The organism is Asticcacaulis sp. YBE204 (assembly GCF_000495855.1).
Taxonomy (GTDB): domain Bacteria; phylum Pseudomonadota; class Alphaproteobacteria; order Caulobacterales; family Caulobacteraceae; genus Asticcacaulis.
The window spans coordinates 115,343-173,013 of sequence record NZ_AWGF01000009.1 but is presented as its reverse complement, the minus strand read 5'-3'; the positions used below and the strand labels follow the sequence as shown (position 1 = coordinate 173,013).

The window sequence follows — 57,671 nt, the reverse complement described above, 5'->3', positions numbered from 1 at the left end:
CCGAACTGAGCTTCCAGTATAACGGCATCGGCCCCGCCGATCCGCGCTTCGAGCCTTACTGGGCGCTGGCCGAAGAGCTGGATATTCCGGTCGGCATCCACATGGGACCCGGCGCGCCGGGGACGACCTATTTCGCAACGCCGGAATACCGCGTCGCCCTGTCGGACCCGATGCAACTGGAGCCGGTACTGGTAAAGCACCCCAGATTGCGGATTTTCGTCGTCCATGCGGGATATCCGATGAAGGAGCGCATGCTGGCCCTTATGGCGGCCTATCCGAATGTCTATGCCGAATTCGGGTTCCTTACCGTCGGCTATCGCGACAGCGACGTCTGGCCCTACATCCAGGCCTTCATCGACGCCGGTTTCGAAGACCGTATCCTCTACGGTACGGATCAGATGGTCTGGCCGGAAGCCATAAGTTTTTCCATTGACCGGGTGCGTCACGCGCCGGGCCTGACCGCAGCCCAGAAGCGCAAGTTTCTCTATGAAAACGCCGCGCGCTTCCTGCGCATAGACCCTGCCAATACGGGTATTCTGAAGCCCTGAGATTCAGGGTGCTGGATCGATTCTGATTTGCCACAAAGCCAGGTTAGGGGTCCATGCCGAATGCTTACAATTGGCGGCCTTTGTCGCATTTTGCGTTTATGCGGCGATGGGCAGATTGGCAGACGACCGGCCTCACACCGTGCGGCATGGCGTAATCCGGTGACCTCCATGACATTCGACATCGACCGCCTCGTTCTGGTGCCCGACGACATCGATCTGTCGCGTTCGCCGCTGGCCGGGCATTTCGATGCCGAGACCTATATTCTGGGCGTCTTCAATCCCGGTCTGCTGCGTTTGCCGAACGGCAATCTGCTGATGATGGTGCGCGTTGCCGAAGCCCTGCGCACACCGATTGCCGACGGTCACGTCCACGCCATTCGCTGGGACGACAACCGCTATATGCTCGATGCCTGGCCGGTAGAGCATGCCGATACCGCCGACCCGCGCACATTCACCCTGCACGGCCATACATGGAAAGTCATGGCCCTGACCTCGCTGTCGTGGCTGCTGCCGGTCGAATTGACGCCGGACGGGCTCGATATCGTCGAACTGCACTACGACAAGGCGATCCAGCCGCAATTCAGTTTCCAGTGCTACGGCGTCGAAGATGCGCGGATCAGCCGGGTCGGCGACCGCTGGCTGATGACCACTTGCTCGGTAAGCCCGGAGCGGCATTCGACCTGCCTCTACAGCTCGACCGACGGCCTCGACTGGACGTTCGAAGGCATCGTCCTCGACCACCAGAACAAGGACATGCTGATCTTCGAAGGTCTGATCGACGGCAAATACTGGGCGCAGACGCGGCCGCTGGGCTCGCTCTATTTCGCCTATCCGCCGGGCAGCAACTGGCGCGCCGGGCCGTCGATCAATCTGGCGATGTCGCCGGACGCCCTGCACTGGAAGCCCTGTGAGAAACCTGGCATCCGTCCCCATTCCGGCACGCTTACCGAACGCATCGGCGGCGGCACCCCGCCGATCCTGACCGACAGGGGCTGGCTGACCCTGTGGCACGGCGTCGAGCCGAAAGAGATCGTCGGTATCTACCGTACCTACTGGTCGCTTCTGGATAAGGACGACCCCAGCATAATACTGGAAACCGGTCAGGACGCCATTCTGGAAGCGGCGCCGGATCTGACGCAGCCCATCGAGCATCAGATGTATCTGAGAGACGTCGTCTTTACGACCGGCATCGCCGACGGGGGTGAGGTCTATGTGGTCGCTTCCGGCGAAGCCGATCTGGCGTGCCGGATCACCCACATCCCGAAGCGCGTCTTTATCTGAGAGCGAACAGCGTCTTACCAATCTGTGTTTTGACTTCATTGCCGATACGATATTTCTTTGAAAACGATTCCGGATCGGGCTTTCAGGAGATGCGTTCGTATGACCGGCACACTGGATGTCGCCATTATCGGGGGTGGGGCCGCCGGGATTGCGGCGGCGCGTTATTTGATCGGGCATAGGCGATCCGTGCGGATCATCGAGGCCCTGCCGCGTCTGGGCGGACGCGCCTTTACCCGACACATCGACGGCTTGCCGCTTGACATGGGCTGTGGCTGGCTGCATTCGGCGGAACGCAACCCCCTGGCGGCTTTAGCCGACACGCTCGGTCACCCGCTCGACCGTCGTGAAAGCGCGTGGTCGAAACAGCTCGGCAATATCGATTTTTCGCCTGAGGACCAGCAGGGGGCGTGGAACGCTTTCGAGTCCCTGAAGAATCGGTTGCGTGAAACGCCGCCGCCCGGCGACCGGGCCTCGGACGCCCTGCCCGCAACCGATCGCTGGCGTCCCTTCGCCGACGGTTTGAGCAGCTTCATGAACGGTGCCGAACTCGATCAGCTGTCCGCTGAGGATTTTCTCGCCTACGAGGACGCCGCCAGCGAATCGAACTGGCGGTTGCCGGAGGGCTATGGCGCGTTCATCACCGGTCTGGGCGTTGACGTGCCTGTAAGCTTATCGACGCGCGTCAGGTCGGTCGCCGGCGATAAGGATATGGTGCTGCAAACCGATCAGAGTGTCATCCGCGCCGCCGCCGTCATCGTGGCGGTCCCGACAACGGTGCTGGCGCGCGGCGATATCCGTTTCTCTCACGCCCTCGACGATCATCTGGAGGCCGCGTCGCACCTGCCGCTCGGCCTTGCCGACAAGGTGTTTCTGACGATGAACGATCCCGACGCCGTGCCGCCGGAATCGCACCTGCTCGGCCGCACGGACCGCGCCGAGACCGGCAGCTATTACCTCAGGCCGCTTGGACGCCCCGTTATAGAGTGCTTTCTGGGCGGCGCGTGGGCGCGCGACCTCGAACGGCAAGGACCCGACGCCGCCACCGCCTTTGCCATCGAAGAGTTGACGCACCTGCTGGGCGGCGATTTCGCGCGCGGCCTCTCGCCCCTGATTACGACGCGGTGGGCCAAAGAGCCGACCATAGGCGGATCGTACAGTCACGCCCTGCCCGGCCATCACGCCGCCCGCGCCGTCCTGTCGCATCCGGTGAGCGAACGCCTTTGCTTTGCGGGCGAGGCCTGTTCGGCGCACGATTTTTCGACCGCCCACGGCGCGTGGCAAAGCGGGATCGACGCCGCCCGACACATAGAAACCTATTTGGCGGGAGCGCACGCATGACCTTTTTCGAAAGCCTGCTTGTCCTTCTCGCCATAGCCATCGGACTACTGCAAATCTCGCGGCGGCTGTCGATCCCCTACCCGACCATGCTGGCTGCGGCCGGTGTCTTGCTGGCGCTGGTGCCGGGCGCGCCCGAAATCGGCCTCGACCCGCATATGGCGCTGGCCCTGTTCATCGCCCCGGCCATCGTCGATGCGGCGTTCGATTTTCCTCTGGTGGCCGCCCGTCGCTACTGGCGGCCCTTGTTTGCGCTGGCCGTGGTCGCGGTGCTGCTGAGTGCCAGTGCCGTCGCGTGGCTCGGTGTCGTCATGGCCGGTCTGCCCGTGTTTGCCGCTCTGGCGCTGGGCGCGATCGTCGCGCCACCCGATGCCGCCGCAGCCACCGCCGTGCTGGGCAGCGTCAACATGCCCCGGCGGTCGGTGACGGTGCTCAAAGGCGAAAGCCTGCTCAACGACGCGACCGCCCTGCTCCTGTTTTCCGCCGCCGTCGCCTTGCAAAGCCGCAACAGCGGCGGCGGCGATCTGATGCTGCGGCTGGGTCTGGCGGCGCCGGGCGGCATTCTTCTCGGTGTCGCTCTGGCGTGGGCCTTCCGCTATATCACGCCCATCGTCACCGGCACGCGCGGCGCCAATCTGATGGAGTTCGTCACCTGTTTCGGCCTGTGGATCGTCGCCGAAAAGCTCGGCCTGTCGGCGGTCCTGTGCGTCGTCGCCTTCGCCATGACCATCGCCTATTCCGCCAACCTGAGCACGCCGCCGCGCATGCGCATCCACAGTTTTGCCGTCTGGGACGCCGTGGTGTTCTGCCTGAACGTCTTCGCCTTCCTGCTGATGGGCTTTCAGGCCCGCGCCATCGTCAGCGGCATGACGCCGGATCGCCTCCATGCCGCCGTTGGGTTCGCCGTTGCCGTGGTCGTATGCCTGATCGGCGTACGGATGGTCTGGCTGCTGATCTATAATCGGCTGGCCCATCGCTTTCGGTCGGCGCGCGGCGATCTGGAGCCCGCGACGCTCGGTCAGGGCATACTGGTCGGCTGGTGCGGGATGCGTGGGCTGGTCACGCTGGCGACGGCCTTTTCACTGCCCCTGACCTTTCCCGACCGCGACCTGATCGTGCTGACGGCATTCGCGGTGGTGCTGGCGACGCTCGTCATTCAGGGCCTGAGCCTGCCGTCGCTGGTGCGCTGGCTGAAGCTCGACGGCGACAACGGCCTCGACAAGGAAATGGCCGAGGTGCGCGCCGATCTGGCGGCCACGGCGCTGAAAACATTGAAGGCGCACGAAGGCCCGGCGGCGGACTTCTGGCGCTATGAGTTCGAGACCTCGCGTACGGCGGCGCTGACGCCCGACGATACCGCGCTGGAAGATCAGCGCGCCCTGGGGCGCCATGCCCTGCGGGCGCAGCGCGAACGGCTGGAGATCCTGCGCCGGGAAGAACGCGTCGGTGCCGACGCCTATCTGATCCTTCAGGAAGAGCTCGATTTCGCCGAGGTAAGCATCACCCGCGAATCCGACCGGCGGATCGAGGAAAGCTAACCCTAATCGGGCAAATATCCTGACGGGAAGATGTTTTGCATCGTCTCGATAACGGCCTGCCTTTGCGCATCCGGCAGCGGCAGGAGCGGACGCGGCGGCTCCGCCCGGCAGATGTCCAGCGCCTCCGCCATGACATAGATAGCCCGCAGGCTCCCGCTTCGACGAAACAACGCCCACAACGGTGCGAGTTCGGCATCGAGACGCCGCGCTTCAACGGCGTCACCGGCCCGCGCAGCGGTCACGATCCGGCGACAAATATCGGGGAACACACCGGCCAGCACGCTGTACCAGACGTCCGCGCCGGCGATCATGGCCTCCGTGCAAAACCAGTCGCCGCTGTAGCCAATCGAAAACCCTTCGGGGATGTAGCCTCGTTGCTCGGCCAGATGTTGTTCGAGCGCCGCCCGCTCAAAACCGGGGTTCTTGATGGCGACGATCCCCGGCACCTGCGCCAGTCGATGCACGAGGGCCGGCGTGAAATGAAAATGCGTCGCGCCGGGATTATCGTAGAGAACAATCGGCAACCGGCTTTCGCGGGCGACGGTCGATACGTGCTCGAACACCTCGTCCTCGGACAGGGCCGTATAGGACACCGCCGACAGCAGACCCGCTGCCGCCCCGATGGCTTTTGCGTCCTGTGCATGGCGCACGGCCTCGTCGGTTCGCAGGGCGCCGACGCCTGCTACCACCGGTACAGTCCCTGCCGCCGCCAGACCGACCTCAAGCGCGCGGCGACGCGCTTGAGGCGACAGGTACATATAGATGCCCGTACTGCCCAAAAGTCCGATCGAGTCGACTCTGGCCTCGACCAGACGCGTGACCAGCCGGTGCAGGCCCGTCTCATCGACCTGACCGTCGGGTGAACACGGCGTAAGGGGAAAGGCGCACAGGCCGTCGGGTAAAGTCATCAATTCGCCTTGTCTGGTATCGCGAGAAAGTTCGTGACCCGTTGGCACAGACATTCATGCTAGCGGGATGCCCCACGATCACTTTACAGCGTGCTCATCCCGCCGTCGACGGTCAGTTCGCTACCCACCACGAAGGGGGCTTCGTCGGAGGCAAAAAGCACCACGATCTTCGCCACCTCGCTCGGCTGACCGAAGCGCCCCAGCGGGATCTGAGCGGCGATGCCGTCGGCTACCGCTTTGGCTTCTGCGTCTGGCAGACCGGCGGTCAGCTTGGTGTGCAGCGGCGTGACGATCGGGCCGGGGCTGACGGCATTGACGCGGATGCCGCGCCCGATAAGCTCGCCCGACAAGGTGCGGATCAGCGACTGAAGTGCCGCCTTGGTCAGGGCATAGACGCTGGAGGTCGCCATGCCGATATGGGCGTTGATCGAGGTATTGAGGATAACAGAGGCGCGGTCGCTGAACAGCGGCAGCAGGGCCTGAATGAGGAAATAGGGGCCTTTGACATTGATCGCGACGCTGGCGTCGAAGGCGGCTTCGTCCCAGGCGTCGAGCGGGCGGAAATCGGCCTTGCCCGCATTGACGAAGAGGACATCGAGACGCCCGAAGGCGGCCTTGACGGTCTCGGCGACGGCGGCCTGCGCGCGGACATCCCCGGCATCGGCCTGAATATAGATCACGGCATCGCCCAGTTCGGCGCGGGCGGCGGCGATGGAGGCTTCGCTGCTGCCGGTGACGGCGACGCGCGCACCTTCAGCGATGAACTGACGGGCGGTTTCGAGGCCGATACCGCTGGTGCCACCGGTGATCAGGGCGGTCTTGTGAGCCAAACGGGTCATTGTCGTGTCCTTTCGTTTCGTGGCGGAACCCGATGTCCCGCTGAACTGAAAAAACATATAGCGCCGTCCGTTCGTCCGGATTAGTCTGCAAAAATTGAAACTTATGTCCGGATATCCGAACGATGATCAAGATGGAAGGCGTGGCCGCTTTTGTCGCCGTGACAGAGGCCGGGTCGATAAGCGAAGCCGCGCGCCGGCTGCGGCTGGCCAAGTCCGTGGTCAGCGAGCGTCTGGCGGAACTGGAGCGCGAGGTCTCGGCCCCGCTCATCCACCGGACGACCCGGCGGCTGTCCCTGACCGAGGACGGCGCGGCGTTTCTCGAGCGGGCGAAACGCATACTGGACGAAGCCCGCGCCGCCACCGCCGATCTGGCCGAACGGCGCGGGACGCTGGCCGGTCCGCTGCGGCTGGCCGCGCCGGTGACCTTCGGACGGATGCACCTCGCGCCCGCTCTGATCCCCTTCCTGAAGCAGCATCCGGCCATCGAGCTGCAACTGGACCTCGACGACCGCCGCGTCGATATAGCCTCGGAAGGCTACGATGCGGTCCTGCGCCACGGCCCTATTGTCGAGTCGCGGCTGATCGTGTGGCGTCTGGCGACCAGCCGCCGTCTGCTGGTCGCCGCGCCTGACTATCTGGCAGCAAACGGCACGCCGGCCACGCTCGATGACCTGTCCGATCATCGCGGCCTGTTCTACGCCCATCGCGGCGCAGCCGACTGGCGCTTCGATACGCCCGACGGCAGCCGCATCATCCGCACCGAGGCGGCGCTGGTCACCAATAATGGCGACATCCTGCTGGACGCGGCGGTGGGCGGTTTGGGGATCGCGCTGCTGCCCAGCTTCATTGCCGGTGAGGCGGTACGCGAAGGTCGTCTGATCGTCCTCGATGTCGGATGGTCGCCCGCGCCTGAGTTTGTTTTCATGGCGCACCCGGAGGGCCGCCGCAGTTCGGCGAAGCTACGCGCCCTCGCCGCCCATCTGAAGGCCGCGTTCGGCGATCCACCCTACTGGATGATCTAATTTGTTCTTGAAATGTTCCGATTTGACGGTATGCTCGCCCCATGCCGATCCCCAAGCTGCGTACCGAGCCCATCACGGATGAAAACGCCCTTCCAGACCGGGTGCGCAAGGGGCGCGGCGCGGTGTCCAACCGCCTGAGCGGACGTTTCGACGCGCCAGATCGTTATGAGAGCGTCGATGAATGGTCTCAGTCGGACTGGGACGAAGACGAAAGCATAGAGCGGGTCAAAACGATCTTAGGCGTCGATACGGCGCGCAAGATCATCAGCTACAATCAATCGCCCGATGTCGGCTTCAACCGTTCGATCAACCCGTACAAGGGCTGCGAACACGGCTGCATCTATTGCTTTGCGCGACCGACCCACGCCTATCTCGACCTGTCGCCGGGGCTCGATTTCGAGACGCGTATCTTTCGCAAGCCCGACGCCGCAAAATTGCTGCGGCAGGAATTGTCGCATCCGAAATACACCCCCGGACGGCTGGCGCTGGGCATCAATACCGATGCCTATCAGCCCACCGAACGAACGGAAAAATTGACCCGGTCGATCCTGGAGGTGCTGTCGGAATTCAACCACCCCGTCCATATCGTCACCAAGTCAGCCCTGATTTTGCGCGATCTCGACCTGCTGGCACCGATGGCCGCGCGCGGTTTGTTTTCGGCGACCCTGTCGATCACCACGCTCGACCGGCATCTGAGCCGTGTGATGGAGCCGCGCGCGGCCGCGCCGCAAAAGCGGCTCGACACCGTGCGGGCGCTGAAGGCGGCGGGCATACCGATCAGCGTTCTGGCCGCGCCGATGATCCCCGGCCTGACCGATCATGAGATGGAGGCCATCGTCAAGGCCGCCGCCGAGGCGGGAGCCGAGCGCGTTGGTTACAGTCTGGTGCGTCTGCCGCATGAGATCAAGCGGCTGTTCGAGGACTGGCTGCGCCTCAACTTCCCCGACCGGGCGGACAAGGTGCTCAACCACATCCGCCAGTGCCGCGACGGCAAGCTCAACGACGCGAATTTCGGCAGCCGGATGCGCGGCACGGGACCGTTCGCCGAGCTTATGGCGCAGCGGTTCGCGCTTGCGGTCAAGCGTCACGGCCTCGACGGCCCGCGCGAGCGGAGAGAACCCGCGCCGTTCAAGGGCGGCGATCCGCAGATGAGTCTTTTTTAGTCCCTCGCCGGGCGGTGGCTACGCCACCTTGGCCGCAGCCTCAATGGCGGCTTGTGCAACGTTACCGGCTGATCAGCGAGAACGGCGCCCACAGGGCCGGGTGCGGCGGCACCTTGCGGTCTTTCAGCAGATCGAGCGTCGCCTTGCGCAGGGCGTCCGGTTTCGACAGCCCCGCCGCATTGGCCTTGAGCGTGCCGACGCTCAGTCGCGCCGCGGCGTCATCGCGCACCGGCCAGAGCGAGACCAGCAGATTGCGCGCCCCCGCCTGCATGAAGGCCTGTGCCAGACCGCTATAGCCCGCCGCGCCGGTTTCCCGCGCCGAACCGGTATTGCACGCCGACAGGATGACCCATTCGGCATTGAGCCGGAGCAGGGACACCTCGGTCGCCGTCAGCAGACCGTCATCGGCCTCGGAGGCCACGTCCGGCGGGGTGAGGACCAGGGCCGGTTCGCCCACGCGGCCGGTTTCCCCGCCGATCAGGCCGTGCGTGGCGAAGGCGACGACGCTGTAATCGCTCAGGCGGGCGGCCTTGACCTTCGCTTCGGTGGCGTCCTTGCCCACCAGCAGCAGGGTCTTGTCGGCCTTGAGGATCGCCGCCATCCGGTTGAGCTCCTCGGCGGCGAATGGCAGGCTGGGCAGGGTTTTCAGCACCTTGATGTCGGCCAGATTGCCGCGATAGTCGTCGTCCCCGCCGCCGCGGTTTTCGATCTCCCCCGGCAGGGCGTAGGGACTGCCGCGCAGGTCGGCCAGCAGGTCGCCGGACGGCCCCAGAAGCGGTGCGCCGATCCCGGCAAAGCCCGTGCCCACGACATCCATCGCGCGATCCGCTACCGCGAAGACGGGCCGTACCGATACCGCATAACGCTTGATCAGGAAGGCTGTGCCGCGTAACGCCGCCGGGTCGTCGTCACGGCCCTTCGGGGGATCGAGGACCAGCAACGAGAACGGCAGGGTCATGATCTTGCCCGACCCGATGACGGCGATTTCCTTCGTGCCGGACATCTGCTGGCGCAGGTCCGGCGGCAGGACCGCCCGCCCCAGTGCATAGGCCGCCGTGCGATCGAAGGCGGCGTTCGGATCGAGCAGCCCCGCATCGATAGAGCTGCGCACCCGGCCGATATATTGCCCGGCCTGTGCTTCCGCCATCGTCGTCGCCGACCAGTTCAGCCCTTTCGGCGTCAGGACCATCGAAATCATGCGGTCGTCGACCTGAAACGGCAGCAGGACGGCCTGCCCCGGTTTCAAGGCCGCCCGTGCCTCGCTCAGCCGCACCGGATGGGGCAGTCGCATGGCGTCATAGGCCGGGAACGCCGCCATCAGCTCGCCGTGCAGGACGCGCAACTCCTTGTCCACCGCCGCAATGTCGGCAAGGACACGCTCGCTTTCGGCCTGCGCCGCCTTGGACTGCGACGCTCGGGCCTGCGCATAGGCGCGTTGACGGTCCAGACGCTGCTTGCGCACCTGTCCGCGTTGCAGCTTCAGGGCGGCATCGGCGGCGGCGACGTCCTTGAGCGCGGCCTGCGCGGCCAGAGATTGTGCCGTCGAGGCAACCTCGGAAAAGGCCGCCATCTGCGCCGCCGCGAAGGCCTCTTCCGGCTTGCCCGCCGAGAGGGCGATATCGGCGAACCGGATATAGGCCAGACCGTAGAAATCGGCGTTTTCCGCCCGCTCCTCACCGGTCAGGGCGAAGTCCTGAAGCCGCCCGCGCAGGACCGCGTCCAGCGCTGCCGCCTTCTCATAGGCCTCCGCCGTGCGCCCCAGTCGCGCCAGAATCAGAGCTTCGAGGCTTTCGGCATTGATCCGCGCCCGCGCGTGCGGCGGCAATTGCGTCCGGTAATAGTCAAGCGTCGGCTGCACCTCGGCCAGCGCCTCTGCGTAACGGCCATGTTTGAGCAACAGACTGCCCATCAGCACGTGCAGGCCGTTGCGCGTCACGAGGCCGCGCGCCCCCAGCGGCTCCACCGCTGCCAAACCGGCGCGTGCCCGCGTTTCGGCCAGATCGAGATCGTTGCGCCAGCTGGCGTAGCGGGCCAGCTCCAGCCAGGCGATCCCCAGCACGTCCGGCGCATCGACCGACGGCTTCTGTTTGATGATCTCCAGCGCCTCCAGCATCAGGGCTTCCCCCTCAGCCAGGCGCCCCGACTGGGTATAGACCCGCGCCAGACGGTAGGTGAAAATGCCGGTATCGGGCGATATCTTGCCGGAATACTTGATTGCCAGATCCAGCGCCTTGCGGGCATAGATTTCAGCGGCCTCATAGCGCTTGAACGGCAACATGCGCTCGCTCAGGCGGCTATAGGCCCAGCGCAAGGCGCGTTCTTCCTCGGTCGAATATTTGACCGCGATATCGAGCGCTTTGCGGTTCATTTCGACGGCTTTTTCGTACTGCCCGACGGTTTCCAGCCGGTCGGCATAGTTGCCGTACTGCGCGCTCAGCGAACTGGGGCTGCTGTTTTCCGGCGTCATCAGCGGCAGGCCGCGTTCATAGGCGGCGATGGATTCGCTTAAGCGCCCCAGACGGCCATAGGCCACCGCCATCGACGCCAGAATGGCGCCGACTTCGGGGCTGTCGGGGCCGCTGACCTTCGACATGACCTCGTAGGCGCGCTGCTGCGTCACCAGAGACTCTTCGGTCCGGCCCGCGCCGTTGAGATAGACGGCTTCGTTCTGCAAGGTATTAGCATAGAGCTGGGTTTCCCCCAGCCCGGAGGCTTCGTAGATCTTGCGCGCGCGGACCACAACCTCGACGGCACCCTTGGCGTCCTGATTGTAAAAGAGCGCCAGCGCGTAATAGATCGAGGCCTTGGTGAAATGCTCCGCGCCCAGCAAGGGTTCGGCTTCGGCCTCCTTCATCAGGGCGGAGGCCTCGACCAGAAGCTTCTTGGGGTCCGCCGGGGGTTCGCCGTTGAATGTGGTGTTGATGCGTTCCCGCAGAGCCAGCACGCGCGGCGGTACATCGGCCGGTTTGGGTTTCGCTTCGGCGACCGGTTTCGCCGCAGGTGCCGCCAGCGTCTCCGCCGTCATTGCGCCGAGGGCGGCCATCGCAGAAACGGTGACAGCCAGCCTGATTATGAACCTGCGCGACATATGACTCACCCCACCGAAGACGAACTTACGCCTGAAAAACAAGTGGTTATAATTCATCCGGATGCGCGGCCGTCACCACCCCCATTCAGGGGTAGTGGTGTAGTTTTATTTACCTTCCCCCGTGGCCAGGAGTGCCTCAAGCACCGGCAGATGATCGGCCTCCGGCGCGGGCTTGTCCCAGCGGATGCGGCTGATGCGCGGAAAGCGCAGGGCATAGCCCGATTTATGCCGAGTCGAGCGCTGAACGGCGTCGAAGGCGACCTCGAAGACCAGTTCCTTTTTGACCTCGCGCACGGGGCCGAAAGTGTTGAGGGTATTGTGCCGCACCCACTTATCGAGTTCCTTCAACTCGGCGTCGGTAAAGCCGAAATAGGCCTTGCCGATCGGCAGGAGCTGATTGCCCGACCACAGGCCGAAGGTGAAGTCGGAATAAAAGCTGGAGCGCTTGCCGGAACCGCGCTGGGCGTACATCAATACCGCATCGACCAGCTTCGGGTTGATCTTCCACTTGTACCACGGCCCGGTGGGCCGTCCGGCCACATAGGCGCTGTCGCGGCGTTTCAGCATCAGGCCCTCGATGACCGAAGCATTGTCGACGCTGCCGCGCAGGGTCTCCAGTTGCGCGAAATCGGCATAGGGCAGATCCGGCGACAGGCGGATGCCGCCGGGTTGGTAGTTGTCCAATGCGGCCTGTAATAATGCCCGGCGCGCCGTATAGGGTTGCGGACGGACATCCTCGCCTTCCAGCATCAGCACGTCATAGGCCATGATCGCCGCCGGATAGTCGGCCATATGTTTCGCCGACGGGCTCTTGCGGCCCAGCCGTTGTTGCAGGTCGTTGAACGAGCCCATCTCCTCCCCGCGCTGTACCAGAAGTTCGCCATCAAGCACGGCGTGGAAATTGAGGTGCTCCAGCACGTCGGGGAACGATCCGGAAATGTCGTCACCGGTACGCGTAAACAGGGCGCGGCCCACGCTCGAATGGACGACCTGCACGCGGATGCCGTCGTATTTCCACTCGGCGGCATAGGTCTCCGGCACGATCAGGCCATAATCCTTGGCTTCCAGCGGATGAGCCAGCATGACCGGCGTGAAGGTCAGTTTTTCATGCACCGCCGGGGCCTCGGCGCGCCCTTCCAGCCAGGCGAACAGATCTTCATAGGGCGGATCGACGCCGTGCCAGATCGTCTCGATGCGCTCGACCGGCTGATCACCATACTGCGCCAGAACCTGTTTGAGTTGCCGCGCCGAGACGCCGATGCGCAAGGATCCCGTGCCGATCTTGAGCAGGGCCCAGCGCTCCGGCGAGGTCATGCGGTCGAGCAGGCCCGCCACATAGTCCGGCAACTGCGCCTTGGGCGTATGACGCAGGGCCTCGACGACCTCGTGCAGGGCGGGCAGGTCGCCCTCGGTCTTACCCGGCCACAGGTGCGCCACGGTTTCCGACAGTTCGCCGACATAGTCGTGGCTGAGGCTGAGCAACTGCGGATCGACGCGCGACCGGATCAGCTCCAGCACCATACCGCGCTTGAAATTGGGCAGGGACAGGTTGTCGGCGATGATCGCTACGGCATAACCCCGGTCGGGATCGGGCGTGGTGCGCAGATAATCGAGCAGCAGCCGCGTCTTGCCCAGCGTCGAATGTTCGTAATAGAGGCGTTCCAGCAAACGGGAAAAGGCTTTCATTCGCTGTCGTCCTCGTAGCCCAGCAGATGCAGGGCCTGCGCCGTGAAACCCATTTGCGTCGCCTGATAGACCAGCGCATCGTCGCGGCCATGCGTCACCCAGATTTCCGGCGCGCCGACGTCCGTCAGGGTTTGCAGAAGTTCGTCCCAGTCGGCGTGGTCCGAAATGACCAGCGGCAGTTCGACACCCTTTTGCTTGGCGCGCGCCCGGATGCGCATCCAGCCGGACGCCGCCACCGTCAGCACCTCCGGCAGCCGCCGCGACCAGCGATCCTTGAGCGCCGAGGGCGGGCACAGGACGATTGTTCCCGCAAGCGTTTTGGCATTGTCCGGCGTCACGACCGCGACCGGCCCCAAGTCTATGCCGAGCGTCTGATAGAGTTCGCACAGCCGCACCATCGCCCCGTGCAGGTAGATGGTCTCCTGATACCCGGCAGCCCGCAACGCGCAAATGATACTCTGACATTTACCGAGCGCATAGGCTCCGACGAGATGGCAACGATCGGGAAACTGCGTTAGCGAGGTCAGCAGACGTGCAATCTCGGCCTCCAGCGGCGGATGGCGAAACACCGGCAGGGCAAAAGTCGCCTCGGTGACGAAGACGTCGCACGGCACCGGTTCGAAGGGCACGCAGGTCGGGTCGGCGCGGCGTTTATAGTCGCCTGAAAAGACGATACTCGATCCTTCATATTCCAGCCGTGCCTGTGCCGAACCGAGGATATGCCCCGCCGGGTGCAGACTGACGCGCACGCCGTTGATCTCCAGCGCCTGACCGTAGGGCATGGGATGTTCAGCCTCGGTGAAGTGCGCTTCGCCGTAGCGACTGCGCATGATGGCCAGGGTTTCCGGCGTGGCGAAGACGTGATCGTGGCCCGCCCGCGCATGATCGGCGTGGCCGTGGGTGACCACGGCGGCGTGTACCGGCTGCATGGGGTCGATGTAAAAGTCGCCCGGCTTGCACCAGACACCTTCCTTTCGCACTTCGATCCAGTCGCGGGGGTGAGTCATGATCCCCTCTCCCCACAGGGGCGAGGGAAAAAAACCGAAATTGTCCCTTTATATTCGCTCACGCTACAAATCCATTCATGGCGATCATACCCAAACTCTTCCGGCAGTGGTTCGACCAGCAAGGCTGGACGATCCTGACGCATCAGCGCGAAATGGCCGCTCATTTCCAGCGCCGCGACTCCACCCTGCTGACGGCGCCGACCGGCACCGGCAAGACGCTGTCGGGCTTTCTCGGGCCGCTGATCGACATCGTCGAGACCGCGCCTAAAGGCCTGCACACCCTGTATATTTCGCCGCTCAAGGCGTTAAATTACGATATCGAACGCAATGTCGAAGCGATCATTTCCGCACTGGATTTACCCGTGCGTATCGAAAGCCGCACCGGCGACACCTCGTCCTATCGCCGCCAGCGTCAGCGCACCAAGCCGCCGCATATCCTGCTAACCACGCCGGAATCGCTGATGCTGCTGCTGTCCTATCCCGACGCCGCGCAGATGTTCGGCAGTCTTCAGGCGGTCATCATCGACGAAATCCATCAGGTGGCGGCGTCGAAACGCGGCGACCTGATCGCCCTGGCTCTAGCGCAACTGGAAGACTATGCCCCCGGCTACCGCCGCATCGGCCTGTCGGCGACCGTGGCCGAACCTGACCTGTTCTGTCAGTGGCTGGGCCGCGACGGCGAACCCGTGGCCCACCTCGACAGTCCCGTCGGAAAACCACCGAAGGTCTCAATCCTCAAGACCAAAAAGGCCGTGCCCTATTCCGGTTTCATGGCGCAATACGCCGTGCCGGAAATCCTCGCCGAGATCGAAAAGGCCAGAACCACTATCGTCTTCGTCAATACGCGGGCGCAGGCCGAACTGCTGTTTCAGTTCCTGTGGGAAGCCAATTCGGACGCTTTGCCCATCGCCATCTATCACGCCTCGCTGACGCGCGAGATGCGGCTCAAAACCATCGGTATGATGACGGCGGGCAAACTGCGCGCGCTGGTCGCGACCTCGGCCATCGAACTGGGCATCGACTGGGGCGATGTCGACGTGGTGATACAGGTCGGCGCACCGAAGGGCGTCAGTCGCCTGCTGCAACGGATCGGCCGCTCGAACCATCAGGTGGGTGTTCCGTCGAAAGCCTTCCTTGTCCCCGCCAACCGTTTCGAGGTGCTGGAGTGCGAAGCCGCTATCGCCGCCATCGCCGCCCGGCAGCTTGATGGCGACCATCCCCTGCCCGGCTCGCAGGACGTGGCCGTGCAGTTCATCCTCAATGCCGCCTGTTCGGCCCCGGTCACGCCGGAACGGATGTATGACATCCTCCGCTCGTCGTGGTCATATCGCTATCTGAGCTTTGCTGATTTCGAGGCTCTGTTTCGCTTCGTCATCGACGGCGGCTACGTCCTGCGCAACTACGACCGCTGGCACCGGCTGATCGAGACCCCGGACGGCTGGGTGCCGGCCAACAAACAGATCATCCAGCGCCACCGGCAAAATATCGGCGTCATCATCGAAGCCGGGAAGCTGCGCGTCCGCAAACGCCACGGGCGCGGCGGCAAGGTGCTGGGCGATATCGAGGAACAGTTCGGGCAATCGATGCGCCCCGGCGACACCTTCTATTTCGCGGGCGAGGTGCTCGCCTTCGAGCGCATCTACGACATGACGCTGGAGGCCCGCGCCAGTGCCGCCAAGGAACCGCTGCTGCCGTCCTATTCCGGCGGACAGATGCCCCTGTCGACCTTCCTCGCCGAAGGCGTGCGCGGCCTGCTGCAATCGGGAGACGCCATCGCCCGCCTGCCCGGACCGGTGCGGCACTGGCTGACCCTGCAATCGCGGTTTTCGTTGCTGCCGAACCGCAAAACCCTGCTGATCGAGAGTTTTCCGCGCCATAAACTCCATACGCTGGTCCTCTATACGTTCGAGGGCCGCCGCGCCAACCAGACGCTCGGCATGCTGATTTCACGGCGCATGGAACGCTACGAACTACACCCGCTCAGCTTTACCCTGACCGACTACGGGCTGGCCATCAACAGCATCGAACAGGTTACGGACGGCATGATCTACGACCTGCTCTCCTCGGACATACTGGCCGACGAACTGGAGGAATGGCTGGCGGAATCGCCGATGCTCAAGCGCTCGTTCCGCCGCGTGGCGACCATCGCCGGCCTTGTCGAACAAAACAACAATGCCGCGCGCAAGACGCTAAAACAGGTGACCTTCTCGACCGATCTGATCTACGACGTTCTGCGCAAGTACGAACCCGGCCACGTCCTGCTGCATCTGGCCCACGACGACGCCGAACGCGAACTGCTCGATGTCGAGCGCCTGAAGGACATGATCCTGAAATTCCAGAACCATATCGAATTCGTCGATCTGCCGCGGCCGTCGCCCCTGTCGCTGCCGGTGATCCTCGATGTGCGTACCGAGCGCCTGCCCGGCGGCGGCATGGCGGCCTTGCTGGCGCAAGAGGGCGTCGAGGCCACCGCCGAACATCTGATCGCGGAGGTCGAACATGGCCTCGACGATTGAAGTCACCTTCGCCCATCACCGGTTCGTCCTCGACGCCGATCTGGCCCTGTGGTGGCCGAGCGAGCGCGTGCTGGTCGTGTCGGATCTGCATCTGGAAAAATCGACCTTCCTTGCGCAGTTCGGGTCGGCGATAGCCCCCTACGACACGCACGACACCCTGCTGCGGCTTGAGTCCCTGATCCGAAAATATAGCCCGCAAACCCTGATCCTGCTGGGCGACAGCTTCCATGACCGCGGCGCGTGGCAAAGGCTGGAAGCGGCGACGCGCGATCACCTTCTGGGCCTGTGCAACGGCGTCGGCTCCTGCCTGTGGGTGGAGGGCAATCACGATGTCGGGCTGGTGCGCGACGACCGCCTGACCTTTATCGACGAAGCGGTCATCGACGGCATCGCCTTTCGCCACGAACCGGTCCCCTCCGGCGGACCGCAGATCATCGGCCATTTTCATCCGAAACTGGGCGTTCACGTCCGTGGCCACCGCCTGAGCGGCAAGTGTTTCGCCGTCAACGCACACATGATGATCCTGCCGGCCTTCGGCAGCTTTACCGGCGGCCTGAACCTCGACCACGGCGCCTTTACGGCGCTGGCGGGTGACCTGCCCTTCACGCCCTATCTGGTTTATCAGGGCACGATCACGCGCCGCCCGCCTATCCACTCTTAATCCGTTGCGTCTTCCGCCGCCCAAAGGCTCATCTGCGCGGCGATCCGGCGCATATAGTCGCCGACCTGAGCGCATTCCTCGTCGCTGAGGATGGTCATCATCCGCTCGATCACCTCGGCCTGAATCTTAAGAGCCGCGCGGGTCAGGGGCTCGCCGTCTGCCGTCAGGTGCAGACGGCGGACCCGGCGATCGGACGCATCGGCGCGGCGTTCGACCAGCCCGCGCTTCTCCAGCTCCGGCAGCAGCATCGACAGATTCGACCGCCCAACCAGTAACCGTTCGGCAAGCTCGTTCTGCGTCAGACCCGGCACGCGATAGATATTGGCCAGGATATCGTAGTGGGCCAGCCGCACCCCCAGCGACGCCAGCCGTGCGCCCAACACCTTTTCGACCATCTGGTGCGCCTTGGCGACCGCGATCCAGTTGCGGAAACGCGGCATGTCCCACGGCAATAGATCCCCTGTGCTTTTCCGGTCCATTTGCGCCTTGTTATTTGTTCAACATTGAACTAATTTTGTTCAACCCTGAACAGAATAAGGTCGATTTGATGTCAGTACAAGAGTCCGCGCCTCCGGCAGACGATCCGATCCAGCTGGCCGACCGCATGTTCGACCTGTTCTGCACGCCGCCCGCCGTTTCCGATGAGGCCCGCGCCGGGATGTCGCGCATGCAGGCGCGCCTCGATCGTGCGGAAGCTTTTCGCGTGCCGTTCGAGGGGGGAGACTTGCAGGCTTACCGTTTCACGGGTCGTGGGCGCGGAACCGTCGTACTGGTGCATGGCTGGAGCGGACAGGCGGCGGTGATGTCGGCCTTCGTCGATCCCTTGCTCGAACAGGGGTTCGACGTCATAGTCTTCGATCTGCCCGCGCATGGACGGTCCGATGGCGACCGCCTGCACGTGCCGTTGGGGGTCAGGGCCTTACATGCTTTGCATGCCGTGACTGGTCCCTGGTATGGCCTGGTCGGCCATTCGTTCGGCGGAGCGGTCATCACCTCGGCCCTGTCGGGTCTGGTCGACGGCCTGCCGCGACTAAGCGCTTCGCGGCTGGCGCTGGTCGCCGCACCCAACTCCATGCCGCGCATCTTCGACATTTTCAGCCGCCGTCACCACTTGTCGCCCGCCGCCGACCGGCATTTGAAAAGCCATGTGCGCCGCCTGACCGGTCATGAGGTCGACGCCTTTATCGGCGCCGATATCCTCCGGCGCGACCCGGTGCCGACGCTGGTCCTGCATGCCCCCGACGACAAGGAGGTCGACTACCTCAGCGCCGAGGAATTCGCTACGGCGGGGCCGCACGTAACGGTCCACGCCTTGCCGGGACTTGGCCATCGCCGTATCCTCTATGCCAGAGATACCCTGCGCGCGGTCGCCGACTTCATGGGCACATAAGCCTTTGTAAAACCGCTGCGTTTGAGGTTAAGATACCGCCGTTCACGGGATGAAAGGGTGGTGCATGACGAATCCGAAGGTCGATAGCCGTATCGAAAACGAAACCCGATGGTCGGCTGAATTCAGCCGACTGCGGGCGCTGATCCTGGATTGCGGCCTGAGCGAAGAGCTGAAATGGGGGCAACCCTGTTATGCGCTGGACGGTGCCAATATCGTCTTGATCCACGGCTTCAAAGACTATTGCGCCCTGCTCTTCTTCAAGGGCGCGCTGCTGAAAGACGAGAGCGGCGTGCTGATCCAGCAGACCGAAAACGTACAGGCGGCGCGGCAGATTCGCTTCACGGGGCTCGACGACATCGCGCGCATGGACAACCTGATCAAGGCCTATGTCCAGCAGGCGATCGACGTCGAAAAAGCCGGCCTGAAGGTCGATTTCAAAAAAACCGATGCTTTTACCCTGCCCGACGAATTCCGGGCACGGCTGGATGCCGATACCGGGTTGAAGGACGCGTTTCAGGCCCTGACGCCGGGACGTCAGCGCGCCTATCTTCTGCATTTTGCGTCCGCCAAGCAGGTAAAAACGCGCGAGGCCCGCATCGACAAGGCCGTGCCGCAGATTCTCGACGGCAAGGGGCTGGACGACTAGATCTACTTGAGGACATAGGACGGCACCGGCGGCGCGATGGGCGCGGCCGGTTGGACCGCGGGCGTCGGCACGGCTCCGTCAAGGCCAGAACCGTTGACATTGTGCGTGCTGAGCAAGGGTCCGGCGTAACCCGTCACCTTGATATTTTTCAAGTTGGCGCGGCGAATATTGCGCAGGACCATACCCTTGCCGCAGGTACCGCTGACATCGGTCAGCGAAAAACCATCCAGCGGCTTGTCCGGGTGGATATTGCCGCCATCGACCAGCATGGGGACATTTTCCACCCGAATGTGGCTGAAGTGCAGGTCGCGCACCGTCGGAATACCGCCCAGACCCGGTACCGGCACCTCGTCCTGCTTGCCGCTGTCGAGGAAGTTGAAACGCAGGAAGCCCTGACCCGCGCCCGACACATCGAGATGATCCATGCGGATATCCTCGATGAAGGCCCCGCGCCCCGGACGGCTCTTGATATAGATGGCGAAGGTCTTTGCGCTCAGGCACTTGCAATTATCGACGCGCACCTTGCGGATGCCGCCGGAGGTTTCGCTGCCGATCCCGATACAGGCCCAGTGCAGGTCCCTGAACGTACAGCGTGAAATCCGCACGTCCTCGGTGGGCCGCCCGATGGTGTTGCCTTCCATGCCGCGCCCGGACTTGAGCGAAATACAGTCGTCATAGGTGTCGAAATCGCAGTCCTCGATGACGACGCGCTTGCACGAATCGACGTCGATACCATCGGCACGGCCATTCACGGTCATCCGGCGAAAGACGATATCCTCGCAATAGACCAGGTGGATCGACCACATGTCGTTCTGGCTGGTGAAGACGTCCTCGACGACCACCCGTTTGCAGTCGACGAACTCGATCAGGGCGGCGTGACGGACGCCGGTCTCCTTGTTGACGCGGCCCTTGATGTCGAGGCTGGCGAGGATCTTGCCTTTACCGCTGATGCCGATATCGTCGGCGTCCTTCGCCGAGATCAGGCCGATATGCCCCTTGATCCACTTGCCTTCCCAGCGTACCTGCGCCAGCGGATAGTCGGTGAGATCGGGCGAGCCTTGCAGAGTCGCCGCCGCGTCCAGCCGCAGCACCGTGCGGTTGCCGATACGGATCGCTCCGGTCAGATAGATCCCGGCGGGGACCAACACCTCGCCGCCGCCCAGCACGGCGCAGCGGTCGAGCGCCTGCTGGAGCGCCAGCGTGTCCTTCGTCACACTGTCGCCCACTGCCCCGAAGTCGCGGACGTTCAAACGGACGCCGGATACCGTGGTCACGCGGGTTTGTGCGCTGAGCGGCGACGCGCCCAGTAGCGGCGCGGCGGTCAGCCCGAGGCCCGCCACCTTGAGAAAGGTGCGTTTGGAATGCGACATAGGTTTTCTCCCGGCGACTCTGACGGTCATTGGCCTTATCAGGCCGTCTGACCTCCCCTTTTGTCAACCGTCCAGAATCAGCCCGCCCCCAGTCAGCCTATCTTGCGTCGCTATCCACGGCGTCGTCGGTGAGGATGCGCGACAGCTCCTTCTGCGACAGGCGCGAGAAATTGACCAGATCGGGCTCGCTGTCGAAGAACGCGAACGACTTGCGCAGGGTGACGATGTCGTGCGCCAGAAACTGCTGCGCCTTGCGATCGATGACCGCCTTCGAATAGCCCATCGAAATCATCGCCTCGCGCGCCAGAGCCAGCGACGAGTCCAGCGTTTCGCGGTGATAGTAGTCGACCCCCGCGCGATCCAGCTCGTAGGCGTGGCGGCGGTTGCGCGCGCGGGCATAGAGCTTGAGCTTCGGGAAGTGTTCGCGGGCGTGGTGGACGATCTGCACCGCGCCGTCCGCGTCATCGATGGCGATGATCAGCATCTGCGCCGTTTCGGCCCCCGCCGCACGCAGCACATCCAGCCGCGTGGCGTCCCCGAAATAGCCCTTGGTGCCGAACTTCTGCAACAATTCGATCTGGTCCGGGTTCTTTTCCAGGATGGTCACCTTGACGCCCTGCGACACCAGAAAGCGCCCGACGATCTGCCCGAAACGGCCGAAACCGGCGACGATGACGCTGTTGCGTTCCTCGATGGTATCCGGATCGCGGTCGGGCAGCACCGACATGAATTTCGGCACGACGAAGCGATTGAACAGTTCAAGGCAGATCGGCGTCACGCCGATGGAAATGGCCACGACCAACGTCAGGAAACGCCGCGTGTCGGGCTCCAGCAACCCCAGTTGCCCCGACAACTGGAACAGGACGAAGGCGAACTCCCCGCCTTGCGCCAGCGACAGGGCCAGCCCCATCCCGACCATGCCCCTGAGGTCGAAGCGCAGGGCCACGACCCAGATGATCAGGGCCTTTATCGCCATCAGACCCACGACCGCGCCCAGCAATTGCAGCGGCTGGGTCAACAGGCGGTCGACATCCATCCCCATGCCGACCGAAATGAAGAACAGGCCCAGCAACAGGCCCTTGAACGGCTGAATGTCGGTCTCGATGGTGGTCTTATACGGCGAGTTGGCCAGAACTACCCCGCCGAGAAAGGCGCCCAGCGCCGGCGATACGCCGACCATCTGCATCAGGATGGTGACGCCGACGACCAGCCCCAGCGAGGTCGCAGTGAACACTTCGCGCAGATTGGTCTTGGCGATGCGCGGCAGGAAATAGCGCGACAGCAACTGCCCGACGGCGACGACCAGCAGGATCGTCGCCAGACCGGCCACCGCCTGCGCCCACACCGGCAGGTCGGCCACCAGACTGGCCCCGTGCGCCGAGGCGCCGTGCCCGCCCGCGGCGAGCAACGGGATGATGATCAGGATCGGAATGACGGCGATGTCCTGAAACAGCAGTACCGAGAACGACGCCTCACCGACCTGGGTGCGCATCAGGTTGCGCTCCTCCAGCATTTGCAGCACCAGCGCCGTCGAGGACATCGACAGGGCCATACCGATGGCGAGCGACGTCTGCCAGTTGAATCCGAACGCCATCGCCGCCAGCATCAGGGCCGCCGAGGACAGCACGACCTGCAATCCGCCCAGACCGACGATGGTCTTGCGCAACCGCCACAGCAGCGGCGGCTCAAGCTCCAGCCCGATCAGGAACATCATCATCACGACGCCGAATTCGGCGAAGTGCATGGTCGAGGTGACGCGGTCGATAAAGCCGAAGCCCGACGGGCCGATGATGACACCGGCTACAAGGTAGCCCAATACGGCCCCCAGCTTGAACCGCGCCGCCAGCGGCACGACCAGACAGGCCGCCGCCAGAAACACGAACACGTTCAGTAACAGGCCGGTATCCACGTCTCTTCCTCCCGCAATCGTTGTCAGGATATGGGCGTTCGGGCAGGCTTCACAAGGGCAAAAAAGCGCCATCCCCTATTGCACCGCATCGGAAATAGTTTCAAACTTGACGGAGTGTTTTTCTTTTCCGGAACCCGTGCCCGTGCTGAAACGTCTGCTGCTTGCCTCCTGCGTCCTCCTCGCCTCGTCCGCCGCGGCCGATCCCGTTCAGCAAACCAAGGGCAAGTTCGTCGACAAGTTTCGCCAGCTCGAAGGCGAGGAATGGCCGACGCCGACCGATTACCGCAACGCCGCCGGTGAGCCGGGCTACCGCTACTGGCAGCAAAAGGTCGACTACAGGATCAAGGCCAGCCTGAACGAGGCCGCCAAGTCGATCACCGGGTCGGAGACGGTGACCTATACCAACAATTCGCCCGACACCCTGCGCTATGTGTGGCTGCTGCTCGATCAGAACGGCTACAAGCGCAACTCGATCAGCGAGCTGACGGCGACCACCTCGGGCAAGGACGTCTCGGTCGGGGCCGTGCGCCGCGCCAAGCGAATGCAGGAGTGGGAGGGCGGTTTCAACGACCTCACCGTTACCGGCGCCGATGGTCAGCCGCTGAAATTCACCGTCAACGACACCCTTATGCGCATCGATCTGGCGCAGCCGCTCAAATCCGGCGAGACCCTGACCTTCAATATCGGCTGGTCCTTCCCTATCGCCGAAGCCAAGGTCGTCGGCGGGCGTTCGGGCTATGAGTGCTTCACCAAGCCGGGCGAAGACGGCAACTGCATCTTCCTTGGCGCGCAATGGTTCCCGCGTCTGGCGGTCTATTCCGACTACGAAGGCTGGCACAACAAGGCGTTTATCGGTTCGGGCGAATTCACGCTGGAATTCGGCGATTACGACGTCGAACTGACCGTCCCTGCCGACCATATCATCTCGGCGACCGGCGAACTGACCAATGCGTCCGAAGTCCTGACCGCCGCTCAGGCCAAGCGTTTCAATGACGCCAAAACCGCCGCCGCACCGATCTATGTCGTGACCCCGGACGAAGCCGCCGCCGCCGAAAAAGCCAAGGCGACCGGCACCAAGACCTGGAAGTTCAAGGCGCAGAACGTCCGCGACTTCGCCTTCGGCTCGTCGCGCAAGTTCATCTGGGACGCGCAAGGGGTCAAGAACGGCGACCCGGCGCACCCGGTCGTCATGGCCATGTCCTTCTTCCCCAAGGAAGCGCGCCCCCTGTGGGACGCCTATTCGACCAAGTCGATCGCCCATACGCTGAACGTCTACGGCAAGTTCGCCTTCGCCTACCCCTACCCCACCGCGCAGTCGGTCAATGGTCCGGTCGGCGGCATGGAATATCCGATGATCACCTTCAACGGCCCGCGCCCGGTGAAGGACAAGAAGACGGGCGAGCTGACCTATACCGAGCGCGCCAAGTACGGCCTGATCGGCGTCGTCATCCACGAAATCGGCCATATCTGGTTCCCGATGACCGTCAATTCCGACGAGCGCCAGTGGACCTGGCTCGATGAGGGCATCAACTCCTTCATCCAGTTCCAGGCCGAAAAGGAATGGGACAAGGACTTCCCGTCGCGTCGCGGCGAGCCGAAGTCGATGATCGAATACATGCTGAGCGAAAATCAGGTGCCGATCATGACCAATTCGGAATCGATCCCGCAGTTCGGCAACAACAGCTACGGTAAACCGGCGGCAGCGCTGGTCATCCTGCGTGAAACCGTGCTGGGGCGCGAAAAGTTCGACTTCGCCTTCAAGGAATATTCGCGTCGCTGGCAGTTCAAGCGCCCGACGCCCTACGACTTCTTCCGCACCATGGAAGAGGCGTCGGGCACCGATCTCGACTGGTTCTGGCGCGGCTGGTTCTATTCGACCGACCACGTCGATATCGAGCTGGCCGACGTCAAGAAGGCGCGCCTGAACACCCGCGATCCGGTGGTCGAAAAGGCGTGGGACAAGCTTCAGGACGACAAGCAGCCCGACTCGGTGACCGCCGGGCGCAATACCGGTAAGACCGTGGTCGAAACCGACCCCGCGACGAAGGATTATTACGACCTCGACGACAAGTGGGAACCCACCGCCAAAGACAAGAAGAAGTATGCCGACCTGATGAAGGACGCCGATCCGGAGCTGAAAGAGGCGCTGGCGGTCAAGGACAGCTTCTATAACTTCACGTTCCGCAACAAGGGCGGGCTGGTCATGCCGGTGATCCTCAAGCTCGATTTCACCGACGGCACGAGTGAGACCGTGCGCATCCCGGCCGAGGTCTGGCGCTACAATCCGCAGCAGGTGACGTGGCAATATGTGACGACGAAGACGTTGAAACAGGCCGAGATCGATCCGAACTGGGAAACCGCCGATGTCGATCCGTCGAACAACGCCTTCCCGCGCAAGATTGACGATGTCCGCGCCAATGTCACCGACGCCGAGGAACTGCCGAACCGCATGAAGGACGACGACGTAGTCGTCACCCCTGACAGCACGAAGACGCAGCCGAAGAAGGTCGAGAAGAAGTGATTTATCCCCTCGCCCCTGCGGGGAGAGCCGGGCGGCCGGTGCCGGTGGCGCGTAGCGCCGGGTGAGGGGGACTTAAAGGACTAAAATGATGCGTATCTGGCTCTCCCCCTCACCCCAGCCCATCGCTGGCGAACGATTCACTGGACCGTTCTCTGACGCTACACCCCATAGGGGCGAGGGGGTTTTAAGGCGAACCGTGCTTGTGGGATGTGCCAGTCTGGTTCTCGCCGTCCCCGCCTTCGCCCATCGCGGGCACCATACCCTGACCGTGGTGGAAATCGACGCGACCGGAAAAGTGACGATCACCCATAACCTGTCCGCGCACGACACCGAACCGGAACTGGTCGAGCTGGCCCCCGACGCCCAGCCCTCCGTCGACGATCCGGACGCCTTCAAGGCGCTGGAAGCGCACCTGACCACCGCGTTCAGGGTCAATGGGCACGCTTTCAAGCCCGTGTCGAACGACATGGCGGGCGACGACATCATTCTGGTCTACGGTGGAAAATTACCGAAAGCGCCCAAGTCGGTCACCATCGACTACGGCCTGTTCCCTTACTCACGCCAGACCGGCGTCGGCCTTGTTAATGTCCGCGTCAAGGGCGTGACCAAGAGCCTGACCTTCGCCCACGGCTCAGCCCCACAGACCGTGACCTTCGATTAGAAGACTTCGGCGGCGGCCGTGTCGCGCTCCAACTGGAAGCGGTGAATCCGCCGCACCATCTGATAAAAACACAGGGTCGCGATCAACGAGCTGATATTGCCCGCGCCTTCGACCCACACCAGAAACGGCATGTCTATATAGGCCTGATCGCTGGAAAAGGTCTGGCGCGTGACGAACCAGCCGATGAAATTGCCTATCAGATAGGTCGCCCACCACAGATTGATCAGAGGCACACTGCGACTGCCGGCACCGCGGCTGGCGGTCCAGACTTCCTTTAAGGTCTCGTAAGGCTTCCAAAGACTGGCGAACGGGATAAAGAACCAGCCTACGGCCCAGGCGGGCGTCGTCGTCACCGCCCCCGGCTTGAGGATGCGCGCGTTTTTCGTCGCCCGGTAAACCCAGACCAGCGAGACGATCCCCGACACGGCCCAGAACAGTACCCAGATCAGAAGACCGACGGCATTGATCATGTAGGCGGACGATTCGGCATACATCGGATCGTTCCAGTCGATGAACAACGGCGTAACCGCCGTCGGCACCGCCACAACGATCAGCGCCCCCATCAGACGCAGCGTCCATCCCGTCAGCTTCGTTAAGGGCTTAAAACTATTGGTTTTCATTATTTTCGACTCCCTGAAGTTTATTGAACCGACCATTTAAGCCGCAGGGCAAAGAGGCGGTTCGCCGTCGGCTCACCCCTTGCGTCCTTGTCCGGCAGGGTCATATGGCCGCTGAAAAGGGTGTCGAGAATGCGTGCGAAGCCCTGACCGACGGGGAAGTCCTCACGGATGACGCATACGTCGATCCGATGGTCGCTGGCGACGTAGCATTCGATATGGCTGCGCGCTTCCGGCTGGCCGACCAGCATCTTCGGCGAGAAGTTGCGAAACAGGAGATCGTGCAGCATCGAAAAATTCAGGATTTCGGTTTGCGACTTGTCCGTGTCGCCATAGACGCGGGTGAAGTTCATCTGCGTCTTGCCCTCGCCCGCCATGCGGATAAGCGGAACGTTCTGATTCCCCAGAGCCTTGACTTTTTCGGCGGCCACCGCGCTGCCCAGCCGCGCCGCGTGGGCATAAAGCCAGTTTGCTTCGACCTTGTCGACCGGACCGCCCTCGCCAGCATCGGCCATGCGGGCCAGGTTTTCCATCGCCTGCATCGAGCCCAGATACACCCCGCGGCGGAACCAGCCGCGTGCCGATCCCGGTTTGCCACGGTTGAGCGCTTCCTGACCCAGCGCCACCGCCGCTTCGCCGCTGCCCAGCTTGACCGCCTCGGCATAGACCTGCATGGCCTGAGTGACGTCCTTCGGGCCGGTCACGCCGTTTTGCAGGTCGTAGCCTAGCCAGAACAGGCCGACCGGGTCCTTGATGCCCAGAGTGTTGCAATAGGTGGCGGCCTTCGCGACATCTGCCTTGACCGTATCGCCACGCAGATAGGCGCTGCACATCTTCTGGCGCGCGACCTTCTGTCCCTTGTCGGCAGCCTTTTCGTATAACACCATTGCGGCCTTGCGGTCCGGCGCTTCGGCCTCGTCGCCCTGCTCGGTCACGCCACCCAGTACCAGCATGGCGTCGGCATTGCCTTCCGCAACCTTGGCGGTCAGGGACTGGCGCAACGCCGTGTTCTCCGCAAGGACCTTGGCACGGTATTCGGCCTGACTGAGCACGGTCTCGGTCCGGGTCTCGGCCCCCAGCGCGCACAAAGGCAACAGCAGGATGAGCCCTGCCGTGATCCCTATACTATATGATTTCATAGCCCCCCCCTTAGTCGGTCCTAGACGAGCCCCGTCTCGCCGATCTTGTAGAAGCGTTCCGCCCGTTGTGCCACCAGCTGATCCGGCGACAGGTAGCTAAGCGCTTGAAGTTCACTCTCCAGCGCATCGCCGACGCGGCGGATCATGTCCTCGCGGTCGGAGTGCGCGCCGCCCGCCGGTTCCTCGATGACACGATCGACGATGCCAACCTTGAGCAGGTCCGGCGCGGTGATCTTCATCTGGTCGGCCGCGTCCTTGGCACGCGACCCGTCGCGCCACAGGATCGAAGCCGCGCCTTCCGGCGAAATGACCGAATAGATCGAGTGTTCCAGGATCAGCACGCGGTTGGCAGCCGCCAGCGCGATCGCGCCGCCGGAACCGCCCTCGCCCGTTACCGTGGCGATAAACGGCACTTTCAGCGTCAGGCCGCGCTCGGTCGAGCGCGCGATGGCTTCGGCCTGACCGCGCTCCTCGGCCCCGATGCCGGGATAGGCGCCCGCCGTATCGACAAAGGTCACCACCGGCAGACCGTACTGCTCGGCCATGTCCATCAGGCGCACGGCCTTGCGGTAGCCTTCCGGACGGGCCATGCCGAAATTATGGCGGAGGCGCGAATTGGTGTCGTGGCCCTTTTCGTGGCCCATGACGACGACCGACTGACCGCGGAAGCGACCGAGACCGCCGATAATCGCCTGATCGTCGCCGAATTTACGGTCACCGCGCAATTCAACGAAGTCCTCGATCAGCCCCTCAAGGTAGTCGACCATATGCGGGCGTTCGGGATGGCGGGCAACCATGGTCTTCTGCCACGGCTCAAGTTGGGCATAGGTTTCCTTGGTCAGGACCAGGGCGCGCTCGCGCAGGGCCTTCACCTCGGCATCGAGATTCGCGCCGCCCGACGACGACAGGGCCGACAATTCCTCGATCTTGGCTTCGAGGTCGGCAATCGGGCGTTCAAATTCGAGATAATGACGCATGGGGTGAATGAATCTCTTTGCGAATACAGGCACAGCGAACCTTGCGCTTTACCCCAATCCGCCCGGCACGCAAAGTGTAAAATCAGGTTTTCAGACCGCGCGCCAGCGGATGATGGGTCTCGACCACGGCTTTCAACCGCTCCGTTGCGACATGGGTATAGACCTGGGTCGTCGATATATCGGCATGGCCCAGCAGGGTCTGGACGACGCGCAGATCGGCCCCGCCTTCGAGCAGGTGCGTGGCGAAGGCATGACGCAGAACATGCGGTGACACGCGCGCCGGATCGATCCCGGCCTCCAGCGCCGCCTCGTCGAGCAACTGCCCGACCCGGCGGCGCGTCAGGTAACCGTCCGCCCCGCGCGAGCAGAAGAGGTAGGGGTTATTTTTGTCCTTCGCCCCCAGAAACAGCGGGCGGATGTCGAGATATTCGGCAATCGCCACGCGGGCCGCCGGATTGAGCGGCACCAGCCGTTCGACGCCCCCCTTGCCCTTGACGATGAGAAAGGCCGGGTCTTTCTGCACGCTGTCGAGGCGCAGAGAGACCAGTTCCGAAATCCGCATCCCCGACGCATAGGCCATCTCGAGCAGGCATTGCAGGCGGATAGCCTGATGGGCGTCCTTGGCGTCGGCGGCGGCAATCAAAGCCTCGACCTCGGCGCGGCTGAGGATTTTCGGCAAGGGCTTGCCCTTTTTGGCGGCGGCGATCTTGCGGCTGGGATCGGTGTCGTTCAGGCCTTCCAGCACGCAGAAGCGGTAGAATTGTCGCACCGCCGAACGCTTGCGCTGCATCGTCGACGAGGCCAGCCCGCGCGCATCGAGATGCTGAAAAAACGCGGCGATATCCGTTTCGTTCAGGCCCAGCAAGCCTTGCGGCAACACCCCGGCATGGGTTTGCAGATCGAGCAGATCCTGTCCGTAGGCTTCCAGCGTGCGCGGCGAGGCATTGCGCTCGATACTGAGCATTTGCAGGAAGGTGCTGACGGGATCGCGCGGCATTTTTGAGCCTCACACACAGGGTTAACCGCTTATCTCTGGCCTAATCCCCTAAACATCGTGTAAAGCACAGGACATGACGACGATTTTCCACCGCATGGGACGCGTTTGACCCATGCCGAACACGCCAAATTCTCAAAGCGAGCCGCACACGCCGCGATCCAGCCTGATCCTGCCGCGTCCGATCGCCCTGATCGGGCTGATGGGCGTGGGTAAAACAACCGTGGGTCGTCGGCTGGCCGATGCGCTCGGTCTGGCGTTCAAGGATGCCGACGAAGAGATCGAAAAGGCCGCCGGCCTGACCGTCGCCGATATCTTTTCCGCCTTCGGAGAAGCCGGGTTCCGCGACGGCGAACAGAGGGTGATTTCGCGCCTGCTCGACGACGGCCCGCATATTCTGGCCACCGGCGGCGGGGCCTTCGTCCAGCCCGCCACGCGCGAGGTCATCAAACAAAAAGCGATCACCGTCTGGCTCAAGACCGACCTGCGCACCATCGCGCGTCGCGTCGCCAACCGCTCGCACCGTCCGCTGCTGCACAATCGCGACCCCATGGAAGTCCTGCGCGAGCACGAGAAAAATCGCTATCCGTTCTACGCCGAGGCCGACATCACGGTCGATACCGGCGATCAGTCGCACGCCAAAAGCGTCGAACTGGTGCTGGCGGCCCTGAAAACCTTTATCGAGACTGCCAAATGAGTACTATCCCTGTTTCCGGAGACGGCTTTCGCGCCTATGACGTCGAGGTCGGCCCCGGCCTGACCCAGACCCTGGCCGCGCGCGTGACGCCGTTTCTCAAGAACCGCCGCACTCTGATCGTCACGGATAGCCACGTCGGCCCTCTGCACGCAGAAACCCTTTCGGTGGCGCTGGAAGCGGATGGCATCACCGCCCCCGTCGTCACCCTGCCTGCGGGAGAAGAGACCAAGGGCTGGGACGGCCTGAAAGACCTGACCGACGCGCTGGTCGATGCGGGACTTGACCGCAAGGACGTGGTGATCGCGCTCGGCGGCGGCGTCATCGGCGACCTGACGGGGTTCGCGGCCTCGGTCTATATGCGCGGCATCGACTTCATCCAGATCCCGACGACGGTGCTGGCGCAGGTCGATTCGAGCGTCGGCGGCAAGACCGCCATCGACCACCCCAAGGGCAAAAACCTGATCGGCGCGTTTCATCAGCCGCGTCTGGTCCTGTGTGACCTCGATCTGCTCAAGACCTTGCCGGTGCGCGACATCCGCTGCGGCTATGCCGAGGTGATCAAGTACGGCCTGCTGGGCGATCGTGCCTTCTTCGACTGGCTGGAGGCCAACGATCAGGCCGTACTGGCATTGGAGCCCGCGGCCATCGAATACGCGGTGTCGCGCAGCGTCGAAATGAAGGCCGAGATCGTCGCCGCCGACGAGCGCGAAGGCGGGCAACGCGCCCTGCTCAATCTGGGGCACACCTTCGGTCACGCGCTGGAAGCCGAACTGGGCTTCGGCGACACGCTGCTGCACGGTGAGGCCGTGGCCATCGGCATGGGCATGGCCTTCCGCTACAGCGCCCGCATGGGCCTGTGCGATCAGGCCGAAGCCGACCGCGCCGTGGCCGCTATCGCTCAGGCGGGCCTGCCGACCCACATGCACCATATCCGCAATGCCGCCTTCGGCGCGGATGTGCTGATCAAACATATGGGCCACGACAAGAAGGCCGAGGGCGGCAAGCTGGTCTTCGTCTTGGTCAAGGCGATCGGTGAAGCGTTTGTCGCCAAGGATGTGCCTTCCGATTCGATTCGCGACTTCCTGATCAGCGAAGGCGCCACGGCCTGACGGAAAGCGATGTGTGCGTTGACAAGCCGGGCGAGCTGATCTCAACTGTGATCATGACTTCCGATATTCAGCCTACGGATATTTTCACGGTTCATCAGGGCGACGGGCCGCTGGTTGTCGCCGCGCCGCATGTGGGGACGTACCTGCCGCCGGATATCGCGGCGCAACTGAACGATGTCGGACGCTCGGTGATGGAGACCGATTTCCACGTCCATCGACTGTACGATTTTGCGCCGGAACTGGGCGCATCGACCCTGTTCGCCACCCATTCGCGCTATGTGGTCGATCTTAATCGCGACCCCAATTCCGCGCCGCTCTATCCGGGTCAGTTCGAGACGGGGATGTGCCCGCTGACCGATTTCGATCTGCGCCCCATCTATGCGAGTGACGCGCCGTCCGAGGCCGAGATCAACCGCCGCCGTCAGCACTACTGGTGGCCCTATCATGCGAAACTGGAAGAATTGCTCGAAGCCGCGCGCGAACGGCACGGCTTTGCGCTGCTGATCGACGCCCATTCGATACGGCCTTCTATCCCCACTCTGTTCGAAGGCGCCCTGCCCGACCTCAGTTTCGGCACGGATTCGGGACGCACCTGTCCGCCGGACGTGCTCGACGCCCTGCAAGGCTGGATGGCGAGAACTACCGCCTATTCCAGCGTGCTCGACGGACGTTTCAAGGGCGGCTTCACCACGCGCGGCCACGGTCGCCCGGAAGACCGCGTCTATGCCTTGCAGATCGAGATCGTGCAAAGCTGCTATCTCGACATGAGCGATCCGACGACCTACGGCGCCGAACGCGCGCGCGCCTTGTCCGAGACGTTGAAACCGCTGGTGGAGACCTTGATTTCGGCGGCAAAACAGGCCAAGTGAGCGCCATTCCTTCCAAGCGTTTCAGGAGCAGCTCAATGGCAACCCGTGGCAATATTATCGACGGCTTCGGCTATGCGAAGGGCCTGCGCGAGCGGTTGGGCGAAAAGGTCGCCGCGCTGAAGGCCGAGCACGGCCTGACGCCGTGTCTGGTGGTGGTCATCGTCGGTGAAGACCCGGCCAGCCAGATCTATGTCAAGAACAAGGGCGAAACGACAAAAGCCATCGGCATGGAATCGCGCACCATCACCCTCCCCGACACGACCTCCGAAGCCGATCTGCTGGCCCTGATCGCCGAGTTGAACGCCGATGCGACGGTCAACGGCATTCTGGTTCAATTGCCGCTGCCTTCGCATATGTCGTCGCTCAAGGTCATCGACGCCATCGACCCGCTGAAAGACGTCGACGGCTTCCATGTGCAGAACGCCGGACGTCTGGCGGTCGGGCTCGATGCTATCGTACCCTGTACGCCGCTGGGTTCGCTGATGCTGTTGAAAGACGCGATCAAGACGCATGGGGACGGCAATCTGTCGGGCCTCAACGCCGTCATCGTGGGGCGCTCGAACATCGTCGGCAAGCCGATGGCGCAGCTTCTGCTCAATGAAAACTGCACCGTCACCATCGCCCATTCGCGCACCAAAGACCTGCCCGCCGTGTGTCGTGGTGCCGATATCCTCGTCGCCGCCGTCGGGCGTCCGAAGTTCATTCAGGGCGACTGGGTCAAGGACGGTGCCTATGTGATCGATGTCGGCATCAACCGCATCGAAGTCGATGGCAAAAGCAAGATCGTCGGCGATGTCGATTTCGACGCCGCCCTGCCCCACGCCACGGCGATTACACCGGTCCCCAAGGGCGTCGGGCCGATGACCATCGCCTGTCTGCTCAACAACACCCTGCACGCGGCGTGCCTGCAACACAGCCTGCCCGCCCCGAAGGATATCTGAGCGTGAGCGGGGTCGTCATCATCGGCGCGGGCCATGCCGGCGGATCGGCGGCGGCCTTCCTGCGTCAATACGGCTATGAGGGCGAGATTACCCTTATCGGTGCCGAGCCGGACCTGCCCTATCAGCGCCCGCCCCTGTCGAAAGCGTGGCTCAAAGGCGAGGCGTCCGGCGACGACCTCTATCTGAGGCCGCAAGAATTCTACGACGAAGCCGATATCGCCGTCTGGCTGAACACAAGCGTCGAAGCCATTGATACAACGGATAAAACCGTCACCGTCAACGGCGAACAAACGGTTTATGACCACCTGATCATCGCCACCGGCTCCAGGGCGCGTCCGTTCGGCTGCCCCGGCGCGGATGAGACACCCTATCACCTGTTGCGCACCATGGCCGATGCTGAATGGCTCAAGCCGCACCTGAGCGCAGGCCGCCATATCGGCCTGATCGGTGCGGGCTATGTCGGGCTCGAAGTCGCCGCCTCGGCACGCAAGCTCGGCTGTGCCGTGACGGTGTTCGAGCGCGAACCGCGCATTCTGGCCCGCGTGGCATCGCGCGTTTTGTCCGACGCGTTCACGCGAATCCATCGCGACAATGGCGTCGATCTGATCACCGGGGCCGAGATCGTCGGCGTCAGCGCCCACGGCGACCGCAAAAACGTCCATATGGCCGACGGCACGACACACGGGTTCGACGTGCTGCTGGTGGGCATCGGCGCCCTGCCCGCCGACGATCTGGCTCAGGCCGCCGGGATCGCTTGTGCAAACGGGATCATCGTTGATTCCGAAGCCCGCACCTCCGCGACGGATGTCTTCGCCATTGGCGACGTGACCTCGCGCGAAATCAAGCCTTATTATGAGGGCCGCTACCGGCTGGAAAGCGTGCCCAATGCGCTGGAACAGGCCAAGCAGGCCGCTGCCGCCATCACCGGCTTCAAGGCTCCGCCGCCCGAAGTGCCGTGGTTCTGGTCCGATCAGTACGACTACAAGCTTCAGATCGCCGGGATCACCCGCCCGGACGCCAAACTGGTCACGCGCGGCGACCCGGCGAAGGGGGCGTTCAGCGTCTTCCATCTGAATACAGATCAACAGTTGATCTGCGTAGAAGCCGTCAATCGTCCCGCCGATTTCATGGCGGGCAAACAACTGATCGCCAAGGGCGTGGCGCTGGACGATGCCGTCATTGCAGATGCCGAGGCCTCGCTCAAACCCTATCTGCAAACGGCCCGGTAAAGTTGTTGCGATGCGGCATTATTCCGCATGACAGGTGGTCGCGTTTCGGCTTAGGTTCGTCGTAAATCAGGAGGTGTGCCGCATGGCCAGCAAGATATATCCCGACGCCAAAAGTGCTTTGGAAGGCCTGACCTTCGACGGCATGACCGTCATGGCGGGCGGCTTTGGCCTGTGCGGCATCCCCGAAAACCTGATCGCCGCCCTGCGCGACACCGGCACGACCGGGATCACCGCCATTTCCAACAATGCCGGGGTCGATGGTTTCGGTCTGGGCGCGTTGCTCAATACGCGGCAGATCAAAAAGATGATCTCGTCCTATGTCGGCGAGAACAAGGAATTCGAGCGTCAGTACCTCAGCGGCGAATTGGAACTTGAGTTCAATCCGCAAGGCACACTGGCCGAACGCATCCGCGCCGGTGGTGCGGGCATCCCCGGTTTCTATACGGCGACAGGCGTGGGCACGCTGGTGGCCGAAGGCAAGGAACTGAAAGAATTCAACGGTAAAACCTACGTTCTTGAGACGGGCCTGGTCGCCGACCTGTCGATCGTCAAGGCGTGGAAAGCCGACGAGCGGGGCAATCTGATCTTCCGCAAGACGGCGCGCAACTTCAACCCGATGATGGCGACGGCAGGCAAGGTCTGCGTCGTCGAGGTCGAGGAAATCGTACCGGTCGGTTCGCTCGATCCGGACAGCATCCATACGCCGGGCGTCTATGTCGACCGCCTGATTCAAGGCACGTTCGAGAAGCGCATCGAACAACGCACGGTGCGTCAGCGCGCCCCTGAAACCGCTGCCGCCGGAACGGAGAACTAGGATGCCCTGGACACGCGACGACCTCGCCATGCGCGCGGCAAAAGAGTTGAAAGACGGCTTCTACGTCAATCTCGGCATCGGCATCCCGACCCTGGTGGCCAATCACATCCCCGACGGCATGACGGTGACCTTTCAGTCGGAAAACGGTATGCTGGGCATGGGCCCATTCCCCTACGATGATGAGGTCGACCCCGACCTGATCAATGCGGGCAAGCAGACCATCACCGAATTGCCGGAAACCGCCTATTTCTCGTCGTCGGATTCGTTCGCCATGATCCGCGGCGGCCATATCGACCTGACCATTCTGGGGGCGATGGAAGTGGCCGAAAACGGCGACATCGCCAACTGGATGATCCCCGGCAAGCTGGTCAAGGGCATGGGCGGCGCGATGGACCTCGTGGCGGGCGTCAAGAAGGTCGTCGTCGTCATGGAACACGCCAACAAGCACGGCGAATCCAAGGTGCTCAAGGCCTGCACCCTGCCGCTGACCGGCACGCAGGTGGTCAGCCTGATTATCTCGACGCTCGGTGTGTTCGAGGTGAAGCCGGATGGGTCTGGCCTGCGCCTGATCGAACTGGCGCCCGACGTGACGCTGGAAGAGATCGCCGCAAAGACCGAAGCCGCCTACGAGGTTGCCATCTGATATCGGTTCAAGCGCCCTGAAAAACCCCCGCCGGACTGTCCGGCGGGGGTTTTCTTGCAGCCTATTGCATCTTGTAGATCAGGCCGACCGTGAAGCGACGGCCACCGTATTGCTCGAACCACGGCGTCCGGCTGATATCGGCGAAGCCGCGCGTCTGGGCGCCTAAGCGGACATTGGCCTGCCGCAGCAGGTTGCGGCCTTCCCAGTAGACTTCCACACCGGGGCTGACCTTGTGCGTCACCTTGGCGTCGAGATAGGCGTTTTCTTCGTAGTAGAAGGGTTCGCCGGGGTTGTACGGCATGTTGACCACGCGCACCGGGTTGTTGATCGGGAAGCTGTAGACCCCCCCATCGCTGCGTCCGCACGAGGATACGCAGTCGAAGACCTGAGCCTTCTTTTGATAGGCGATACGGGCATTGGTCTTGCCGTCGTCGTACCAGATCGCCAGATTGGCGAAGTAGTCCGGACGGTTCGACGCGCCGAGGCTTTCACCGGTGATCGGGTCGATCCAGCCGCCACCGCTCGACTTGTTGGTCGAGTAGTTGAAGTCGGCGCCCATGTAACGGAACTTCCACGGCAGGAAGGTGAAGGCCGTCTTGGTCGAGAATTCCCAGCCCGACTGCGTTTCACCCGGCCCGTTGATATAGGTCGAGTAGTTGAAGGTGAAGTCCGACAGCGGGCGGCCCGTCGCCGGGTCGATCTCGTCGGTACCCGAGAACAGCGGCACATCGGCCAGAGCCTGGGTGATTTCACGCCCGACCTTGATCTTCTGACGGTAATAGGCCAGCGACACATAGGTGTCCTTGTTGGGATACCATTCGATCGAGGTGTTGTTCTTGGTCGCCTGGAACGGCAGCAGCGCCGGGTTGCCGAAGGTCGTACAGCCCATGTCGAGCTCGGTTTCGCCCGCGTTGAAGCGATCCTCGGTCCGCTGATCGATGGTGCAGGTCCCGGCAGGGATTAGGCGGTCGATACGCGGCGGGGCCACGGTCTTCGCCCAGTTGTAACGCAGAACCAGCTTGTCGGCCAACGGCCAGAAGGCCAGATTGTAGCTCGGCATCCAGTCGGTATATTCGCGCTGAATCTCGACGGGCTTGATGATCGAGGTGGTCGTTACGCGGCCAAAGCCTTCGTTCGGGTTCCACTCCGTGGTCGGCACGCCGGTGATGTTCTTGCGGGTCGAAGCCACCGTCACGAAGCCCGTCGCGGCGACCTTGGTATTGACCGCGCGAACCCCGAAGTTACCGCCGATTTCCATGCCCCAGGGCAGGGCCTGTTCGAATTCGACGACGTAATAGGCGGCGGTGATCTCTTCGGACGTATTGTAGCGCGGCATCTCATAGACATTGCCGTCGCTGGCCGTACAGGTCTTCATGCAGTCGAAATTGAAGATGTCCGTATTGGCGATCCCCGCCTTCATCTTTTCGAGGTCGAGCGAGTTCCACAGCTGCATCCCGGCGAAGGCGCCGTAATCCGGCATGAAATCACCGCTATTGGGCAGGACGCTGTTGCGGATCAGCTCGACCAGCTGGGCGCGCGTCACGGTCTGCGTCCCGTGGTTGAAGTTGGTCGTCGTGGTGGCGTTCGGGATATAGCCGTAGAAGTTTTCGCAACGGTTGGCCACCGTGGTCGTCGCCTGATTGTCGCAGCCGCGGATGGAGGCGCGAAGCTGCTTGGTCGGCACGGTCACGCCCGGCTTGGCGACGTAACCGCCGCCGTCCCACTTGTCGTTGATGCGCTTGCGCCACGAACCGCCGATCTTGAAGCTCTTGAAGAACGGCAGGTCGGGCGTGCGGTAGACCGCGTCGAGCTTGCCCTGGGTTTCGTTATATTCGACGATCTTAGGGTTCCAGTCGAGGCGGATGGCGTTGGTGAACAGCGCCGCCGCCGCGTTGGCCGCTGCGGTCCCTGTCAAAGCATTATAGGGCATGAAGTTGTTGGGATCATTGACGTCGTAGTTCGCCGGGTAGTCGAAGAACCAGTTGCCGTCTTCCTTGACGTACAGCTTGGCGCCCGTAACGCGGCTGCTGGTCGTGCCCGCCCGCATTTCATAGCGCGAATAGTAGGATTCGATATTGCCGACGGTAAAATCGACCGTCAGCGGCCCGTCCTTATAGGTGCCGCCGAACTGAACCGTCGATTCGTCGCGGATTTCGTCATTGCGAATATGGTCCATGACGTAGCTGGTGTTATCGAGGACGACCTCGGTGACGTGGTGCTTCGAATCGACCTTGACCGAATTGGGGTTCACATTGACAACCAGACCGGTGACGGCGAAACCATTCTGAACGTTGGAGCCGCCCTGCGTGCTGTCCAGACCCAGAGCTGCCGTCGGGAACCCGGCATTATAGAGGTAGTAACCGCTGCCGGCGACCGGGCTGATGGTGTTGGGCGTGCCGATCGCGATATTGGTATTGTTGGTCAGGGCCAGCGTGCTGACGCCGTTGACCGCCGCCGTTTGCAGGACGATGCCGCCCTGGTTCCGGTTCGAGCGATTTTCCTTCATGTGGCGGCCGACTTCCTGATACTTCAGGAACACCGACAGCTTATCATTGACGCGGTAGTCGAAACGCAGATCCCAGGTCAGGCGGTCTTCATAGGCCTCAAGCCAGGTTTCGCGCACCTGATTCGGCGAATAGTCGTTCCACTGGTTCAGGCAGCTGACCTGCTCGCGGATGCGCTGCTGCTGGGCGGCGGACTGGTCGTTATTGTTGGTGCTGGCGGCGATCGTACCGAGCTGGGCCGCCGTATATAACGGAAAGGCAGACAGACACTCGGCCTTGGTCTTGGCGTTGGCCGCCTTGGTGACGATGTCCAGCGCCGAATTGGTGTTGAACTTGCCACCGGTCGTCGTGTTATAGCTCAGCATCGGCGCATCGTAGGCGATGCCGTTCTGATCGACGCCGCCCACCACGGACGGGTTATAGGTGAAGGTCTTTTCCGGCGAATTGTCCCAGTCGATCTGACGGATATAGCCGCCCCAGTTGTTGCCACCGGCATTGGCGACCTGATGGCTGTCGCCCAGATATTTGCGCGACGACAGGTTGAAGATCACGCCCAGGCGGTTGTCGAAGAACTTGCGCGACGCGACGACATTGATATCCGGCGCCCATTTGCCGCTCAGCGAGTTGCGCTCGCCGGCCACGCGCATGGACAGGTACGGTTTCTTGAAATCGAGTGCCGAACGCGTCTTGATCTGGACGGTACCACCCAGACCGCCTTCGGTCTGATCGGCGGTCTGACCCTTGACCACGTCGACGCTGGCGATCAGGTCGGCCGGAAGGTTGCGTAGATCGGAGCCGCGCTGACCTTCGCCGCCCTGCGCGAAGGCAAAGCCGTTCGGCGCCGTGCTCATGCCATCCATTTCGACCCGCGTCAGATCGGCGGAGTTGCCGCGTAAGGAGAAGCTTTCGCCTTCGCCGGTTTCACCCCGTTGAAGCCCCATGCCGGGAATACGCGACAAGGCTTCGTTTAGGTTACGGTCCGGGAACGAGCCGACATCGTCGGCGATGATCGAATCGGTCGCCGTCTTGGCCTTCTTCTTGCGGTTGATCGCCGATTGCTGCGACGCGCGGACACCGACGACGACGACTTCGGTCGTTTCCTCGCCTTTGGCAGTTTCCTGAGCTACAGCGCCGCTGCCGACGCCCATAAGCGCCAGAACACCCAATCCGGTGCCGGCCATGAGGTAGCGTACAAAACGCGTCCTGGGTTTGTTAGACATATTTCTTCCTCCGTTACGCCGTGAGACCGGCGCCTTTTTTATTTCGCCTCCGGAATGAACCCTTCCGGACTGACGTGCGGTTTTCCCAATCAAACCCCTGACCGGGAAGCGTTATGCGAAGCCTCGGCCTCGAATTCGGAAAGGACGCAGGTTGCGGATTTTCACCGCAACCTGCCTGCGCGCGGGAGGGCCCGGGGCTCCGTTGCGCAAGTTTCAGGGATAGAGGGATGGCCTGAAGACACAGGGCCGCCCTCCTGAGTAAGCCTGCCTGCGCAGCGCCAACCCGAGCCGGAATAGATAATTTCGTGCAACAGACCCCTGCGGTTAAATCGCGCGTGAAAGGAACGACGCGCCGCTCGCGGAGAGTTGAAGATCGCGGCGCGCGGCCCGCTTTTCAGAATCCATATTTTCGCCCCAGTATTTTTATCGTTGCAGGCACATTCATTGCGACATGCCAGATTGAGCATATGTTAGCGCTAACTTTTTAGGATTCGCAAGTTGATAAATTTCAATGTGAACATATTTTAAACTTAAAAACAATTAGTTGCTTAAAAACAACAACAAATTTACACATCACGCACAGAAATTTACTCAATTATTCAATAATTGAGTAAATGATATTTAAATTTTAGCAATACGTATCAATATATCGCCACACCCCCATTATTCTGCAAGATCAGCATTAATAGGGGCCTGCATTCAGTAAGACGGGCGGCATCCGGATTTCAGACAAAGGTTTGCAAAAAAAATTTCACGCGGGTAACACGCGCAAAAAAACAGCGGCCCCGTTTAGGTGCCGCTGTCCTTAAATTTAAGTTTTACAGAGCTTATTTCTTCCAGAGATGCTCGATGGCTTCGAGTGTGCGGCCCTTGGTTTCCGGCACGAACTTCCACACGAACAGGCCCGACAGGATCGAACAGGCCCCGTAAACGTAGAACGAAAAGCCGTGGTTGAAGGCGGCAATGAGCTGTGGGTTGCCGTCCATCATCGGGAAGGTCTGCGAGACGATGAAGTTGGCGATCCACTGGGCGGCGACGGCGACCGACATGGCCTTGCCCTTGATCGAATTGGGGAACATTTCCGCCAGCATGACCCAAACGATCGGCCCCCACGACAGCGAGAACCCGGCGATATAGGTGATGGCAACGATCAGATAGATAATGCCCGGCTGTTCGGCGGGATTTTGCGTCTGATAGAGGATACCCAGGAAAATCAGCGACGCCGCCATGACGACGGAACCAAGGATCAGCAGCGGCTTGCGGCCCCAGTGATCGACGGTGAACAGGGCGATGACGGTGAAGACCACCATGGCGATCCCCATGATCACCGTATTGAGCATGGCCGCGTCCTTGCCCAGACCAAGGTTCTCGAACATGGTCGGCGCGTAATAGAGCACCGCATTGATGCCGACGACCTGTTGAAAGACCGAGAGCAGGATACCTACGGCGAGAACGCCGAAACCGAACGACAGGAGTTTGCCCGAATGCTGGGTCAGGCTACCGCGGATCTCATTGAGCGTGGTTTCGACCTCGTTGGCCGGATTGGCTTTCGACAGAACCTCGCGGGCCTTGTCTTCCTTGCCTTTCAGCATGTACCAGCGCGGCGTGTCGGGCATGATAAGCGCGGCAACGAAGAAGATGGCGGCGGGAATGGCGCACGAGGCCAGCATGTAGCGCCAGCCCACGGCGTGCAGCCAGGTGTCGTCACTGCCGCCCATCCGGGCGATCTGCATATTGACGAAATAGACCAGCGTGATGCCGACCACGATGGCGATCTGTTCCAGCGAAACGAACAGGCCGCGTTGTTTGGCCGGGGCAATTTCGGAGATGTACATCGGCGAAATCAGCGAGGCCATACCGATGGCGATGCCACCGAAGGTGCGGTAGATCAGGAACGGCCAGATGGCCTCGGTCCCCATCTGCCCGACCGGGGCCAGCAGGGTCTCCGGAAAGGCCGACAGCAGCGAAGAGACGAAGAACAGCGACGCGGCGATCAGCATCCCGGCGCGACGACCCAGCGCAGTCGCCAGCGGCCCGGCGATGGCCGAGCCGATGACGCAGCCCAGAAGCGCGATACCGACGGCAAAACCGTGCACTGTGTTCTTGAAATCGACCGACCAGTCGGTGTGCGGCACGACGAAATTGAACTTGATCGATTGTTCGGCGCCGGAAATGACGGCGGTGTCGTAGCCGAACAGCAGCCCGCCGAGCGAGGCGCCGACGGCCAGCCCGAGCACGAGCCCGGTGTTAATTCTCCCCTGCGAAGAGGTCATGGAATGTCCCTTCTGCCTGCGCGCAGTCCCCCTTATCGACAGGTCTCGGCGCACGCCCTGAATGATAGCGTTTTAGTCCCCGCCCAGGCGTTCTTGTCTTTTAATTCGACGCTTGGGCCGCTGTAATCTGCCTTAAATTTTCGATCTGGCAAGCGCAAAATGATAGCGGTATCATTGTTGCGCCGCAACAGATTCAATACTCAGACCTAATCCTGAAAACTAGTGATTATGCCGGGGCATTTTGTCGGCGATCTTCGTATATTTGAGCGCCGGTTCCATAACCGCGCCGGTGTGGAGTTGTCCGACGGTCTGACGGTAGATTTCCTGCCACATAGTCGCCGATTCCGGTACCGGCGGAATACCGTCGGCTTTACGCGCGGCGATCTCTTCGTCGCCGACCAGCATGTTGCAGGCCCCCGTATTGAGGTCGATACGGATCACATCCCCCGTGCGCAGCCACGCCAGACCGCCGCCGACGGCGCTTTCAGGCGACGCATTGAGGATCGACGGCGAATCCGCCGTGCCCGACTGACGCCCGTCGCCGATGGTCGGCAAGGACGTGACACCACGCTTCAGCAGATGATCGGGCGGCTGCATGTTGACCACCTCGGCCGAACCGGGCCAGCCGACCGGGCCGGACCCGCGAATGACGAGGATCGAGCGCTCGTCGATGCCCAGCGCCGGATCGTTGATGCGGTGATGATAGTCGTCGGAGCCGTCGAAGACGAAGGCCTTGCCCTCGAAGATATTCTCCTGCCCCGGTTCAGACAGGTACCGCTGACGGAACTCGTCGCTGATGACGCTGGTCTTCATGATGGCGAAATCGAACAGATTGCCTTTCAGCACAAGGAAACCCGCGCGCTCCATCATCGGCTCGGCAATCGTGCGGATCATTTCGCGGTCGCGCGTTTCGCGACCGGCGACGTTTTCGGCCAGGGTCTTGCCGGTGATGGTCGCCGCCGTGCCGTCGATGATATTTTCTTTGAGCAATTCCACATGGATCGCCGGGACGCCACCCGCGCGGTGGAAGCGTTCACCCAGATACTTGCCTGCCGGCTGCATATTGAGGATCAGCGGGATGTCATAGGCCGCCATCCAGTCGGCTTCCGTCAATTCGACGCCCGCGTGACGCGCCATAGCCACGATGTGCGGCTGAGCATTGGTCGAGCCGCCCAGCGCCGCGACGGCGGCAATGGCGTTGGTGAACGAGGCCTTGGTCAGAATTTTCGACGGCTTGAGGTCTTCATAGGCCATTTCGACGACGCGACGACCGGTCTCATAGGCCATTTGACCGCGCTCGCGGTAGGGCGCGGGAATGGCCGAACAGCCGGGCAGCGACAGGCCCATGGTCTCGGCGACCGCGTTCATGGTCGAGGCCGTGCCCATGGTGTTGCAATGGCCCGACGACGGGGCCGAGGCGCAGGCCGCCTCAAGGAACTCGTCCTCGGTGATCTTGCCCGCCGCCAGTGCCCGGCGCGAGCGCCAGATGACCGTGCCGGAGCCGACCAGTTCGCCGTCGTGGTGCCCGTCGAGCATCGGCCCGCCGCTGAGAACGATGGCCGGTATATCCACGGCGGTAGCCGCCATGATCCCTGCCGGGGTCGTCTTGTCGCAGCCGGTCGTCAGGACCACGGCGTCGATCGGATAACCGTGCAGAATCTCGACCAGCGTCATATAGCTGAGGTTGCGGTCCACCGCCGCCGTGGGACGGCGGCAGTTCTCGAAGATCGGGTGGCAAGGAAACTCCATGCAGATGCCGCCCGCATCGCGGATGCCATCGCGGGTGCGTTTGGCCAGTTCCAGATGGATGCGGTTGCACGGGCTGAGGTCCGACCCCGTTTGGGCGATGCCGATGATCGGACGGCCCGAGCGCAGTTCCTGCGGCGTGATGCCGTAGTTCATGAACCGCTCAAGGTACAAAGCCGCCATGTCGATATGGCCGGGGGCTTCGAACCATTCCTGCGAGCGAAAGCGACCGTTGGCGGTCGCGGGTTTACGCGTCATTTAGAAAGCTCCGATAGTCTTGCGGCCCGTCACGGTGACGGTCGCCGCGGTTCCGGCCGCCGGTTTGAGGTCTTTACGGGCGTCCGGCTGTCCGCCGCCGATCCACAGCTCGACCGGCCCGGCCTCGACCTGACGCTGGCCGTTGGCATCGACCACGCTCATGGCCTTGGCGTCGACCGTAAAGGTGACCTTTTTGGTTTCACCCGCCTTGAGGCTGATGCGCTGGAAGCCTTTCAAAGCCCGCACCGGCGCACCGGCGACGGCCCGTTTGACGTAAAGCTGGACCACTTCGTCGCCGTCGCGCTGGCCGCTATTGGTGACGCTGACCGTGACCTTGACCTCCCCGCCCGCCTTGACGCTTTTAGCACTCAGCACCGGCTTGCCGTAGGCGAAGGTCGTGTAGCTGAGGCCGTAACCGAACGGATAGAGCGCCTCGCCGGTGAAATAACGGTAGGTGCGCCCGTTCATCGAATAGTCCTTGAACGGCGGCAACTGATCGGCGGACTTATAGAAGGTCAGCGGCAGGCGGCCTGCGGGGCTGAAATCCCCGGCGATCAGGTTGGCAATGGCGCGACCGCCCTCGCCGCCCGGATACCAGGCCTCGATGATGGCGGGCAGGTTCTTGTCGGCCCAGTTGACGCTCATGGCGCTGCCGTTCATCAGCACCAGCACGACCGGTTTGCCGGTGGCATGCAGTTGCTCGATCATCTTTTGCTGCGGCGCCGGCAGGTCGAGCGAGGTGCGGTCGCCGCCCGCGAAACCGGGGGCCGCCACGCGCATTTCTTCGCCCTCAAGGCGCGAGGTCAGACCCGCCGCAAAGACGATCAGATCGGCGTCTTTCGCCGCCGCGACGGCCTTTTCACCCCCGGCGCTGGGGCGACTCCACTGGAATTTCTGGTCTTCGCGGGTGCCGCGCTGCACGGCTTCGACGCGCAGCTTGTAGGTCTTGCCCGCCTCGAGATGGACGTCGCTGTCCGACGTCGGCCAGGCGATGTCCCACACATCGGCGATCAGTTTGTCGTCGATGAAGACACGGTACCCGTCGTCGCCGGTAAAGCGAAAGCGGTGCGCGCCGCTTTCTTCGGCCTTGATATAGCCGCTCCAGCGCGTCGAGCTTTCGCGTGCTTCACGGTTGGGTCGGCCCCAGCTGAATTTGGCGTTGGCGTCGGTTTTCGTGGCGACCGCTGCCCCTTCCAGCTTCGGCCCCTTGAACTCCTCGAATTTCAGGCCCTTTTCGGCGCAGGCGGCGTCCAGGCACAGCACGTTGTCGGGTACGTCCTGAAGCGGCGGCGCCACCCAGCCCGTACCTTCGATATAGGTCACTTCGGCGTCGGGGAAGCGCGCCTTGATCCCGGCATAGACGGTAATCGGCTTCGACGGCGTGCCGTTATAATTGCCGACCAGAGCATCGACGCTGTCGGCATTCGGACCGATGACGGCGATGCGTTTCGGTGTGCCCTTCAACGGTAAAAGGCCGTCATTCTTCAGCAAAACCAGCGACTTTTCGGCGGTTTTTAAGTTAAGTTCGCGCTGGGCGGGGGTGTCGAAATTCTTGTCCGTGATAGCGGCAAAAGCGCCCAGTTCCGGCGCATCGAGCAGACCGAGGCGATAGCGGACCTCGAACAGGCGGATCAGGGCGGTGTCGAGTTCGGCTTCGCTGATCAGACCTTGCTTGACCGCATTGACCGTCGTTTGCGGATCGGTCGTCTTGTTCGACACGAAGTCGCAGATCAGGTCGGTGCCCGCCTTCATGGCCGAGGCCACCGCCTCTTCCGGCGTTTTGACATAGGCGTGCGAGGTCGGCAGATAGAAGTCGGCCACGGCGGCGCAGTCGGACACGATATGCCCCTTGAAGCCCCACTGGGTTTTCAGGAGATCGCGCATATAGGGCGTGTAACCGCAGGCCGGAACGTCGTTGACGGCATTATAGGCGCACATGACGCCTTCGACGCGCGCCTCGGTCACCCCGGCATAGAAGGCGGGCAGATAGGTGTCGACCTCGTCGCGCTTCGAGGGATGGATATCCTCGACGTGGCGGTCGGCTTCGGGGCCGGAGTGTACGGCCAGATGCTTGATGACCGCCGCCGTTTTAGGGTGTTTCGGATCGTCGCCCTGAAGGCCCTTGATGAAGGATACCCCCATGCGCGAGGTCAGGAACGGGTCTTCGCCATAGGTTTCCTGTCCCCGGCCCCAGCGCGGATCACGGAAGATATTGACGTTCGGCGACCACACGGTCAGGCCGCGATACCCGCCCGAACCACCGTCCTTGCCGCGCGTCTTGAGATACTTGGCCCGAAACTCCGTCGCAATGACATCGCCGACCTGATGAATGAGCGGCGTGTCCCAGGTCGCGGCCATACCGATCGCCTGAGGGAAGACCGTCGCGTCTCCGGCGCGCGCCACCCCATGCAGACCCTCATTCCACCAGTTATAGGCCGGGATACCCAGACGCGAAATCGCGGGGGCATTATGCTGAATCTGCGCCGCTTTTTCCTCAAGCGTCAGGCGCGACACGATATCCACCGCCCGCGCCTGCGCGGTTGCCTGCGCGTTAAGATACGGCGGCCTGACCTCGGCGGCAGCAGGTTTTGGCGGCGTCTGGGCAACAACGGGGGTACAGACCATGCTCAGACCGAGCAGGACCGCGAGCGGCTTCGACAGGGGGGTGGTTTTCATGAACGGCCTCGGAAAAACGAAGTCTGAAAAAGTAAAAGATGGGGGCGGACATCGATCTGGAGGGAGTGTCCGCCCCGCAAGGTGTCCAACGGGGAGCTGGAATTTTGGCGGACATCGGTCTTGACCGCGCAAGGCGGTCTACGGCTTTCACAGCGCGTTCGTCTCGTCTGTTGACGTCATGACTGGCTCGTCCCTGTATATTATTTCATTGCCAGCAGCGCGATTGTGCTGGTGGGGTTGCGACAAATGTTAGCGCTAACTTTTTTGAAAAACAAGCCCGAATCAAGGCATTTATTCAACTGAATCAATAGTATTATAAATGCACGCATGGCATCGCTCTGCAAATCGTTCGCCTGTCGGTTTGCATATATCTCTTATCCTGTAGACGCGTTCACGATCGAAAACCGACATCATAACAAGGTTTTAATTCCGATAGCGCAGCCCGATGAAAAACTGTCGTCCGGCGAAATTGGTCCCGCTGAGCAGATGCGCGCTGGTCCGGTCCCAGGTCTCGACGCCTTCGTGCGTCAGGTTCAGCCCTTCGAGGGACAAGGTCAGGCCGGGACGCAGGCGATAACTGGCCGACACATCCCAGTAGGTGGCAGGCTCCGTACCGCTGGCGTCGGTGTTCCACGATCCCGGCACGTTGATCAGGAAGCGGTCGCGGTAGCTGGCCGACAAACGTACCTGCATCGGCCCTTTGGCGTAATAGACCGTGCCATTGTAGGCGTTGCGCGAAATATTGATCAGGTCGGTTCGCAAACGGACGTCCGACACCGGACTGAGGTCGTAATTGATGCGACTGATGACGTAGGTATAGCTGAGCTTCATCCCCAGACCGGACCAAAGCCCCGGCAGAGCCGTGAACCGCGTCTGATAGTTGATCTCGGCGCCCTGCAACGGCCCGCCCGGCGTATTGACGACGCTGATGATATGGAAATCGTCGTCGGGCGACACGCCGCTATATTGCAGGAGTTCTTCGGGTAAACCGGTCACGCGGTACGGCGCCACATAGGTCAGGGTCTGGATATAGGTCGAAATATCCTTGTAGAACAACGACACCGACGCCGCCGTGTCCCGCGACGGATACCACTCCCAGGCCAGGTCGAAGCTGGTGGCGCGGATCGGCTCGATCAGTGGATTGCCGGTCGTCACCTGCCGCCGCCCGCCATTGACCGAGACCGTGGTCGCCGCCGCGATGGTCGACAGCGGTGGTCGCGTCATGATCTTCGCCGCGCTGAAGCGCAGCAGTGTATCGGGCCGCCATTCCGCCGTCAGGTTGAAGGAGGGGAGAAAGTCGTTATAGACGCGCGAAACCCGCGTCAGGACGAACCGGCTGGGGTCGGTGTCGGCCGGCACGTTGCTGAAGAACCGCGAGGCCTGATGGGTGCGCACCTGCCGGAAACCCAAATCGCCACGCAGGGGCACGCCTTGCCACGTTGTGCGGAAATGCAGACGCGTATAAAGGGCGGCATCGTTTTCGACTACCGACTGATTGAGACCGCGCGCCGACGGCGGCGTCGTGGACAGCGCCGTGCGCCCGTCATTGGACAGCAGGTCGTAGGCCCTGACGAAGGCGTCTATATCCGGAACCTGCCAGCAGCGCGGCGTCCCGCCCGGCGGGTCGATCGTCCCCATGCCGCAGAACAGAGTCGTCAGACCGGAAAGGCCGTTGGCGGGAGCCGGGAAATTGGCCTCGCCCTCGACATAGCGCGACCCCATCGACGTATAGGCGTAGCGTTTCAGCTCCAGCCCGGTTTCCAGCCGCCAGACGCCACCCGGATCGTAGGTGACAATGGTCTTGGCGATATCGTGGTCGTTACGTACATAGTTGGGACGCAACCGAATCTCAGGCCCCGCCGCGCCGCTGCCACCCGATTGCGTCACCAGCGGCCCAAAGTACCAGCTGCCCGCATCGGTGACATCGAATCCATAGTTGATCACGGGCCGTGCCTGGCCGCTGCCGCGGATATCGAAACTGTAGCCATCGACATTGAAACGGTCGATCTGAACCGTCAGCTCCTTGAAATTATCGAGTTTCGAGCGCGACGAACCGAGCGCGATGTCCAGCCCCCAATGCGGGGTCAGTTGGTGGCGAAGGCGCAGAGACGCCTGTCTGAAATCGGTCTGGAAATCGTCGACGGTGACCTCGGAGCGTACATCGACATTATCGAAAACGCCGTAAATGACGGCCTGATCGGCGTCGAGTTCGACCCGGCGCGGTACGATTTCCGGCTTGCCGCCCTGCGACGCCCCGCGGCTGAAACCGATGGCCTCCAGATAATAGTCGTTGCGCTGGGTCTTGTGCCGCGCCAGCAGCAGATCCGCCGTCAACAAGGTCCGCGGCGACGGCTGCCATTGCAGGCTGCCGGTCAGGCCGATGCGCTCCACCGTGCCTATGGAGTTAGTGTAGCGGTAGAATTGCGGGTGATAGGTCGTCGCGCGATTAAGCTGCTCATAGGCCGCCAGCGACGCGCTCAGATCGGCGGCAGGCACGTCGCATGGCCCGCCGGTTCCCGTCGTCGGCTTGCAGAACCCGCCATTGGCCGTGCCCTGATTCCAGCCGCCGGAATGAACCCCCTGAAGCTCCAGCGGAGTCTCGGCATAGGTCGCTGACACCAGCAACCCCAGACGGTCGCCATCGAAGGTATTGCTGATCAGGCCTGTGGCGCGCTGACCCGACCGGTGGCTGAGGTCGTTATAGCTGGCCTGCACCGCGAAGGCGTGAACCGGCCCCTTGCGGTCGAAGGGTCGCGGCGTCACCAGATCGACGGTGGCCCCCAGCGAGCCTTCGGGTTGATCGGCGCTGGAGGTCTTTTTGATATCGATACGGCTGAACAGTTCCGATGGAAAGACATTCAGGTCCGAGCCCCGGCTCTTGTTGGCACCCGTGCCGATGCCCTCGGTCACGGCCTGCGCCTCCATGCCGTTGATGGTAACACGCGTAAAATCAGGCCCCAGTCCGCGCACTGTGATGCTGCGCCCTTCGCCCTGATCGCGCGATACGGCGACGCCCGCCACGCGTTGCAGCGCCTCGGCCAGATTGTTGTCGGGCAGTTTGCTGACATCCTCGGCGACGATGCTGTCCATCAGGCCGTCAAAACTACGCTTTTGTTTCAGCGACTCGATCAGGCTTTGACGGTAGCCCCTGACGACGACAACCGGAACATCCTGCAAACGACGCGGCGGGTCGCGCGGCAGTCTGGGGGAGTCGGGAAGCGGAGCCGTCTTGGCGAGCGGTCCGGCCGTCGCACGGATGATATAAGAGCCACCGAAGGTGCGGCTGTAACTCAGGCCCGTCCCGGTCAGCAGCGCATCGAGTGCCGCCGGAACGCTGAAGCGGCCTTTGAGCGGCGTCGAACGTTTGCCTTTCACTGCATCCGGCGCAAAGACGATATTCACACCGGCTTTCGACCCTATTGCGGTCAAAGCGTCGGACAAGGGTTGCGCGGGGAGATTATATTCGACGGCATCTTGGGCATGGGCCGACACGCCCGCCAGAACGGCAGGTGCGACGACGCCCACGGCGCATAGCAAAGTCGCGACTCTCATCCCTCGATTTTGGCCCCGCCCTGTTACGGCGTTTAAATTTGTTTATGCCATCTTACATAGACGAATTTGCAAACCGAAACCGACAATTTTTATGCGTGAAATGTCAGCGGATGAGTTCGAGCGCGCCGTCGTGGCGACGTACCTTAAGATCGTTGAGTTGCGCGATGGTCGCCGCAAATTCCGCCGCGTCGTTGGTGCGGAACACGCCCGACACCCGAACGGCGGCCATGCGCTTGTCCGTGAGGATGATAGGGGCGGCACCGTAGCGGTTGATCTCCGCCACCGCCTCGGCCAGGGTTGCATTGGCGAAAATCACCTCGCCCTTGCGCCAGGCGGTAGCGGCCTCGACGGCGGGCCGGTCGACGACCATCTGGGTATGATTATAGACCGTGGCGCGTTCGCCCGGCGACAGGACCACAAGGGTTTGCAGACGCGCCAGATCGCCAGCCCGTTCGGGTATGACCGCGACCTCGACCTTGCCTTTCAGTAGCGTCACCGCCACGTTTTGCAGGTCGCGGCGCACGACGAAGGAGGTGCCGAGGGCGCGCACCTGCTCGTCCCCGGCGCGTACCGTAAAGGGGCGGGTGGCGTCGGGCTGTACATCGAACAAGGCTTCGCCGCGCGCCAGTTCGATCCGTCGGTTAGCCCCGGAATAGACCACACGCACCTGCGTATCTGTGTTCAGAGCGACGCGCGAGCCGTCACTCAGGGTGACGGTCTGCTGCTGCCCCGGGAGGGTCTCATAAATCAGGGGTTTGGCCTGAGACAGGTAAAAACCAAGCCCGATCGCCGCGACAATGACCGCGGCAACCGCCGACATCATGGCCAGACGGCGCGGCCTACGCACAGGCACGTCATTCGCGGCCTGAATGCGCGCCAGACCGGCGGCACCGGGCAAGATGTCCCACACCCCGGTCACGCGGTCGAAGGCGTCCTGCGCCCCCGGCGTATCGCTCAGCCAGACCTGAAACGCGGCTTCGGTTTCCGCCGTGCGCGCCTCGTTCTGCAACCGGGCCAGCCACACGGAAGCTTCGGCGGTGAGGCGCGTCCGCTCTGGTCTGTCCTGCACCTCCCCGCTCACCATTCATCCATCCACTTCGTCAATTCGAGGGTCGCGCGGGCGACCTGCTTTTCCACTGCGGCGACCGACATGCCTTCCGCCGCCGCGATGTCTTTAAAACTTCTGCCGTCCAGCCGTCGGCTCAACAGGATGCGCCGCGTCTTTTCAGGCAGTTGTTCCAGCCCCTGCGCCGCCCGTTTCAGCCGGTCCTGCGCCCGCAGAATCTCGTCCGGCAAGGGCGTGCGGTCGGGTGCCGCCCCCAGATCTTCGCCGATATCGACGAAAGGCGTCACCTTGCGCCGGCGCGCCGCATCGAACGACAGATTGACCGCGGCTTTGATCAGTAAGGCCTCCTGCGACTTGACGGTTTGCGTCCGCTCGAACGCCTCGACGCGCAGGAAAGCCTCCTGCACCAGATCGTCGGCATCCTGAGGCGCCACGCCTTTCCTGAGAATGGCGCGCCGGGCCTTGTCGAGCATTTGCTTTAGTCCGGACATATCCTGCCTTTGGCGTCATATTATCAGACGAATGAAAAAGCGGTATCCGACAATTGAACAAAAGGCGGCGTTTTGACGCGCGACGATGCGATTGTAAAAGCTTATAGAAAAGCGTTTCCGGAGAATGCCCATGCGTCGTTTGTTCATGCTCAGTGTCGTTGGCCTTGTCGTACTGGTCCTGACCGCGCTCGGCGTCTGGCAGGTGCAGCGCCTGATGTGGAAGACGACCCTGATCGAAACGGTCAATGCCCGCACCACAGCGCCCGCGCAAACACTGGAATCCGGGCCATCCGGCTGGCCCGCCCTGACGAAGGCGAACGACGAATATCGCCGGGTGCGGTTGAACGGCCATTTCCTCAACGATAAGGAAGTTCAGGTCTATGCCCTGACCGAAGCCGGGGCCGGGTACTGGGTCATGACGCCGTTTGCAACCGACAGCGGCGCGACGATTATCGTCAATCGCGGCTATGTGCCGACCGACAAGAAAGCTGCTGCGTCCCGTCCGGAGGGACAAGTCACCGGCCCGGTCGAGATCACCGGCCTTGTCCGCATGTCGGAAACCAAAGGCTGGCTGTTCTCACAGGCCAATGCCCCCGCCGATGACCGCTGGTATCTGCGTAATGTGGAGCAGATCGCCAGCGCAAAGGGTGTTGGTGCCGTACCCGCCTATTTTGTCGATGCCGATGAGACCCCCGTTCCCGGTGGCTGGCCCAAGGGCGGGATGACCGTGGTGCGGTTTGCCAATTCGCACCTGACCTACGCCCTGACCTGGTTCGCGCTGGCGGCCGGCCTTGCTGGATTTACGATCTGGTGGCTGCGTCGCCCAAAAGCAAAAACGCCGCTCTGACCAGAGCGGCGTTTTCTTAAGATACCTTTGGACGCTTACGCGCGGGCGGTTTCGAACCAGTTGATCACACGATCTTCGTTCTTCGACATGATTGCCAGATTGAGGCGGTGGAACGGCCCGTTGACCAATTCCAGCGTCAGGCCGAACATGCCGAAACCGGGCTTCGGCGCGGCGGACACGGCGACCAGATCTTCGCGCGGAATGGCGATGTTGAGCAGGACGCCCTGATACTCCAGACGGTTCTCGTAAACGCGCAGCTGGCAGCTCCACAGGACCGGCACGACGAACAGGGCGATGGCGACGGGAATCATACCCAGCACGATGCCGGAAAACTGCGCCAGAACCGAGCCGCCAGCCAGATAGGCGTTAGCGATGAGCATGATGCCTGCGACAATTTGAAGCAGGGCTGCGACAAGCAGAGCCGTCTTGACGAGCGGGCCGAAGCGATAGGTGTGCAGTGCATCATTCATAACCAGAGTCTCCCAATGCGCCGCGACAAATTCACGCAGGCGTCAGTTTCACAATAGTTGGGGCAGGACAAGCGTTTGCGCAAGCCAAATTTTCGCCTTTTGACAATTTTGTCAGTTTATTTATCCACAGAAGCCGCCCGGCACCGCAAATTTTTACGTAAGTGTTGATTTTAACGTAACAAAATTATGTCAGACCCTGCGCACGGGCTGCGACATTTTGCCGGTTGCGGTCCCCTGTAATTTCATTAGTAGGCCCGGAGTTTGACATTTGAAATCCAGTTCGGTGATTGACCCAGTGCCTGAGACCTTCCCTGCTTTTCGTCGATTCCGCACATTTGCGACCGCGGCTTTACTCACCGTGGCGGCCCTTTCGCTCAGCGGTTGCCAGATGGCCCTGCTGGACCCCAAGGGCCCCGTCGGTCTCGCCGAACGCGACCTGATTTTTCTGGCACTCGGCCTGATGCTGATCCCCGTGGTGCCGGTGATCGTCATGACCATCGCCTTTGCCTGGCGCTACCGTGCGTCGAACACCAAGGCGACCTACGACCCGAACTTCGAACACTCCAACCGCATCGAGGCGGTCGTCTGGGCTATCCCGACCCTGATCATCATCGCGCTCGGCACGGTAACGTGGATTTCGACGCATCAGCTCGATCCGCACAAGAAAGTCGAGGCCGTCGCCGAACGCAGTCACATCCCGCCCGTCGAGGTCGAGGTCGTGGCTATGGACTGGAAGTGGCTGTTCATCTATCCGGAATACGGTATCGCCACGGTCAACGAGATGGCCATGCCGGTCGGCACGCCCGTCCATTTCAAACTGACCTCGTCCTCGGTGATGAACTCCTTCTTCATCCCGCAACTGGGCAGCCAGATCTATGCCATGACCGGGATGCAGACCAACCTGTCGCTGCGCGCCGATCACGAAGGCGAATATGACGGCATCTCGGCCAACTATTCGGGCAAGGGCTTCGCCAATATGAAGTTTAAGGCCAAGGCCATGAGCGACGAAGACTTCGCCGCCTGGGTGGCCAGGGCCAAGACCTCGGGCACCGCGCTCGATACCGCCACCTACAAGACGCTGAATCAAAAAGACATCGCCCCGCAGCCGCTGTTCTATGCTTCGGTCGAGCCGACCATGTTCACCAAGGTTCTCAATGGCTGCGCCGATGGCGGCCTGTGCAAGGACGACGCCTACAATATGGCATTGCTCAAGAACATGGACCCCAATGCCGTGGCCTGCGTCGCGCCGGAAACCGATAAGTCGAAGTCGTCGAAGACAGACAACAAGACTATCGCCCTCAATACCCCCGCTCAGAATACACTTGTAACGCCGGAAGGCTGATCGGCATCCGCCGCCCACCCCTTCCCGTGCCCTCCCCATCCGCAAAGCTTTACTGATCCATGTCCAGCCGCGTCGACCAACTCCACGAAGACCCGCTTCTGCGCGCCATCTTCGGCAAGCTCCATATCGAATCCATCCCCTGGCACGACCCCATCATCATGGGCGCCGGTGCGGGCATGGTTATCGCCGCCGTCGCGGTGCTGGGCCTGACCACCTATTTCAAGCAGTGGAAATATGTGTGGTCGAACTGGCTGACCAGCGTCGACCACAAGAAGATCGGCGTGATGTATATCATCCTCGCCCTGATCATGCTGCTGCGCGGCTTCGCCGACGCCCTGATGATGCGCGCGCAACAGGCGATGGCCTCGGCGGGCGGCGAAGGCTTCCTGCCGCCGGATCACTTCGACCAGATCTTCACCGCCCACGGCGTGATCATGATCTTCTTCGTCGCCATGCCTTTTGTCGTCGGCCTGATGAACGTCGTCATGCCGCTGCAAATCGGCGCGCGCGACGTGGCCTTCCCGTACCTGAACTCGCTCTCCTTCTGGCTGACGGCGTCGGGCGCCATCCTGATCAACGTCTCGCTGGTCATCGGTGAGTTCGCCCACACCGGCTGGCTGGCCTATGCGCCCCTGTCGGGGATCGAATTCTCGCCGGGGGTCGGGGTCGACTACTACCTGTGGGCCTTGCAGATCGCGGGGTTAGGGACATTGCTGTCAGGGGTGAACCTGATCACCACCATCTTCAAGATGCGCGCCCCGGGCATGACCCTGATGCGTATGCCGATCTTCACCTGGACGACGCTCGCCGCCAATATGCTGATTGTGGCCGCCTTCCCGATCCTGACCGTCTGTCTGGCCATGCTGAGCCTCGACCGCTATCTGGGGATGCACTTCTTCACCAATGAAGCCGGCGGCAACGCCATGCTCTATGTGAACCTGATCTGGGCGTGGGGTCACCCGGAAGTCTATATCCTCGTCCTGCCCGCCTTCGGCGTCTTCTCGGAAGTCGTGGCGACCTATTCGCGCAAGCGCCTGTTCGGGTACGACGGCATGGTCTATGCGACCATGTGTATCGCTCTGCTGTCGTTCATTGTCTGGCTGCACCACTTCTTTACGATGGGTGCCGGGGCGAACGTCAACGCCTTCTTCGGCATCACGACCATGATCATCTCGATCCCCACCGGGGTGAAGGTGTTCAACTGGCTGTTCACCATGTATCGCGGCCGCATCAAGCTCGACCTGCCGATGATGTGGACGCTGGGCTTCATCATCACCTTCGTCATCGGCGGCGCGACCGGCGTCCTGATGGCCGTGCCGGGGGCCGACTTCGTCCTGCACAATTCGGTGTTCCTGATCGCCCACTTCCACAACGTCATCATCGGCGGCGTGCTGTTCGGCTGCTTTGCGGCGCTGAACTACTGGTTCCCCAAGGCCTTCGGCTTCAAGCTGCACGTCGGTCTCGGCAAGGTCTCGTTCTGGTGCTGGCTGATCGGCTTCTACGTCGCCTTCATGCCGCTCTATGCGCTGGGCCTGATGGGCATGACGCGCCGCCTGAGCCACATGAACGACCCGGTGTGGCAGGTCTATCTGATCGTCGCCGCCTTCGGCGCCCTGCTCATCCTCGCCGGTATTCTGGCCAATATCGCCCAGATCGTGTGGAGCGTCGTCAAACGCGACGAGCTGCGCGACGAAACGGGCGACCCGTGGGATGGCCGGACACTGGAGTGGGCGACCTCGTCGCCGCCGCCGTTCTATAACTTCGCCGTGACGCCCGCCATCGGCAACCACGACTCGTTCTGGGACGCCAAGCAACTGGGCCAGGCCTATGTGCAACCTGAAAAGTATGAGCCGATCCACATGCCGCGCAACACGGCGACGGGCCTGTTGATCGGTCTGGTCAGCGTCCCGTTCGGCTTCGCGCTGGTGTGGCACATCTGGTGGCTGGCGCTACTGGGCTTCGTGGCCATGATCGTCATCGCCGCCGTCCACACCTTCAACGAAGACCGCGACTATTACGTCCAGCCTGACGAGATCAAGGCCATCGAGGACGCGCGCTTCGCCCTGCTCAAGACCCAAAAGGAGGCCTGATCATGAGCCATCCTGCTAACCCCATCGAGGCGATCAAGGACGAACTGAAGTCCGCCTACGACCATAATCCGAACGACGCCCACGATACGCACGACCATCACCATCAGGACGAAGAAACCAAGGTCACACTGGGTTTCTGGATCTATCTGATGAGCGACTGCATCCTGTTCGCGACGATCTTCGCCACCTACGGCGTTCTGAAGGACGCGACCGCCGGCGGCCCGAACGGGCGCGAACTGTTCGACCTCAGCTTCGTGGCGATCGAAACGGCGCTGCTGCTGTTGTCATCCCTGACCTTTGGTCTGTCGATGATCTCGATGCAGGCCAACAAGCTCAAGGGCGTCATGGGCTGGCTGGCCGTCACCGGCCTGCTCGGCCTCGGCTTCATGGGCATGGAACTCTATGAGTTCAACCACCTGATCCACGAAGGCGCGGGCCCTGACCGGTCGGCCTTCCTGTCAGCCTTCTTCACGCTGGTCGGCACGCACGGCATCCACGTAACGTCCGGCCTCGTCTGGATGGCGATCATGTTCGTCCACCTGTCCCGCCGCGGCCTGACCTCCGCCAACCGCATCCGCATGATGGAGCTGAGCCTGTTCTGGCACTTCCTCGACATCATCTGGATCGGCGTTTTCAGCATCGTCTATCTGATGGGAGCCGCCTGATGCACGTCCCTAACGAACCTACCCTGCACAAGGCGAAGGACCCGCACACCGAACTGGCGGATCACCACGCGGTCGATAAGCTCAATCATGAGCATGGCCACGATCATGGCGCCAGCCACGGCTCGGTCAAGTCCTACCTGATCGGTTTCGCCCTGTCGGTCGTCCTGACCGGCATTCCGTTCGCCCTGACCATGCTGAAGATCCTGCCCGCCGCGACCCTGATCCCGGCGATCCTGATCCTCGGCGTCATCCAGATCGTCGTCCACCTGCACTACTTCCTGCATATGGACACCTCGTCGAGCCAGATCTGGAACAATGCGGCCTTCGTCTTCACCGTGATCATCGTCGGCATC

At 62.3% G+C, this 57,671-nt stretch carries 44 protein-coding genes (2 of these 44 running past the window's edge); 24 read left to right on the top strand and 20 right to left on the bottom strand.

The genetic code is table 11. The features are described 5' to 3' along the window. The 4 genes from AEYBE204_RS31625 to AEYBE204_RS31610 form a co-directional block, all read left to right on the top strand. Nucleotides 1–548 carry the 3' portion of an amidohydrolase family protein gene (locus AEYBE204_RS31625; RefSeq protein WP_023462562.1) on the top strand. 469 nt of this gene lie to the left of the window's left edge, so 548 of the gene's 1,017 nt are visible here — the last part of the coding sequence; the start codon falls outside the window, past its left edge; it ends in the stop codon at nucleotides 546–548. Between the two features lie 168 nt (nucleotides 549–716). After that, nucleotides 717–1,829: a glycosidase gene (locus tag AEYBE204_RS31620; RefSeq protein ID WP_023462561.1), complete on the top strand. Its 1,113-nt coding sequence runs from the start codon at nucleotides 717–719 to the stop codon at nucleotides 1,827–1,829. A 99-nt stretch (nucleotides 1,830–1,928) separates the two neighbouring features. Next, nucleotides 1,929–3,167, top strand: coding sequence for an NAD(P)/FAD-dependent oxidoreductase (locus AEYBE204_RS31615; protein ID WP_023462560.1), 1,239 nt, complete (start codon nucleotides 1,929–1,931; stop codon nucleotides 3,165–3,167). Then, the gene (locus AEYBE204_RS31610; RefSeq protein WP_023462559.1) at nucleotides 3,164–4,702 is read left to right on the top strand and encodes a sodium:proton antiporter; all 1,539 of its coding nucleotides are present in this window, start codon (nucleotides 3,164–3,166) and stop codon (nucleotides 4,700–4,702) included. The genes AEYBE204_RS31615 and AEYBE204_RS31610 overlap by 4 nt, the downstream gene beginning before the upstream one ends. Before the next feature lie 2 nt (nucleotides 4,703–4,704). On the opposite strand, the gene AEYBE204_RS31605 is transcribed toward AEYBE204_RS31610, so the two are convergent. Together AEYBE204_RS31605 and AEYBE204_RS31600 are read right to left on the bottom strand one after the other, a co-directional pair. After that, nucleotides 4,705–5,610 carry a dihydrodipicolinate synthase family protein gene (locus AEYBE204_RS31605; protein ID WP_023462558.1) on the bottom strand — a complete coding sequence of 302 codons (906 nt, stop codon included), beginning with the start codon at nucleotides 5,608–5,610 and terminating at the stop codon, nucleotides 4,705–4,707. 83 nt (nucleotides 5,611–5,693) lie between these two features. Next, nucleotides 5,694–6,449 (bottom strand): SDR family oxidoreductase, encoded by a 756-nt coding sequence (locus AEYBE204_RS31600; RefSeq protein ID WP_023462557.1) that lies wholly within the window; start codon nucleotides 6,447–6,449, stop codon nucleotides 5,694–5,696. Nucleotides 6,450–6,571: 122 nt separating this feature from the next. On the opposite strand from AEYBE204_RS31600, the gene AEYBE204_RS31595 reads away from it, so the two are divergent. Then, nucleotides 6,572–7,471, top strand: coding sequence for a LysR family transcriptional regulator (locus tag AEYBE204_RS31595; protein ID WP_023462556.1), 900 nt, complete (start codon nucleotides 6,572–6,574; stop codon nucleotides 7,469–7,471). A 41-nt stretch (nucleotides 7,472–7,512) separates the two neighbouring features. Continuing rightward, nucleotides 7,513–8,634, top strand: a complete 1,122-nt coding sequence (locus AEYBE204_RS31590) for a PA0069 family radical SAM protein (protein WP_023462555.1) — start codon at nucleotides 7,513–7,515, stop codon at nucleotides 8,632–8,634. Between the two features lie 61 nt (nucleotides 8,635–8,695). Here the strand turns inward: AEYBE204_RS31590 and AEYBE204_RS31585 are convergent, their stop codons facing one another. The 3 genes from AEYBE204_RS31585 to AEYBE204_RS31575 all read right to left on the bottom strand — a co-directional run bounded on the left by AEYBE204_RS31585 (nucleotide 8,696) and on the right by AEYBE204_RS31575 (nucleotide 14,415). Then, nucleotides 8,696–11,722: a CHAT domain-containing protein gene (locus AEYBE204_RS31585; protein ID WP_162148408.1), complete on the bottom strand. Its 3,027-nt coding sequence runs from the start codon at nucleotides 11,720–11,722 to the stop codon at nucleotides 8,696–8,698. A gap of 105 nt (nucleotides 11,723–11,827) precedes the next feature. Further along, nucleotides 11,828–13,408 (bottom strand): cisplatin damage response ATP-dependent DNA ligase, encoded by a 1,581-nt coding sequence (locus AEYBE204_RS31580; RefSeq protein WP_023462553.1) that lies wholly within the window; start codon nucleotides 13,406–13,408, stop codon nucleotides 11,828–11,830. Then, nucleotides 13,405–14,415, bottom strand: coding sequence for a ligase-associated DNA damage response exonuclease (locus tag AEYBE204_RS31575; RefSeq protein WP_023462552.1), 1,011 nt, complete (start codon nucleotides 14,413–14,415; stop codon nucleotides 13,405–13,407). The genes AEYBE204_RS31580 and AEYBE204_RS31575 overlap by 4 nt, the downstream gene beginning before the upstream one ends. 77 nt (nucleotides 14,416–14,492) lie before the next feature. On the opposite strand from AEYBE204_RS31575, the gene AEYBE204_RS31570 reads away from it, so the two are divergent. Both AEYBE204_RS31570 and pdeM read left to right on the top strand, forming a co-directional pair. Next, entirely contained in the window at nucleotides 14,493–16,931 is a 2,439-nt protein-coding gene (locus AEYBE204_RS31570; protein WP_023462551.1) for a ligase-associated DNA damage response DEXH box helicase, read from the top strand. After that, nucleotides 16,915–17,592 carry a ligase-associated DNA damage response endonuclease PdeM gene (gene pdeM / locus AEYBE204_RS31565; protein WP_023462550.1) on the top strand — a complete coding sequence of 226 codons (678 nt, stop codon included), beginning with the start codon at nucleotides 16,915–16,917 and terminating at the stop codon, nucleotides 17,590–17,592. Before AEYBE204_RS31570 ends, pdeM begins: the two co-directional genes overlap by 17 nt. On the opposite strand, the gene AEYBE204_RS31560 is transcribed toward pdeM, so the two are convergent. Further along, on the bottom strand, nucleotides 17,589–18,071 hold the full coding sequence (locus AEYBE204_RS31560; protein WP_031230737.1) for a MarR family winged helix-turn-helix transcriptional regulator: 483 nt from the start codon (nucleotides 18,069–18,071) through the stop codon (nucleotides 17,589–17,591). The two genes, pdeM and AEYBE204_RS31560, sit on opposite strands and share 4 nt — an antisense overlap. A 68-nt stretch (nucleotides 18,072–18,139) precedes the next feature. On the opposite strand from AEYBE204_RS31560, the gene AEYBE204_RS31555 reads away from it, so the two are divergent. Together AEYBE204_RS31555 and AEYBE204_RS31550 are read left to right on the top strand one after the other, a co-directional pair. Beyond that, entirely contained in the window at nucleotides 18,140–18,982 is an 843-nt protein-coding gene (locus tag AEYBE204_RS31555) for an alpha/beta hydrolase (protein WP_052019443.1), read from the top strand. Between the two features lie 64 nt (nucleotides 18,983–19,046). Then, entirely contained in the window at nucleotides 19,047–19,628 is a 582-nt protein-coding gene (locus AEYBE204_RS31550; protein ID WP_023462547.1) for a YdeI family protein, read from the top strand. A 2-nt stretch (nucleotides 19,629–19,630) separates the two neighbouring features. Here the strand turns inward: AEYBE204_RS31550 and AEYBE204_RS31545 are convergent, their stop codons facing one another. Together AEYBE204_RS31545 and AEYBE204_RS31540 are read right to left on the bottom strand one after the other, a co-directional pair. After that, nucleotides 19,631–20,998: a glycoside hydrolase family 28 protein gene (locus AEYBE204_RS31545; RefSeq protein ID WP_023462546.1), complete on the bottom strand. Its 1,368-nt coding sequence runs from the start codon at nucleotides 20,996–20,998 to the stop codon at nucleotides 19,631–19,633. Between the two features lie 97 nt (nucleotides 20,999–21,095). Continuing rightward, nucleotides 21,096–22,907: a monovalent cation:proton antiporter-2 (CPA2) family protein gene (locus AEYBE204_RS31540; RefSeq protein ID WP_023462545.1), complete on the bottom strand. Its 1,812-nt coding sequence runs from the start codon at nucleotides 22,905–22,907 to the stop codon at nucleotides 21,096–21,098. 142 nt (nucleotides 22,908–23,049) lie between these two features. Between AEYBE204_RS31540 and AEYBE204_RS31535 the strand changes: the two genes are divergently transcribed. Together AEYBE204_RS31535 and AEYBE204_RS31530 are read left to right on the top strand one after the other, a co-directional pair. Next, a complete protein-coding gene (locus tag AEYBE204_RS31535) occupies nucleotides 23,050–25,428 on the top strand; it encodes a M1 family metallopeptidase (protein WP_023462544.1) in 2,379 nt (792 codons plus the stop codon). A 196-nt stretch (nucleotides 25,429–25,624) separates the two neighbouring features. Further along, on the top strand, nucleotides 25,625–26,089 hold the full coding sequence (locus tag AEYBE204_RS31530; RefSeq protein ID WP_031230730.1) for a DUF6702 family protein: 465 nt from the start codon (nucleotides 25,625–25,627) through the stop codon (nucleotides 26,087–26,089). On the opposite strand, the gene AEYBE204_RS31525 is transcribed toward AEYBE204_RS31530, so the two are convergent. From AEYBE204_RS31525 to AEYBE204_RS31510, 4 genes are all read right to left on the bottom strand, one after another. Then, entirely contained in the window at nucleotides 26,086–26,709 is a 624-nt protein-coding gene (locus tag AEYBE204_RS31525) for a DUF4328 domain-containing protein (protein ID WP_023462542.1), read from the bottom strand. The genes AEYBE204_RS31530 and AEYBE204_RS31525 overlap by 4 nt on opposite strands. A gap of 20 nt (nucleotides 26,710–26,729) precedes the next feature. Next, entirely contained in the window at nucleotides 26,730–27,845 is a 1,116-nt protein-coding gene (locus AEYBE204_RS31520; protein WP_023462541.1) for a tetratricopeptide repeat protein, read from the bottom strand. Between the two features lie 20 nt (nucleotides 27,846–27,865). Next, nucleotides 27,866–28,822 (bottom strand): acetyl-CoA carboxylase carboxyltransferase subunit alpha, encoded by a 957-nt coding sequence (locus AEYBE204_RS31515; protein ID WP_023462540.1) that lies wholly within the window; start codon nucleotides 28,820–28,822, stop codon nucleotides 27,866–27,868. Between the two features lie 82 nt (nucleotides 28,823–28,904). Further along, complete coding sequence (locus AEYBE204_RS31510) at nucleotides 28,905–29,819, bottom strand: site-specific tyrosine recombinase (RefSeq protein ID WP_023462539.1); 915 nt, start codon at nucleotides 29,817–29,819, stop codon at nucleotides 28,905–28,907. A gap of 112 nt (nucleotides 29,820–29,931) precedes the next feature. Here AEYBE204_RS31510 and AEYBE204_RS31505 point away from each other — a divergent pair, with 112 nt between their 5' ends. From AEYBE204_RS31505 to AEYBE204_RS31475, 7 genes are all read left to right on the top strand, one after another. After that, nucleotides 29,932–30,513: a shikimate kinase gene (locus tag AEYBE204_RS31505; protein WP_023462538.1), complete on the top strand. Its 582-nt coding sequence runs from the start codon at nucleotides 29,932–29,934 to the stop codon at nucleotides 30,511–30,513. Beyond that, nucleotides 30,510–31,622 carry a 3-dehydroquinate synthase gene (gene aroB, locus AEYBE204_RS31500; protein WP_023462537.1) on the top strand — a complete coding sequence of 371 codons (1,113 nt, stop codon included), beginning with the start codon at nucleotides 30,510–30,512 and terminating at the stop codon, nucleotides 31,620–31,622. Before AEYBE204_RS31505 ends, aroB begins: the two co-directional genes overlap by 4 nt. Before the next feature lie 53 nt (nucleotides 31,623–31,675). Beyond that, complete coding sequence (gene hutG / locus AEYBE204_RS31495) at nucleotides 31,676–32,491, top strand: N-formylglutamate deformylase (RefSeq protein ID WP_031230728.1); 816 nt, start codon at nucleotides 31,676–31,678, stop codon at nucleotides 32,489–32,491. Nucleotides 32,492–32,526: 35 nt separating this feature from the next. Beyond that, nucleotides 32,527–33,432, top strand: coding sequence for a bifunctional methylenetetrahydrofolate dehydrogenase/methenyltetrahydrofolate cyclohydrolase FolD (folD, locus tag AEYBE204_RS31490; protein WP_023462535.1), 906 nt, complete (start codon nucleotides 32,527–32,529; stop codon nucleotides 33,430–33,432). Between the two features lie 2 nt (nucleotides 33,433–33,434). Then, a complete protein-coding gene (locus AEYBE204_RS31485; RefSeq protein WP_023462534.1) occupies nucleotides 33,435–34,661 on the top strand; it encodes an NAD(P)/FAD-dependent oxidoreductase in 1,227 nt (408 codons plus the stop codon). An 82-nt stretch (nucleotides 34,662–34,743) separates the two neighbouring features. After that, the gene (locus AEYBE204_RS31480; RefSeq protein ID WP_023462533.1) at nucleotides 34,744–35,475 is read left to right on the top strand and encodes a CoA transferase subunit A; all 732 of its coding nucleotides are present in this window, start codon (nucleotides 34,744–34,746) and stop codon (nucleotides 35,473–35,475) included. Between the two features lies 1 nt (nucleotide 35,476). Further along, a complete protein-coding gene (locus tag AEYBE204_RS31475; RefSeq protein ID WP_023462532.1) occupies nucleotides 35,477–36,118 on the top strand; it encodes a 3-oxoacid CoA-transferase subunit B in 642 nt (213 codons plus the stop codon). A 61-nt stretch (nucleotides 36,119–36,179) separates the two neighbouring features. Here the strand turns inward: AEYBE204_RS31475 and AEYBE204_RS31470 are convergent, their stop codons facing one another. From AEYBE204_RS31470 to AEYBE204_RS31440, 7 genes are all read right to left on the bottom strand, one after another. Then, nucleotides 36,180–39,842: a TonB-dependent receptor gene (locus AEYBE204_RS31470; protein ID WP_081724676.1), complete on the bottom strand. Its 3,663-nt coding sequence runs from the start codon at nucleotides 39,840–39,842 to the stop codon at nucleotides 36,180–36,182. An 827-nt stretch (nucleotides 39,843–40,669) separates the two neighbouring features. Beyond that, nucleotides 40,670–42,115, bottom strand: a complete 1,446-nt coding sequence (locus AEYBE204_RS31465) for a sugar porter family MFS transporter (protein ID WP_023462530.1) — start codon at nucleotides 42,113–42,115, stop codon at nucleotides 40,670–40,672. A gap of 219 nt (nucleotides 42,116–42,334) precedes the next feature. Continuing rightward, entirely contained in the window at nucleotides 42,335–44,119 is a 1,785-nt protein-coding gene (locus tag AEYBE204_RS31460) for an IlvD/Edd family dehydratase (RefSeq protein ID WP_023462529.1), read from the bottom strand. Continuing rightward, nucleotides 44,120–46,795: a glycoside hydrolase family 3 C-terminal domain-containing protein gene (locus tag AEYBE204_RS31455; protein ID WP_023462528.1), complete on the bottom strand. Its 2,676-nt coding sequence runs from the start codon at nucleotides 46,793–46,795 to the stop codon at nucleotides 44,120–44,122. It abuts the gene before it with no gap. Nucleotides 46,796–47,218: 423 nt separating this feature from the next. After that, nucleotides 47,219–50,347, bottom strand: coding sequence for a TonB-dependent receptor (locus AEYBE204_RS31450; protein WP_031230722.1), 3,129 nt, complete (start codon nucleotides 50,345–50,347; stop codon nucleotides 47,219–47,221). A gap of 103 nt (nucleotides 50,348–50,450) precedes the next feature. Beyond that, nucleotides 50,451–51,431: a FecR domain-containing protein gene (locus tag AEYBE204_RS31445; protein ID WP_023462526.1), complete on the bottom strand. Its 981-nt coding sequence runs from the start codon at nucleotides 51,429–51,431 to the stop codon at nucleotides 50,451–50,453. Then, nucleotides 51,425–51,904, bottom strand: coding sequence for an RNA polymerase sigma factor (locus tag AEYBE204_RS31440; protein ID WP_031230720.1), 480 nt, complete (start codon nucleotides 51,902–51,904; stop codon nucleotides 51,425–51,427). Before AEYBE204_RS31440 ends, AEYBE204_RS31445 begins: the two co-directional genes overlap by 7 nt. Before the next feature lie 130 nt (nucleotides 51,905–52,034). Here AEYBE204_RS31440 and AEYBE204_RS31435 point away from each other — a divergent pair, with 130 nt between their 5' ends. Then, nucleotides 52,035–52,751, top strand: a complete 717-nt coding sequence (locus tag AEYBE204_RS31435) for an SURF1 family protein (RefSeq protein WP_023462524.1) — start codon at nucleotides 52,035–52,037, stop codon at nucleotides 52,749–52,751. Nucleotides 52,752–52,786: 35 nt separating this feature from the next. Here the strand turns inward: AEYBE204_RS31435 and AEYBE204_RS31430 are convergent, their stop codons facing one another. Then, nucleotides 52,787–53,221: a hypothetical protein gene (locus AEYBE204_RS31430; protein WP_023462523.1), complete on the bottom strand. Its 435-nt coding sequence runs from the start codon at nucleotides 53,219–53,221 to the stop codon at nucleotides 52,787–52,789. Nucleotides 53,222–53,579: 358 nt separating this feature from the next. On the opposite strand from AEYBE204_RS31430, the gene cyoA reads away from it, so the two are divergent. The 4 genes in view from cyoA to cyoD are tightly spaced (at most 59 nt apart) and all read left to right on the top strand, a layout consistent with a single transcriptional unit that may run on beyond the window. Further along, nucleotides 53,580–54,563 (top strand): ubiquinol oxidase subunit II, encoded by a 984-nt coding sequence (cyoA, locus tag AEYBE204_RS31425; protein WP_235068186.1) that lies wholly within the window; start codon nucleotides 53,580–53,582, stop codon nucleotides 54,561–54,563. A gap of 59 nt (nucleotides 54,564–54,622) precedes the next feature. Beyond that, nucleotides 54,623–56,653 (top strand): cytochrome o ubiquinol oxidase subunit I, encoded by a 2,031-nt coding sequence (cyoB, locus tag AEYBE204_RS31420; protein ID WP_023462521.1) that lies wholly within the window; start codon nucleotides 54,623–54,625, stop codon nucleotides 56,651–56,653. Nucleotides 56,654–56,655: 2 nt separating this feature from the next. Continuing rightward, nucleotides 56,656–57,318: a cytochrome o ubiquinol oxidase subunit III gene (gene cyoC, locus AEYBE204_RS31415; protein ID WP_023462520.1), complete on the top strand. Its 663-nt coding sequence runs from the start codon at nucleotides 56,656–56,658 to the stop codon at nucleotides 57,316–57,318. Continuing rightward, nucleotides 57,318–57,671 carry the 5' portion of a cytochrome o ubiquinol oxidase subunit IV gene (gene cyoD / locus AEYBE204_RS31410; RefSeq protein ID WP_023462519.1) on the top strand. It continues 81 nt past the right edge of the window, so 354 of the gene's 435 nt are visible here — the first part of the coding sequence; the start codon lies at nucleotides 57,318–57,320; its stop codon lies beyond the right edge, outside the window. The genes cyoC and cyoD overlap by 1 nt, the downstream gene beginning before the upstream one ends.

Bases quoted from the DNA above. Each gene is read 5' to 3' on its own strand.
- AEYBE204_RS31455 (WP_023462528.1), bottom strand. From the start codon at position 46,795: ATGAAAACCACCCCCCTGTCGAAGCCGCTCGCGGTCCTGCTCGGTCTG.
- AEYBE204_RS31620 (WP_023462561.1), top strand. From the start codon at position 717: ATGACATTCGACATCGACCGCCTCGTTCTGGTGCCCGACGACATCGAT.
- AEYBE204_RS31610 (WP_023462559.1), top strand. From the start codon at position 3,164: ATGACCTTTTTCGAAAGCCTGCTTGTCCTTCTCGCCATAGCCATCGGA.
- aroB (WP_023462537.1), top strand. From the start codon at position 30,510: ATGAGTACTATCCCTGTTTCCGGAGACGGCTTTCGCGCCTATGACGTC.
- AEYBE204_RS31590 (WP_023462555.1), top strand. From the start codon at position 7,513: ATGCCGATCCCCAAGCTGCGTACCGAGCCCATCACGGATGAAAACGCC.
- AEYBE204_RS31595 (WP_023462556.1), top strand. From the start codon at position 6,572: ATGATCAAGATGGAAGGCGTGGCCGCTTTTGTCGCCGTGACAGAGGCC.
- AEYBE204_RS31450 (WP_031230722.1), bottom strand. From the start codon at position 50,347: ATGAGAGTCGCGACTTTGCTATGCGCCGTGGGCGTCGTCGCACCTGCC.
- AEYBE204_RS31515 (WP_023462540.1), bottom strand. From the start codon at position 28,822: ATGCGTCATTATCTCGAATTTGAACGCCCGATTGCCGACCTCGAAGCC.
- AEYBE204_RS31510 (WP_023462539.1), bottom strand. From the start codon at position 29,819: ATGCCGCGCGATCCCGTCAGCACCTTCCTGCAAATGCTCAGTATCGAG.
- AEYBE204_RS31520 (WP_023462541.1), bottom strand. From the start codon at position 27,845: ATGAAATCATATAGTATAGGGATCACGGCAGGGCTCATCCTGCTGTTG.
- AEYBE204_RS31460 (WP_023462529.1), bottom strand. From the start codon at position 44,119: ATGACGCGTAAACCCGCGACCGCCAACGGTCGCTTTCGCTCGCAGGAA.
- AEYBE204_RS31570 (WP_023462551.1), top strand. From the start codon at position 14,493: ATGGCGATCATACCCAAACTCTTCCGGCAGTGGTTCGACCAGCAAGGC.
- AEYBE204_RS31475 (WP_023462532.1), top strand. From the start codon at position 35,477: ATGCCCTGGACACGCGACGACCTCGCCATGCGCGCGGCAAAAGAGTTG.
- hutG (WP_031230728.1), top strand. From the start codon at position 31,676: ATGACTTCCGATATTCAGCCTACGGATATTTTCACGGTTCATCAGGGC.
- AEYBE204_RS31560 (WP_031230737.1), bottom strand. From the start codon at position 18,071: ATGGACCGGAAAAGCACAGGGGATCTATTGCCGTGGGACATGCCGCGT.
- AEYBE204_RS31445 (WP_023462526.1), bottom strand. From the start codon at position 51,431: ATGGTGAGCGGGGAGGTGCAGGACAGACCAGAGCGGACGCGCCTCACC.
- AEYBE204_RS31505 (WP_023462538.1), top strand. From the start codon at position 29,932: ATGCCGAACACGCCAAATTCTCAAAGCGAGCCGCACACGCCGCGATCC.
- AEYBE204_RS31550 (WP_023462547.1), top strand. From the start codon at position 19,047: ATGACGAATCCGAAGGTCGATAGCCGTATCGAAAACGAAACCCGATGG.
- AEYBE204_RS31605 (WP_023462558.1), bottom strand. From the start codon at position 5,610: ATGACTTTACCCGACGGCCTGTGCGCCTTTCCCCTTACGCCGTGTTCA.
- cyoB (WP_023462521.1), top strand. From the start codon at position 54,623: ATGTCCAGCCGCGTCGACCAACTCCACGAAGACCCGCTTCTGCGCGCC.
- AEYBE204_RS31580 (WP_023462553.1), bottom strand. From the start codon at position 13,408: ATGAAAGCCTTTTCCCGTTTGCTGGAACGCCTCTATTACGAACATTCG.
- pdeM (WP_023462550.1), top strand. From the start codon at position 16,915: ATGGCCTCGACGATTGAAGTCACCTTCGCCCATCACCGGTTCGTCCTC.
- cyoC (WP_023462520.1), top strand. From the start codon at position 56,656: ATGAGCCATCCTGCTAACCCCATCGAGGCGATCAAGGACGAACTGAAG.
- AEYBE204_RS31555 (WP_052019443.1), top strand. From the start codon at position 18,140: ATGTCAGTACAAGAGTCCGCGCCTCCGGCAGACGATCCGATCCAGCTG.
- AEYBE204_RS31545 (WP_023462546.1), bottom strand. From the start codon at position 20,998: ATGTCGCATTCCAAACGCACCTTTCTCAAGGTGGCGGGCCTCGGGCTG.
- AEYBE204_RS31525 (WP_023462542.1), bottom strand. From the start codon at position 26,709: ATGAAAACCAATAGTTTTAAGCCCTTAACGAAGCTGACGGGATGGACG.
- AEYBE204_RS31440 (WP_031230720.1), bottom strand. From the start codon at position 51,904: ATGTCCGGACTAAAGCAAATGCTCGACAAGGCCCGGCGCGCCATTCTC.
- AEYBE204_RS31470 (WP_081724676.1), bottom strand. From the start codon at position 39,842: ATGTCTAACAAACCCAGGACGCGTTTTGTACGCTACCTCATGGCCGGC.
- AEYBE204_RS31600 (WP_023462557.1), bottom strand. From the start codon at position 6,449: ATGACCCGTTTGGCTCACAAGACCGCCCTGATCACCGGTGGCACCAGC.
- AEYBE204_RS31465 (WP_023462530.1), bottom strand. From the start codon at position 42,115: ATGACCTCTTCGCAGGGGAGAATTAACACCGGGCTCGTGCTCGGGCTG.
- folD (WP_023462535.1), top strand. From the start codon at position 32,527: ATGGCAACCCGTGGCAATATTATCGACGGCTTCGGCTATGCGAAGGGC.
- AEYBE204_RS31585 (WP_162148408.1), bottom strand. From the start codon at position 11,722: ATGTCGCGCAGGTTCATAATCAGGCTGGCTGTCACCGTTTCTGCGATG.
- AEYBE204_RS31615 (WP_023462560.1), top strand. From the start codon at position 1,929: ATGACCGGCACACTGGATGTCGCCATTATCGGGGGTGGGGCCGCCGGG.
- AEYBE204_RS31435 (WP_023462524.1), top strand. From the start codon at position 52,035: ATGCGTCGTTTGTTCATGCTCAGTGTCGTTGGCCTTGTCGTACTGGTC.
- AEYBE204_RS31430 (WP_023462523.1), bottom strand. From the start codon at position 53,221: ATGAATGATGCACTGCACACCTATCGCTTCGGCCCGCTCGTCAAGACG.
- AEYBE204_RS31480 (WP_023462533.1), top strand. From the start codon at position 34,744: ATGGCCAGCAAGATATATCCCGACGCCAAAAGTGCTTTGGAAGGCCTG.
- AEYBE204_RS31575 (WP_023462552.1), bottom strand. From the start codon at position 14,415: ATGACTCACCCCCGCGACTGGATCGAAGTGCGAAAGGAAGGTGTCTGG.